This window comes from Marmoricola endophyticus, assembly GCF_014644415.1.
GTDB classification, from domain to species: Bacteria; Actinomycetota; Actinomycetes; order Propionibacteriales; family Nocardioidaceae; genus Marmoricola; species Marmoricola endophyticus.
In genome coordinates this window covers 2,546,512-2,602,385 of sequence record NZ_BMKQ01000001.1, presented here as the reverse complement: position 1 = coordinate 2,602,385, position 55,874 = coordinate 2,546,512, and the positions used below count along the sequence as shown (strand labels likewise).

Here is a 55,874-nt window from a genome sequence, read left to right as displayed (position 1 = left end):
AGGCTCTACGACCAGGCCCAGGGCACCCGCACCGAGGACGGGCGTGCGGCGGTCTACCACCGGATGCACGAGATCCTGCACGACCGCGGCGGCTTCATCTGGTGGGCCACGACGCCCTGGAACACCGCCTTCAGCACGGCGTACGACAACCTCCCGGACGGGGTGCCGAACGCCTACGACTGGGCGAGGTTCGACAAGGTGGAGGCGTGAGCACCCCCACCAGCGGCCGCCCCACCCCCGAGCAGGCCGCGGCCTGGCTGGAGCGGTGGGACCGTCAGCAGGAGCACTACATGCCCGACCGGGAGGAGCGGTTCGCGGCCCTCCTGGACGTGGTGGTCGACGTCGTCTCCCGCCCCGACCCACTGGTCGTCGACCTCGGCATCGGCCCGGGGTCGCTGGCCCACCGGCTGCTCGACCGGCTGCCCGAGGCCCGTGTGGTCGGTGTCGACGCCGATCCGCTGCTGCTCGCACTCGGGAACCTCGCGCGCCCCGACGACAGGCTGCGGACCGTGCTGGCCGACCTGCGCGACGACGGCTGGTACGACTGCCTCGGCCTGGACCGCGCGCCCGACGTGTTCGTGAGCTCCACCGCGCTGCACTGGATGGACGTCGACGACCTGCGGGCGTTGCTCGCACGCTGCGCCCAGGAGGTGGCCCCCGGCGGGCTGCTGGTCGACGCCGACCACCTCTACGAGGGAGAGAGCGGTCCGCGGCTGGACGCGCTGGCCAGGCGGATGACCGTACGCCGCGCCCAGCGCGCCGGCACCCGCGGGCACGAGGACTGGGAGGAGTGGTGGTCCGCCGTGGAGCGGGCCCCCGAGCTGGCTGCGCTCGTGGCCGAGCGTGCGGGCGGCTTCGTGCACGTCGTCGAGCGTCGCGCCACGGTCCGGGACTGGGTCGACCTCCTCCTGGCCTCCGGCTTCGCCGAGGCCGGGACGCTGTGGCAGTACGGCGACGACCGGGTCGTCGTCGGGCTGGCCTGACGGCGTACCGGTCTCGTGGTCGCCCGTTTCGCTGCCCGCCGCGCCCTCATCGGCGCACTCCAGGTCGTCGTGCTGCTGGTCGGCATCTTCGCGACCTCGCTGCTCCTGCCCGGCGACGCAGCCGACGTCCAGAGCAGCGACCTCACCACGGCGGCCCAGCGCCAGGAGACCCGGGAGGTGCTCGGGCTCGACACCGCCCCAGCCGCGCGGTTCGTCGAGTGGGTCGGGCACGCGGCGACCGGGGACCTCGGCACCTCGTACGCCCAGGGGCGGCCGGTGACCGAGGTGATCACCGGCCCGCTCCTCGTCAGCGGGGCCCTCGCGGCGGCCACGACGCTCCTGCTGGTCCCGATCGCGCTGGGCGGCGGCTTCGTCGCCGGACTCCGGCCCGGCAGCCGTACGGACCGTGCGATCACCACCGTGAGCATCGCGCTCGACTCGGTGCCCGACTTCGTGCTCGCCGTCGCGCTGGTGTTCTGGCTGGCGCTCTCCTGGCGGCTCCTGCCGGCGACGTTCGTCGGCGTCGACGTGGGGCAGGTGCTGCGCGACCCCCGGTTCCTGGTCCTCCCCCTGGTCGTGATGGTGGCCCGGGTCTCGGCGCCGCTCGTACGGCTCGTACGCGCGGGCGTCATCGACCAGGTCGGGGCGCCGTACGTCGTCCAGGCCGAGCGGCTCGGCGTGCCCCGCTGGTCGCTGCTGCTGCGGCACATCGGCCCGAACGCCCTGGCGCCGGCGATGCAGGACCTCGGTCGCACCGGCGACAGCCTGATCTCGGGGGTCCTCGTGGTCGAGGCCGTCTTCGCGGTGCCCGGTGTCTCGACCACCCTGCTGGACGCGATCGGCAACCGCGACCAGCCGGTGATCCTCGGCCTGGTCCTGGTGATCGGCCTCGTCGCGATCGTGGTCAACTCCCTCATCGACCTGGCCGGGCAGCGCATGGTGCCCCGCCGCCTGCGCGCGTGAGCACCGGCACGCGGTGGATCGGCCGCGTGGTCGTCGGTGCGCTCCTGGTCGTCCCGCTCGCGGTCGCCCTCGCCGGACCCTGGGTCGCCCACCTCGCGCCGGACTCCCCCCAGGCACCGTTCTCGAGCTCCACCTGGTCGCCGTTCGGCACCGACCGGCTCGGACGCGACGTCTTGGCCGCCGTGCTCGAGGGCGGGCGCCCGCTGGTCGTCACCGCGGGCCTGACGGTGGCCGCGGCGTACCTCGTCGGCTCCGTCGTGGGGCTGGCCGCCGCCACCACGCGCCACGCCTGGGTCGACGACCTCCTCATGCGACCGGTCGACGTGGCGCTGTGCTTCCCCTCCCTGCTGGTGGTGCTCGTCGCCGCGCTGCGCTCGGACGGCTCGGGTGTCGCTATCGCGGTCGCGGTGGGGCTGACGCTGGTCGCCCCGATCGCACGCTTCGTACGGATGGCCGCGAGGGACGTCGTCCAGGGGCCGGCGATGGACGCGCTGCGCCTGCAGGGCGCCGGTCTGCTGGACCGGTACGCCCGGCACGCCGCCGGTCGGCTGGCCAGGCCGGTCGCCGCCGACCTCGGTGTCCGTCTCACCGCAGCGATCTACGTCCTGGCTTCCGCGAACTTCATCGGCATCGGCTTCGACACCACCTCGCCGGACTGGGCGGTGTCCGTGGCCGCCAACAAGGACGGCCTCTCCCTCGCCCCCTGGTCGGTCGCGCTCCCCGCGCTCCTGATCGTCGCGCTCGTGCTCGGCCTCAACCTGCTGGGCGACGCGGTGCTCGGCGGTCCGGACCGGCTCCGGTGGACCCGCACCGCGCGCCGTGGCTGACCCCGTGCTCGTCGCGGCGCGCGGCTTCACGGTCCGCGCCGGGAGTGCGACGATCCTCCACGACGTCGACCTCGACCTGCGTGCCGGCCGCTGCACGGTGCTGGTCGGCCCGTCCGGCGCGGGGAAGACCACGCTGGCCCGCAGCGTGGCCGACGCCCTGCCCGCCTCGCTGACGACCTCCGGCCGGATCACGGACGCCGGGACCCGCGCCGGCTACCTGCCGCAGGACGCCGCCGAGACCCTCAACCCGGCGCACCGGATCGGCTCCTCCCTGCGGGAGCTCGTCCGGATCCACGGTGCCCGGCCGCCCGGCCGCTCGCGCCGTGGCTGGCTGCAGGACGAGGTGACCTCCGCGCTCCGTCACGCCGGGCTGGACGAGCTGCTGGCCGAGCCCGGGACGCCCCTGCGGCGCTTCCCCACCGAGCTCTCCGGCGGCCAGCGCACCCGTCTCGCGCTCGCGCACGTGCTCACCACGGCACCGGACCTGCTCGTCCTCGACGAGCCCACCACCGGGCTGGACACGGAGAGTGCGGCGCTCGTCGTGGACACGCTCCGAGGCCTGGTCGACGAGGGGGTAGCCGCCCTCGTGGTCACCCACGACCGCTCGGTGGCCGACCGGCTGGCCGACGAGGTGCTGGAGATCCGCGACGGCGGCGTACGAGCGGCCCCGGTCCGGCTCGCGTCGGCCGCCTCTCCGAGGCTGCCGCGTCCGCCGTGCATCGCGGCGCCGGCCCTGGAGCTGCGAAGCCTGGGCGTCCGGGCCCGAGGCCGTGAGCTCGTCGCACAGGTCGACCTGCGTCTGCAGCCAGGGGAGGCACTCGGTCTGGTCGGGCGCTCCGGCGCCGGCAAGACGACCCTGGCCCGGGCTGCTGCCGGCCTGCTCGCGCCGAGCGAGGGCAGCGTGCACCTGCTGGGCCACCGGGTCGGCACCCTGGCCCGGCGGTCGCGAGAGCAGGTCGCCTCCTGCCAGTACGTCTGGCAGGAGGCGACCGCCTCGTTCGAGCCCCAGCTCGCGGTCGTCGACCAGGTCGCGCGGACGGCCGTCCTGCTCCGCCGTCGACCCCGCGCGGCCGCCCGCGAGGAGGCCCTCGCCGAGCTGGGCGCACTCGGGCTGTCCACCGCCGAGGTGCACCGGCGACCGCACGAGCTCTCCGGTGGGCAGCTGCGCCGCGCGGCCCTCGCACGCGCTCTCCTCGCCCGGCCCCGGGTGCTGCTCTGCGACGAGGTCACCAGCGGACTGGACCCCGACACCGCGGCGACGGTCCTCGACCGCCTCGAGGAGCACCGTGCGCGACACGACTCGGCCCTCCTGCTGATCGGTCACGACCTGGCGGAGCTGCGCCGACGCACCCACCGCGTGCTCACGATCGACGCCGGCCGCGTGGTGGCCGCCGACGACAGCCGGCCGACGGAGCGAGAGGATGGCGAGTGATGGACGACGTACGCCGGACCCTGCGCGAGGTCGCCGCCTGGCCACCGGACCTCGCCCCCGACGACCGCTACGTCGCCCTGCCCGACCTGGTCGCCGGCGGCCTCGCGGAGCGGATCTGCGAGCGCCTGGGCGGGGCGCCGCTGCGGGTCGGGCAGAGCGCGGTGGTGATGGGGGTCGCGTCCCGGCTGTGGTCGGTGCTGCTCCCGCCGGTGGTGCGTGACGACGTCCTCGTCGACGTCGCCGAGCTGGTCGCGACCGACGACGCCGGTGCGCTGGAGCTGGGGCTGCGGACGCTGACCGTCTCGCCGTCGCCCTCGGTCGAGGACGTGGAGCGGTCCTGGCGCAGCGTCCTCGAGCCCGTGGCCGCGGTACTGCCCCTCGCGCCGCGCCTGGTGTGGGCGAACGTGGCCGCGAGCCTGCACGCCGTACCCCGCGTCCACGCCCTGCCGGAGGCACGCCCGCTGGTGACCGACCTGCTCAGCCGGGAGCCGCTGGCCGGCGAGCTGGTCGACCCCGCGGCCGCGACGACCCGGCGTACCCAGACCTGCTGCTTGTTCTACGAGGTTCCCGGTGCGGGGCTGTGCGGCGACTGCGTCTTCGACGCCGTCCCCGGGCGGGGCTGAGACGGGGTAGCATCCGGCACGGATGTCGGTGACGTCGAAGCCCGGTGAGACTCCGGCGCGGTCACGCCACTGTGAGACAGCTCAGGCTGTCGAAGCCAGATCTGCGCCCGACGTCGGACCATCCTCTCGAGGAACGCTGCATTCCCAAGGAGCCACACCATGAGCAACCTCTCCCAGACCGCCTCCGGCGCGATCAGCACGCCCCTCGTCAGCGCCAAGGCCGCGACGATCTGGCTGCTGGCCATCACCGCCTTCCTCGGCCTCGCGGTCATCTACTTCGTCGGCATGGACGAGGGCATGACCTCGGTCTTCGGCAACACCGCCGTCGTCCACGAGTTCTTCCACGACGGCCGCCACTTCCTCGGCTTCCCCTGTCACTGAGCTCTCCTGCGGAGCTGACAGTTCCATGGAGAAGAAGCTCATCCTCCGCGGCGCGCTCGCGGGAGGACTCGGTGGCCTGCTCGCCTTCGTGTTCGCGCGGATCTTCGCCGAGCCGCTGATCCAGCAGGCGATCGACTACGAAGAGGGCCGCGGTGAGGCCCAGGAGAAGCTCGACCGTGCGGCCGGCCTCGCCGTCGGCGGTCACGAGCACGAGATCTTCAGCCGCACCATCCAGGCCGACGTCGGCATCGGGGTCGGGCTGATCGTCTTCGGTGTCGCGCTCGGTGCGCTGTTCGCCGTGGCGTACGTCATCTGCATCGGCCGCACCGGCAACATCCGCCCGCGTGCGCTGGCATTGCTGGTGGCGGCGGCGGGATTCGTCGGGTTCTACCTCGTGCCGTTCATGAAGTACCCCGCCAACCCCCCCGCGGTCGGCAACGACGACACCATCGTCCAGCGCACCCAGCTGTACCTCATCATGGTCGCGGCCTCGCTGATCCTGATGTTCGTCGCGGTCGTGCTGGGCCAGCGGCTGGCCAAGCGGATCGGCACGTGGCCGGCGAGCATGTGGGCCGGACTCGGCTTCCTCGTCGCGGTCGGCGTCGTGATGCTGGTCCTGCCGCCGCTGGGTCACCTCGACGCCAACGTCGCCGAGGCGGGCAAGCGGGCCACCGAGACGCCGTTGCCGCTGCGCGACCCGGAGGGGAACATCGTCTTTCCCGGCTTCCCGGCCGACGTCCTCGCGAAGTTCCGCGTCTACTCGGTGACGGCACAGCTGATCCTGTGGGCCACCATCGGCCTGGTCTTCGCGCCGCTGGCCGACCGGCTGCTCACCGGCAAGCGGTCCGGCAGCGCTCGGGTCGAGGAGACCTCCGCTGCCTGAGCCGTCCGCCGAGGCTCCCGACGTCACCGTCATGGTGTGCCACGACTGCTGCTGCGGGACCACGACGAAGCACCCCACGGTCGACCACGAGGCGCAGCGGCACGCCGTACGCCGCTGCGCCTCCGACCGGGTGCGCGTCCGTGAGGTCGAGTGCCTCGACGAGTGCGACCGCAGCAACGTGGTGCTGGTCCGCGACCACCGGCTCCCGCGGCGTGAGCGCGACACCTGGCTGGGACGGCTGCTGACCTCGGAGGAGACCGACGCCCTGACCCGGTGGCTGACCGAGGACGGCCCGCTGCCCGAGGAGCTGACTCGGCGCCGGTTCGTGCACATCCCGCCGTACCGGCGCTCGATGTTCGGCCCGCCGGAGGCGCGGGCCTGAGGTCGTACAATCGGAGAGAAATCCTCCTCTTCGATCGGGGACCGACATGCCGACCACCCACGAGTCGTCACCCGCCACACACGCGGACCCCACCGGTGCCGTCGCGCGCTCGCAGTGCCTCGCCGCGCGGACGGCACTGGTGACGGGCAGCTCGCGCGGCATCGGTCTCGAGATCGCCCGCCTGATGGCACGGGCCGGCGCAGAGGTCGTGCTGCACGGCCGGGACGCCGAGCGCCTCGACGCGGCCGCCCGGATGCTGCGCGCCGAACACCACCGCGTGCACCAGGTCCGCGGGGCCCTCGACGACGCCGAGGACGCGGAGCGCATCCACGACGAGGTCACGGCCCAGGTCGGCGTCCCGGACGTCGTCGTCGCGAACGCCGGCGGCTCGGCTGTACGACCCGGGCCGGTGGAGGAGATGACCTCAGAGGAGTGGGCGCGCGAGGTCGGCGCCAACCTGACCTCCACCTTCCACACGGTGCAGGCGTTCATCCCCGCGATGAAGAGCCGCGGAAGCGGAGTGGTGCTCACCGTGTCCTCCACCGCGACGCGCATCGCGAGCCCCCAGTCGCCTCCGGCGTACACGGCGGCGAAGGCAGGCGTGGAGATGCTGACCCGTACCCTGGCCGCACAGACCGGTCCCTACGGCGTACGAGCCAACTGCCTGGCGGCGGCGACCGTCCTCACCGAGCGCAACGCCGCGCAGATTCCGCACGAGACCCAGGAGCAGATCGCGGCGGCACACCCGTTGCGGCGCCTGGGCACCGTCGAGGACGTCGCGGCCCTCGCCGTGTTCCTCGCCTCCGACGCGGCGTCGTGGATCACCGGCGAGGTGATCGACGTGGCCGGCGGGTCAAGCATCACCTGACCGGCACCACCACCGCCCGTGCGGTGCCTCAGCGCGTCCCGCGAGGCCCGCGGTCGCGCGGGAGGAGCAGGCACACGACCGCGAGCCAGACCAGGGACAGCACCCGGCACACGAGCAGGAGCGGCGCTAGCTGGTGCACGGCCACGACCAGGAAGGCCAGCAGGTCGGCCACCGCGAGCGCGACGCCGACCAGGGAGAGCGCGCGCGGCGTACGGGCGACGAAGAGCGTGGTGACGGCCAGGCCGAGGGTCGCGACGCCGAGCGCCACGACCACGCAGGCCCCGCCCGCGACAAAGGCCACCGCATGCACCGCCACGACCACGTCGGTGTCCTCGCGCACGGCGTCGACGGACGTGGCCCACGTCAGCGCTCCGCTGAGCGAGAGCAGCACCCCTGCCGAGGCGGCACCGTGGCCCGCCAGCAAAGGCCCCGGAGCGTTCGGGGCGAGGTAGACCAGCCGCGAGGAGAGCAACGCCCCGGCGGCGACGAGCATCGTTCCGGACAGCACGAGGAGTGCCGCCGTCCAGGCCGCGGAGGACGCTGTGGCCGTGAGCGATCCGGCCACCGACCGGGGGTCCGCAGTCGGGTCCGGCATCGTCGAGCCCGCCACGGCCAGCGGCAGGACGACGGCTCCCACGAGCCAGGCGGCCGCCGACACCAGGACCGGGGCAGCCAGCGGCGGACCCGGGTGGCGTCCGTTGCGCCGTCGAGCCGAGGCAGGGGAGGCGGTCGTGCTCGTCATCGGACCTCATAAACGTAGGAATATCGTCCGTTTAATCATGGGGCACTCGACGTTCCGAGACAAGTGATCCGGAGCACGGGCCTTCGTCTGACCCCTGATTGCTAGCGTGCCCGGCGATGGAGCAGCGGATGAGGGTGGACGCGGCCCGCAACTACGTGCGGATCCTCGCGGCAGCACGCGCCGTGGTCGTGCACTCGGGCCCCGACGTCGCACTCGAGCAGGTCGCGAGCGCAGCCGAGGTAGGGATCGCCACCCTCTACCGACGCTTCGGGGACCGGGGCGAGCTGCTCACCGCGGTTGCGCTGACGGCACTGGAGGACGCGGAGCGGGCCGCCCGGGCGGCCGCCGCCGACACCTCGGCGGACGGGCTGACCGCGGTCGGGCACTACCTGCGCTCGATGGTGCACAGCCAGGCTGCCGCGGTCGTCCCCATGCTCCTCGGCCGGGCCGACGTGCAGCGCAGTGCCCTCGCCGACGCTCAGGAGCGCTCGGCGAACGCCGTCGCCGCGCTCGTCGACGGGGCGCACGCCGACGGGTCGCTCTCGCGCCGGATCACCGCAGGGGACATCGGTGTGCTGCTGGTCCGGCTCTCGCGACCGCTACCGGGTGGCCTCCCGGTCGACGTCGAGCATGAGCTGCAGCTACGACACCTGGACGTCATCGTCGCCGGACTCGCGGCGGTCGACGGACTCACCCCCGACGGGCCCACCCTCGACGACCTCGGCAGGACGGCAGGATGGGCCTGACCCACGGGCGCGAGCCCCTCGGCCCCGGCGGGAAGCACTCCGCGGGGCCCAGCCGGACGGAGGAGCCGGAGACCATGACCGCGACCGACCTCAGCTTCGAGCCGCTGGAAGCCGGTGCCCGCGACCGGTGGCTGGAGTCGGTGTTCGCCGACTACGTACGCCACCGGGTCGCCGCCGGCGACACCGAGAGGGAGGCCAGGCAGAACGCCGCCGACTCCCGCGAGCGGTGGACACCGGGCGGCGTCCCGACCCCCGGGCAGCAGATCGGCCGCATCCTCGAGGACGGCGAGCCGGTCGGACACCTGTGGATCGGCCCGCTCGGCGCCGACCCGACGCGGTGGATGGTCGTCGACATCGTCATCGACCCGTCGCTGCGGGGCCGGGGCCTCGGGCGGCGGACGATGGTCCTGGCCGAGCAGGTCGCCCGGGAGCACGGCGCGTCCTCGCTGGCGCTGAACGTGTTCGCCGTCAACACCACCGCGCGCCGTCTCTACGACTCGCTCGGCTACGAGGAGGCATCGGTGTTCATGCGCAAGCCCCTGTGAGCGCCGGGGGCCCGCAGCGTGGGCCGGCTCAGGCGTCGGCGGCGAGGCGGAAGCCCACGTTGCCGGTGCTGGAGTCCGGGGTCAGCTGCTGGCGGGCCGAGACGCGGTAGCGCCGGCAGTACGACGCGTGGCACAGGTAGGAGCCACCGCGGCTGACCGCCGCCGGGTCACCGGCCGCCCAGTCCCCCGCGCACCACTCCCACACGTTGCCGGTCGTGCAGTGCAGACCCAGCGCGTTGGGGGCGAACGCGTCGACCGGACAGGTGCCGGCCCAGCCGTCGTCGCACGTGTTCGCGTCCGGGAAGGTGCCATGCCAGACGTTCATCCGGTGCTCACCGCCGGGCTCGAGCTCGTCGCCCCAGGGAAACGGCTGGCCGACGAGCTCGCCGCGGGCGGCGGCCTCCCACTCGTCCTCGGTGGGCAGCCGGCCGCCGGCCCAGACGGCGTACGCCTCGGCGTCGCGGCGCGAGACGTGCACGACCGGGTGGTCGCCGCGGCCGCTCAGGCTCGACTGCGGGCCCTCGGGGTGCGCCCAGTCGGCGTCGTACACCTGGCGCCACCACGGTGCCTGCGCGACGGCTCGCGTCGGGGGGAAGTCGTCGGGCAGGAAGCCGCCGAAGACGAACGACCAGCCGTACGCCTCCGCGTCGCTGCGGTGCCCCGTCGCCGCCACGAAGGCGGCCCACTGGTCGTTCGTCACCGCGGTCGCAGCGACCCGGAACGACCTCAGCCGCACGGTCCGCACCGGCCACTCCTCGGGGAAGTCCGGCTCGTCGCTCCCGACCTGCACGTCTGCCCCGGGGATCGTCACGAGGTCACCCGGGAGACGCGGGTGCGCACCTCGCCGGGTCTCGACGCGCTCGTCGCTGGCGCTCCTCGCTGCTCGACCACCCGAGGTGGTCGAGCCCGAAGCGAGCGCAGCGAGCGAGGACGTCGAGACCACCGGTGAGCGACCGGCATCGTCGGGGACCGGCTCCTCACCCCGCGAGGGCGAGCAGCAGTCGCTCACTGGTGGGTCATGGTCGCGCGCGCCCGCTCCTCGGCGAGGTCCGCAGCCTGGTCGTCGACCTGCGCCAGGTCGAAGCGGACCCGGTGGATCAGCCCCTCGAAGCGGTTCCGGACCGGCAGGTAGTCGTCGACCACCGGGGTGCCGCGGTCGATGCCGATGTTGAAGGTCTCGTCGAAGGAGAAGTAGTACGCGGTGGTCACCGGGATCCGCTCGCTCGCCACCGGCTTGCCGTCGACCTCCAGCGTGACCCGCGCACCGTCCCCGGGCGGCCCGCCGTCGTAGTCGAAGCGCAGCTTCAGCGTCCGTCGCCCGGGCTTCATCGGCCTCGTGCCGCGGGCGACCGTGATGTCGCGGCCGACGAAGTTGTAGGCGTAGTGCGGGACGCCCTTGACCGTGTAGAGCGACCAGCCCCCGAACCGACCGCCCTGCGCGACCACGACCCCGCTCGTCCCCGTGATCACCTCGACGTCGGCGGTGATGACGTGGGAGCGGTTCTTCACGTTGGGCGCGGCGTCCTCGGTCAGCCGGCCGACGTTCGGCCCGAAGGAGATCGAGCGTCGCCCGAGGTGCAGGTCGAGACGGCCGGCGACGGCCGCGTTCTCGCGCTCGGTGACCCGGTCGTCGAGCGGGAGGACGTGGTACTTCTCGGCCTCCCGGTCGAAGAGCGCCCGCAGCTCGCGCAGCCGCTCGGGGTGCTCGTCGGCGACGTCGCGGGCCTGGCTCCAGTCGTGGGAGTGGTCGTAGAGCTCCCAGCGGTCGTCCTCGAAGGGCGTACGGCTCTCGCTGACCATCTCCCACGGCGTGCCGTGGCGGGTCACCGCCGTCCACCCCTCGTGGTAGACACCGCGGTTGCCGACCATCTCGAAGTACTGCGTCGTGTGCCGGTCCGCCGCCTGCGCGTCGTCGAAGGTGTAGCGCAGGCTGGTGCCCTCGATCGGCTGCTGCTCGACCCCCTCGACCGTGTCCGGCGCCGGCACCCCGGCCGCCTCGAGGATGGTCGGCAGCACGTCGATGACGTGGTGCCACTGGTGCCGGATCTCCCCACGCGCCTCGATCCCGTCCGGCCAGCGCACGATCATCCCGTCGCGGGTGCCGCCGAGGTGGGCCAGCTGCTTGGTCCACGGGTACGGCGTGTTCATCGCCAGCGCCCAGCCGGCCGGGTAGATGGCGTACGTCGTCGGGTCGCCGAGGTTCTCCAGCCGCGCGGCCATGTCCGCGGTGTCGTCCTGGATGCCGTGACCGACGAGGTGCTCGCGGAAGGTGCCGCGCGGACCGCCCTCCCCCGACGCCCCGTTGTCGCCCAGCAGGTAGAGGAACAGCGTGTTGTCGAGGACGCCCATCTCCTCCAGCGCCTCGACGAAGCGCCCGACCTGGGCGTCCGCGTGCTCGGCGAAGCCGGCGTACGTCTCCATGAAGCGCGAGGCGACCCGCCGCTCGGTCTCGTCGAGCTCGTCCCAGGCCGGCAGGCCCTCGGCCCAGGGAGCCAGCTCGGTGTCCTCGGGCACGATGCCGAGCTTCTTCTGCCGGGCGAGGGTCTGCTCGCGCTGCACGTCCCAGCCCGCGTCGAAGGCACCGGCGTACTTGGCCTGCCACTCCGGCGCGACGTGGAACGGCGCGTGGGTCGCCCCGAGCGCGAGGTAGGTGAAGAACGGCCGGTCGGGGGTGATCGCCTGCTGGTTCTCGACCCAGGAGATCGCGTGGTCGACGAGGTCCTCGGAGAGGTGGTAGCCGTCCTCGGGGAGCCGGTCGGGCTCGACGGGGTAGCGGCCGCGGTAGAGCTGCGGGTACCAGTGGTTCATCTCCGCGCCCATGAAGCCGTAGAAGAAGTCGAAGCCCTCGCCGATCGGCCACCGCTGGAACGGACCCGACGGGGTGACCTCGACCGGCGGGGTCTGGTGCCACTTGCCGATCGCGGCCGTGCAGTAGCCGTTGCCGTGCAGGATCTCCGCGATCGTCGCCGCGCTGGCGGGGCGGTAGCCGTGGTAGCCCGGCTCCGGCGTCGCCATCTCGCTGGTCGCGCCCATCCCGACCGAGTGGTGGTTGCGGCCGGTCATCAGCGCCTGACGGGTCGGCGAGCACAGCGGGGTGACGTGGAAGCGGCTGTAGCGCAGCCCCTCGTCGGCCAGCCGCTGCGCGGTCGGCATCTCGCACGGGCCGCCGTACGGCGAGGACGCCCCGAAGCCCATGTCGTCGACCAGCACCAGCACCACGTTGGGCGAGCCCGGCTCGGGAAGGACCGGGCGGATCGGCCGCTCGTCCGGGTCGACGTCGAGCGGCAGGCGGGTCCGGTCGGGCACGGGCGAGTCTCCTAGCGTCGGGTGCTCGAAGCGTACGACCCGGGTCGCGGCGTCTCAGCCGGGCGTCGCGGCGTACGCCCGGAACGGCGCCGCCGGGTCCTCGACCTCGCCCTGCGTCAGGGGCAGCGAGCGGTCACCGGCGGGACCGATCTCGTCGTAGAAGCTCGCCAGCGTCATCCAGCGCCCGCCGTCCTCGTAGTGCTCGCCCTCCTGCTCCCGGGTGGCGGCGAAGACGACCTGATCGGGGTCGGCGTAGTACAGCGCCGCCAGGCACATCGGGCACGGGAACGCCGTGACGTACACCGTGCAGCCCGCGAGGCTGGTGCGCCCGCGCTCGGCGAGGCCGCGGATCGCGGTCACCTCGGCGTGCGCGGTGACGTCCCCGGTCTGCACGACCTGGTTGGTGGCCTCGGTGAGCACCGTGCCGTCGGCGTCGGCCACGACGCAGGCGAACGGCTTGCCGCCCTGCTCGACGTTGGTGAGGGCGAGGTCGATGGTGCGCTGGGCGAGGTCCGCGGACGTCATGGGCGGCACGGTGCCCGGCCGAGCACGCCTCATGCGGATCGAACACGTGTTCTACTCTCGTGCGATGAGCACGAACGGGGCCGCGGACGCGTGGTCGATCGCGCGGAGCCGTTCCGCCGTGCCGCTGCCCGAGCCGGACTGCCCCGCCCGGCACTGCTGGGTGAGCGACCCCGCCGACGGCTCGCGCCGCGTACGCCGCCCCGGCCTGCTGCTGGAGTGGCGTCGGACGCCGAGCGGGTGGGAGGGCCGCGTGGCGTACGCGGCCCAGCTGCGCGAGGGCCGCTGGGCGCTCGTCGAGGAGTGGGTGCCCGCGGCGTCGCTGACCCGCGTGTGAGCGCGGCGACCCCAAGGTGGTCGAGCCCGACGTGAGCGCAGCGAACGAGGACGTCGAGACCACTCCCGGACGTGGGTCTCGACGTCCCTTCGACGCGACGACCTCGTCCCTCGGTCGTCTGCTCAGGACACCGCCTCCCTCGCTGGCGCTCGGTCGGGCTCGACCACCTGGCGCGCAGACGACTGTCGAGACCACCACCGGAAACGCGGGTGACAGCGGCGAGCACCCGCCGTACGGTCGGACCGTCATGAAGAGCTGAGCCCGGGACCCGACCCGCTTCCGCGTCGCTGCGTCCCCCTGCGTCCTCATCCGCACGAGACGAACGGGCTCACCATGACCGCACTGCACACCTCCGACCTCACGCTCACCTGGCCCGACGGCACCCCCGCGCTGACCGGGCTCGACCTCGGCCTGGGACCCGGCCGCCACGGACTGGTCGGCGACAACGGCGTCGGCAAGTCGACGCTGCTGCGCCTGCTCGCCGGCGAGCTCGCCCCGGAGCGAGGGAGCGTGAGCGTCGACGGGCGGGTCGGCTACCTCCCCCAGGCACTGGGTCCCGAGCCGGCGCGGACCGTCGCCGACGCCCTCGGGATCGGGTCGACGCTGCGCGCGCTGGCCGCGATCGAGGCCGGGTCGGTCGAGGTCGCCGACTTCGACGCCGTCGGCGAGGACTGGGACGTCGCCGAGCGGGCCGAGGCCTCGCTCGGGCGGGTCGGCCTCGGCCGGCTCGAGCTGGACCGGCCGCTCGGCGCCGTCTCGGGCGGGGAGCGGACGCTGCTCCGCCTCGCGGGCGTCCTGCTCGCCCGGCCCGCCGTGCTGCTCCTCGACGAGCCCAGCAACAACCTCGACGGCGCCGGTCGCCAGCGCCTCACCCAGGTCGTCCGCGAATGGCCGGGCCTGCTCCTGCTGTCCAGCCACGACCGGGTGCTGCTCGAGGAGATGGACGACATCGGCGGGCTGCGACGCGACCGCCTCGGCACCACGACGCTGGAGTGGTACGGCGGCGGCTGGTCGTCGTACGTCGCAGCGGTCGAGACCGAGCAGGAGGCAGCGCGGCAGGCGGCGACGACCGCGGCGGCGGACCTGCGCCGCGAGCGGCGCGACCTCGTGCAGGCGAGGGCGACGCTCGCCGGGCGCAAGCGCACGGCCGACAAGGCCGAGCGCGAGAAGCGGGTCCCGAAGATCATCGCCCACGGACGGCGGATGCAGGCGCAGGAGTCGGCAGGGAGGTACCGCGGTCTGCACGAGGGCCGGGTCGAGGCGGCCCGGGAGCGGGCCGACGCGGCCGAGGAGCGGGTGCGCGAGGAGGCCGAGATCCACCTCGACCTGCCTGCGACGCGGGTGCCGGAGCGTCGCGAGGTGGCGCAGTTGCAGGCGCTGGTGCCGGCGTACGGCGATCTCGCCCCGCTGGACCTCGTGCTGCGCGGCCCCGAGCGGGTCGCGCTGACCGGCCCGAACGGCATCGGCAAGACCTCGGTGCTCCGCGCGCTGACCGGCGAGCTGCCGCCGCGCAGCGGGTCCGCGCGGGTGCACGTGCCGTGGCGGATGCTCGACCAGACCCGCTCGGGTGTGCTCGACCCTGCCCAGAGCGTCGCGGGCAACGCCCGCGCGGTCGCCCCGGGGTCGGAGGAGGAGCACCTGCGCGGGTCGCTGGCACGCTTCGGGTTCCGGGGCCGGCTCGCGGACCGGCCGGCAGCGACGCTCTCCGGTGGGGAGCGGCTGCGCGCCACCCTGGCCTGCCTGCTCCTGGCCGAGCCGGCACCGCAGCTGCTGCTCCTCGACGAGCCGACGAACGACCTGGACGTGGCCGGGGTGCGCCGCCTCGTCGAGGCGCTGGCGGCGTACGAGGGCGCGCTGGTGGTGGTCAGCCACGACGAGGCCTTCCTCGAGGACCTCGACCTGGACCGGCGGGTGCCTCTGCTCCCCCACCCGCCGAGACGCTCCTAGGATCGCGCCATGACACGTACGACGACCCGTCTCGCCGCCTCCTCCTCCGCCGTGCTGCTCGCACTCTCGCTGGCCGGGTGCAGCGACAACGACGGCAACGACCGGGACGGTGCCCCGGCCGCGGAGCAGTCGACCAGCGCTCCGGCGGACCCGACGACGTCGGCGTCCACCGACGGCTCGAGCAGCCAGCTCGTGGCGGCCGGCGCACTGGTCCTCGGCAAGGTGTCGGGTGCGACCCTGACCTCGATCGAGCAGGACAACGGCGGCTGGGAGGTCACCGTGGCCGCCGACGACGGCTCGGCCACCGACGCCACCACGAACGCCGAGGGCACCGAGATCACCCGCGGTCCGACCAAGGACGACGACGACGCGGACGACCTCGCCGAGCGCAAGCGCGAGCTGGGCGCCGCGACGCTGGACTACGAGGCCGCGGCGAGTGCCGTCACGAAGGCACAGCCGGGAACGATCCGCGAGCTCAACCTCGACACCCGGGACAACAGCAGCCAGGTGGTCTGGGAGGCCGACGTACGAGACGCCTCCGGCAACCAGGTCTCGGTGAACATCGACGCCAAGACCGGCGCCGTCGTCTCGAAGGCAAGCGACGACGACAGCGAGGACTGACCCGGCGCGCTCCTGACGCCCACGTGCGCCGGATCAGCGCTCGAAGCTGATCACCATGCGCCCGCGGACCCCGCCGGCCTCGAGCCGGCGGTGTGCCTCCGCGGCGTCGTCGGCACCGACGACGTCGGCTACCCGGAGCGTGACCACGCCCATCTCGGCCTGGACGCGCAGGCGGTCGAGCGCGTCGTGGTCCTCGGCGGCGTCACGGACCAAGACCGGCTCGAAGCGCAGGTCGTCACGCTCGGAGTCGCTGCCGTCCCAGCCGCGGATCGTCGCGACCGCACCGCCCTCCGCCACCGCGGGCAGGGCGTCCGCCCCGAGCAGGGCACCGTCGGCCAGGCCGTCGACTCCGTCGGGGACGAGGTCGCGCACCGCGTCGGCGAAGCCGGCACCACGGCGTACGACGTGGTCGGCACCGAGACCCTCGACCAGCTCCTCGTCGGCCTCGGAGGCATCGGCGACGACGGTGAGACCGTCCGCCTTGGCCAGCTGGACGACGTACCCGCCGAAGGCGCCGGCCGCACCGGTCACCGCGATCGTCTGTCCGGGCTCGAGGCCGAGCTGGTCGAGGGCCCGCCGGGCGGTGAGCCCGTTCATCGGCAGCGTCGAGGCCTCGGCGTACGACGCACCCTGCGGCGCCGCGACGACGGAGCCGCGCGGCAGCACGATCTCCTCGCGGTAGGCGCCGTGCGTGCCGCCGTCCGGGACGACGATCGCCACGACGTCGTCGCCGACGCTCAGCTCGGTCGGGGTGTCCGGCCCGATCTCGAGCAGCACGCCGGCGAGGTCCATGCCCGGCACGACCGCCGGGTCGGGGCGCGCCCCCTCGTCGACGTCCGCGCCCGCCCGCTTCAACGTGTCGGTGGGGCTCACCGCCGCGGCCCTGACGCGGATCCGCAGGAGTCCGGGGCTGACCCGCTCCTCGTCGACGTCGATGACTCGCAGGACGTCAGGCCCGCCGTACTCCGTCGCTCCGACTGCTCGCATGGCGGGCGCAACAGCGCGACGGCGTCGCTGCTTCCCTCAGCGCCCGACGCGCAGCTCGACCCGGCAGCGCAGGTCGTCGCGCTCGAGCACCTGCCGCAGCTGACCGGACACCTCGTCGCAGCGACGGGCGACGAGCGCGAGGTCGGCGGTGGGGTCGAGGACGGCGGAGAGCCGGGCGACCAGCTGGCCACGGTCGCGGACCACCACGCCGTCGGCGGACCGTACGCCGTGGGTGTGCGCGGCCAGCGCGGTCGCGGCCGCCCCCGCGGCACGTGAGGCGGAGACCTGGAGGCGCCCGGAGGCGTCCGAGCCGCCGAGGGTGAGCCGGCGTACGCCCGGGCGTCGCAGGTGGCGCGCGATCCACAGCAGGCCGAGGAGCGCGAAAACGAGACCGCCGATGCCGGCGGCCCACGGCCACCACCCGGCCGCGACGACGTCGCGTGCTGCCGAGGTGCTGGCCAGGTCGGGAGCACGCCCGCCGAGCTCCGCGACCGGCTCCCCGCTCCACCACCAGCACAGCGCAGCGCCGGCCACGAGGAGCACGAGGGCGAGCAGCAGCGTCACCAACCGGTCGAAGGCGTGCATCGTGCGACTCATCAGGCCCTCGATCCGGACGCGTCGCGGACCTTCACCCGCAGGCGGGGCCGACGGGCCATGGCGAGGAGCAGCGGCTCGAGCCGCTCTCGTACGTCGGCAGCCACCGCCGCACGCTGGTCCGGGGTCGCACCGGACACGACGTCGACCTTCAGCCGACGACGCGAGGCCTTCGCCCGTGCGCCCGTCACCGCACCGGGTCCGGCCAGCAGGTTCTCGGCCAGCCGCACCAGGTCGCGCGGGCGCAGGTCGACGGCGGTCGTGGCGGCCACGGGCAGCCCTCGTCGTGGCCGCCGGTGCAGCGCGACCCGCAGGACGAGGAGGCCGACGACGACGGCGACGATGCCGGCGACCAGGACCCACACGTCCTCGCGCCGCACCCGGTCGGCGGCGTCGATGCCCACCGAGGTCCACGCCGGCCCGGGCACCATGCCCCAGACGACCAGCGCGCTCTGCACGCCGACGGCGCCGAGGCAGATCAGCGCCAGCGCCACGAGCTGCGCGACCAGCGGGACCGCACCGGTGCCGACCGCCGGCTTGGCCGCCGACAGCGCCGCCTCGGCGTCCGGGACGGCCTCGTCGGGCCGGGCGACGTCGGCGGTGTCGTCGGGGACCGCGGGGAGCGTGCTCACCGGACCCTCACCTCCGGCTCGGGCTCGACGAGCGCCGCGACCGTCACGTCGACCGCCGCGACCGGCAGCCCGGTGAGTGCCTGCACACGGTCGTGCACGTGGCTGCGCACCTGCTGGGCGACGTGGGACAGCGGCATCGGCCAGGTGGAGGCGACGTCCACGGAGATCCTGCTCTCCGCATTGCGTACGACGACCGCCGCGCTGGGCAGGCTGCGGCGTACGACACGACGCGCGTCGACGACCGCCTCCACCTCGCCGGCGGCGATCACCGCCGTCGACTCGATCACCTTGTCCGACAGCAGCGTGCGCCCCCGCTGGGCGGGATCGACGATCTCGGTGCCGCGGTCGGCCGGCCTCAGCTCAGTCACGGTCGCGCTTGCGGACCAGCGAGGAGAGGTCGACGTCGCCGTCGAGCTGTCCGCCGACCAGGAAGCCGACGGCGCCCAGCACCAGCGCGACCAGGAACCCGATGAAGCCTCCGGCGGCGCCGGCGACGCCGAGGAGCAGTCCGGCCAGGAGGCCGACGGCCGCGGCGTTCACTGGACGCGAGGCTGGGCGGGCTCCGCCTCGGCCTCTTCCTCGGGCGTGCTGAGGTGCACGTCCTGGATCTCGATGTTGACCTCGGTGACCTCGAGGCCGGTCATCTCCTCCAGCGCGGCGATGATGCTGGCGCGGATCTCACCGGCGAGGTCGGCGAGAGCGAAGCCGTACTCCGCGATCAGCTGGATGTCGACCGCCGCCTGCGTCTCCCCCACCTCGACCGAGATGCCCTGGGTGACGTTGACCGAGCTGCCCGGGATCCGGCCGCGCAGCGCTCCGACGGCCCGGTCGGTGCGGCTGCCGAGCGCGTACACGCCACGGACCTCACGGGTCGCGATGCCCGCGATCTTGGACACGACCGCGTCGGCGATGGTGGTACGCCCGTGGTCGGAGATCAGCACGCTCGGCGACGCGGTCGCCTCGGTGGCCTTGACTGCTGTGGCGGCGCCCTTGGTGGAGACCTGCGGCGTCGTGGTCCCGGACTTGCCGGGAGTGCTGACCGCCTGCTCGCTCGCCTTGTCGGTGCTCGTCGTCTCGTCGCTCATCCGCGCGCTCCTGTCGCTGGTGGTCGGGCCCGGCTCACGGGCCCGCTGTCATCCTCACACGCGTCGACGACGCGGTCGTCGTCGGCGAGTGCATGATGATCGGGTGGTGTTCTCGGGTCGTTCGGGTGTCGCGGCCGTGATCGCCGACCGGGTCGGCTCACGGCTCGTCGACGGCGTCGTGCGACGCGTGGTCGTGGGTCGCGGCGACGTACGGGTCGACATCGTCGTCAGGTTCGGCGCGCACGTGGACGAGGTCGCACGCCTGGCTCGCGTGCTCGCCGTCCACGCCCTGGAGGACCTCGACGGGAGCCACGCCCCCCTGGTCGACGTCCGAGTCGTCGACGTCGACCAGCAGGGCGGCAGCCGTGTCGCCCTGGACCGCCCGCCTACTTCTTGAAGGCGTCCTTCACGTTCTCCCCGGCGTCCTTCACCGACGACGCGGCCTGGTCCTTCTTGCCCTCGGCCTTCATCTCGTCGTCGTCGGCCAGGTTGCCGACCGCCTCCTTCGCCTTGCCGATCGCGTCCTCCGCAGCGTTCTTGGCCTTGTCCGCAAGTCCCATGAGGTCCTCCTCGTCTCGATGTACCGACCGGTGCTCGACCGCGTCGCTCGCTTACACCATAAGCACGGAAGGCTTACGTCGTAAACCTCGCGCTTGCGTAGGGTGAGCGCAGCGCTACTCGAGGAGGGCCGCGCGGTGCCGAACCCCACCGACGAACCACCGGCGGATCCCCCGCCGGACGCCGACGCTGCCGTCGTGGAGGGGGACTCGCCCCCCTCCGAGCGCGTCCCGCTCGAGCGGGACCGCATCGTCGATGCCGCGCTCGACCTCGTCGAGCAGCTCGGTCCAGGGAACCTCACCATGCGCCGGCTGGGTCACGCGCTCGGCGTGGAGGCGATGAGCCTCTACCGCTACGTGCCCGGCAAGGAGGAGCTGCTGGACAGTGTCGTCGACCGCCTGATCGAGACGATGTACGCCGATGACGACGTGCTCTCCACGCCGCGGGACGGGTGGCAGGACTTCCTGCAGCGGATGGCGCACGGCGTGCGCCGCGTCGCGATCGCCCACCCCAAGTCGTTCCCGCTCGTGGCCTCGCGACCGCCGGAGGCTCCGTGGCTCCGCCCACCGTTGCGCAGCCTCGACTGGGTCGAGAGCTTCGTCGGGGGTCTGCGCTCCGAGGGTTTCAGCCGCGAGGGCACCGCCTCGGCCTACCGCGCCTTCACCAGCTTCCTGCTCGGCAGCCTGCTCCTCGAGGTCGCCGCGCGCGGGGCCGACGTCGGCCCGCTCGACGTGGTCGAGGACACGACGGCGGAGAGCAGCCTGGCGGACTACCCGGGCGTGGACGACCTGCGCCACCTGCTGGCCCAGGACCGCGCGGCGGACGAGTTCGAGCTGGCGCTCGAGGACCTGCTCGACCGCATCGCGCGGATCAAGGTCGACACGCAGGACGCCGAGGAGAGCTAGCCGAGCTCGACCTCGAGCCGGTCCTCGAGCTCGGCACGGTCGATCCCGAAGCTCTCCACGAGGCGGGCGCCGGCGGCTCCGGCTCCTGGGCCGACCTCGAAGACCGCGAGGTCGGTGAAGACCCGGGTCACGCAGCCGACGCCGGTCAGCGGGTACGTGCAGGCCGGGACGAGCTTCGGGCTGCCGTCCTTGGCGAACAGGCTCATCATCACGAACACGTCCCTCGCGCCGATCGCGAGGTCCATCGCGCCACCGACGGCCGGGATGGCGTCTGGCTCACCGGTGCTCCAGTTGGCCAGGTCGCCGTTCGCGGCGACCTGGAACGCTCCCAGCACGCAGACGTCGAGGTGCCCGGCGCGCATCATCGCGAACGACGCCGCGGAGTCGAAGTACGACGCCCCCGGCAGCTCGGTGACCGGCTGCTTGCCTGCGTTGGTCAGGTCCGGGTCGACGTCTTCGCCGTGCGCCCCGGGGCCCATGTTGAGCATGCCGTTCTCGGTGTGCAGCACCACGCCCGCGCCGGGCGTGAGGTGGTCGGCGACCAGCGTCGGCTGCCCGATGCCGAGGTTGACGTACGACCCCGCCGGGATGTCCGCCGCGACCCGGGCCGCCATCTCGTCCTTGGACAGGCTCATCGAACCGTCTCCGGAGTGGAGGTCTCGACAGGCTCGACCACCGGCGGTCGAGCCCGTCGAGACCCCGCGACGACGGTGTCGACGTAGATCGAGGGTGTCACCACCGCCTCGGGGTCCAGCTCGCCGACGCCCACGACCCGGTCGACCTGGACGACCGTCCTCGCCGCGGCGGTGGCCATCACCGGCCCGAAGTTGCGCGCCGTCTTGCGATAGACGAGGTTGCCCATCTCGTCGGCGACGTACGCCTTGACCAGCGCGACGTCGCCCTTGATCGGGTACTCGAGCACATAGGTCCGCCCGTCGATCTCCCGGGTCTCCTTGCCCTCAGCCAGCGGCGTACCGACCCCGGTCGGGCAGAAGAACGCACCGATCCCCGCACCCGCCGCCCGCATCCGCTCGCCGAGGTTGCCCTGCGGGACCAGCTCCAGCTCGACCTTCCCGGCACGGTAGAGACCGTCGAAGACCCACGAGTCGTGCTGGCGCGGGAAGGAGCAGATCACCTTCGCCACCCGACCCTTCGCCAGCAGCGCCGCCAGGCCGGTGTCGCCGTTTCCGGCGTTGTTGGAGACCACCGTCAGGTCGCTCGCCCCCTGGTCGATCAGCGCGTCGATCAGCTCCACCGGCATCCCCGCCAGCCCGAACCCGCCGACCAGCACCGTCGAGGAGTCGGCGATGCCGGCGACGGCGTCGTCGTACGACGACACGACCTGCGTCATGCGGACGGGTTCTCGAGCACGACCGCCAGTGCCTGGCCGACCCCGATGCAGATCGCCGCGAGTCCCCAGCGCTCCCCGGACTCGCGCAGCCGGCCGGCCAGCGTGCCCACGATCCGCGCACCGGAGGCACCCAGCGGGTGGCCCATCGCGATCGCCCCACCCTTGGCGTTGACCATCTCGGCATCGGTCAGCCCGCGCTCGACCCAGGCATCCACGCAGCCCAGCGACTGGGCGGCGAACGCCTCGTTGAGCTCGACCGCAGCGATGTCGGACCAGCCGATCCCGGCGCGGGCGAGCGCCTTCTCCGCAGCCTCGATCGGGGCGAGGCCGAACCGCTGCGGCGCGTTGGCGTAGACCCCACGACCGGCGATCCGGGCGAGCGGTTCGATGCCGAGCCCGGCGTCCTCGCCCGCCACCAGCAGCGCCGCGGCGCCGTCGCTGAGCGGCGAGGCGTTGCCGGCCGTGATCGTGCCGTCCGCGCGGAACGACGGCTTCAGCGCGGCCAGCTTCTCGGTCGTGCTGCCCGCGCGGATGCCCTCGTCACGGACCAGGTCGACCTCGGGCACGTCCACGACCAGGTCGTCGTAGAACCCCGCCTCCCACGCCTCGTCGGCCAGCGTGTGCGAGCGGACCGCGAACTCGTCCTGCCGCTGTCGCGACAGACCCAGCTCGTCGGCGATCTGCTCGTTGCACTCGCCCAGGGAGGCGGTCCACTCCTCGGGCATCCGCTCGTTGACCAGCCGCCAGCCGAGCGCGGTCGAGACCGCCTCGAGGTTGCCGGCGGGGTACGCCCGCGACGGCTTCGGCAGCACCCACGGCGCGCGGGTCATCGACTCCACCCCACCGGCCACCGCGATCGTCGCGTCACCCGTCTCGACCATCCGCGACGCCTGGTTCAGCGCCTCCAGGCTCGACCCGCACAGCCGGTTCACCGTCGCGGCGGGCACCGACGTCGGCAGCCCGGCCAGCAGCACCGCCATCCGGCCGACGTTCCGGTTGTCCTCCCCGGCGCCGTTGGCCGCACCCCAGATCACGTCGTCGATCCGCGTCGGGTCCAGGTCCGGCACGCGGGCCAGCACCCCGGACAACGCGACGGCGGCGAGGTCGTCGGGTCGTACGCCGGCCAGCGCGCCGCCGAAACGGCCAAACGGGGTGCGGGCGGCGGCGTACAGGTAGGACTCGGGCACGGGGCCTCCAGACATCCGGGTGCTGTGACGCCCGCCATCCTCGCCCACGGCACCGACAGCCCCACCGTCCGCCTTCCGTCCAGCGCAAAAGGACGGATCCTGTCGGAGGACGCCCCTAGGGTTCTCGCCATGGCGAGCACGACGTACGCATCCTCATCGGGGCCGGCGATCCGGGCCGAGGGACTGGTCAAGGTCTTCGGCGAGCACCGTGCCCTGGACGGCGTCGACCTCGAGGTCCCGCGGGGCCAGGTGCTGGGGCTGCTGGGCCCGAACGGCGCCGGCAAGACGACCGCGGTGAGGGTGCTGACCACGCTGCTCGACGCGGACGGCGGGACGGCCACGGTCGCGGGGATCGACGTGGCGAAGGAGCCCGACCGGGTCCGGTCGGTGATCGGGCTGACCGGGCAGTACGCCGCCGTCGACGAGTACCTCACCGGATTCGAGAACCTCGAGATGGTCGGTCAGCTCTTCCAGATGCCGCGCAAGCAGGCGCGGGCCCGAGCCACCGAGCTGCTGGAGCGCTTCGACCTCGTGGACGCGGCCGACCGTCCGAGCAAGACCTACTCCGGCGGCATGCGTCGCCGCCTGGACATCGCCGCCTCGCTGATCGCGGGACCGCAGGTGCTCTTCCTCGACGAGCCGACCACGGGCCTGGACCCGCGCAGCCGGCTGGCGATGTGGGAGTTCATCGAGGACCTGGTCACGGACGGGACCACGATCCTGCTGACCACCCAGTACCTCGACGAGGCCGACCGGCTGGCCGACACCATCGCCGTGATCGATCGCGGACGGGTGATCGCCCGCGGCACGGCCGACGAGCTCAAGGCCCAGGTGGGCGGAGAGCGGCTGGTGTTCACCGTGGCCGACGCGGCGGACCTGGACCGCCTGGCCGAGTCGCTCGCACCGCTCGGGGTCGACGCCCCGGTCCTCGACCGGGCGACCCGGCGGCTGACGCTGCCTGTCCAGGGCGGCGCGCCGGTGCTGCGCGACGCGCTGGACCGGGTCGTGGGGATGGACGTCGTCGACGCCGGCCTGCGTCGCCCCGACCTCGACGACGTCTTCCTGACCCTGACCGGTCACGCCGCGGAGGACGACCAGCCCGGGGACGCCGCCGACTCCGAGGAGGTTTCGCCGTGAGCCTGCTGTCCGACAGCCTGGTCATCACCCGGCGCAACGTCACCAAGATCCGCCGGGTCCCCGACCTGATCGTCTTCGCGACGCTGTCGCCGATCATGTTCGTGCTGCTGTTCCGCTACGTCTTCGGCTCGGCGATCCCGATCGAGGGCATCGACTACGCCTCGTTCCTGCTCCCCGGGATCCTCTGCCAGACGGTGATCTTCGGTGCCACGGTGACCGGTGGTGCGCTGGCCGAGGACCTGCAGAAGGGCCTGATCGACCGGTTCCGGTCGCTGCCGATGCGCAGCGGCGCCGTGCTGATCGGACGGACCGTCGCCGACCAGGTGCTCAACGTCGTCTCGATCGTGGTGATGCTGCTGACCGGCCTCGCGGTCGGCTGGCGACCGCACACCACGCCGTACGAGTTCGTGCTCGCGATCGTGGTGCTGCTCGCGTTCGCCTTCGCGGTCTCCTGGCTGATGGCACCGGTCGGGCTGCTGGTCCGCACCCCGGAGGTGGTCAACAACGCCTCGTTCATCGTGATCTTCCCGCTGACCTTCATCGCCAACACGTTCGTGCCGACGCAGAACTTCCCCACGCCGCTGCGGGTCTTCGCCGACTGGAACCCGGTCTCCACGACCACCCAGGCCGCGCGCGAGCTGTTCGGCAACACCGTCCCGGGCCCCACGCCGGACGCGTGGTCGCTGCAGCACCCGGTGATCTACACGCTGATCTGGGTGGTGATCATCCTGGCGGCGTTCGTGCCGTTCGCGGTGGCGCAGTACAAGCGCGCAGCCGGCCGCTGACGGCGCGCCGGAGCGTGCTTCACGGCGCGCCCGTCAGCGCGGTCCGGATCCTGGCCTCGGCGAGGGCTCTCGCCCGTCGGACGGGCGCCTCGGGCGAGCCCCTCAGGAGGCTGGCGAGGACGCCGTTGTAGATGAGCACGAGGTCGGCGGCCACCGCGGCAGGGTCGGGCACGTCGGCGGCCTCGAGGTCTGCGCGCAGCCGCCGGCCGAGCACGCGGCTGTCCTGCCGCGTCAGCGTCAGCGCGGGGTCCTGCTCGGCGGCCGTCGTCGCGGGCCGTTCCGACGCGGTGGCCAGGAAGCAGCACCACTGGGTGGGCGCAGCAGCGGCGCGGAACGTCTCGAGCGCGTCGAACACGGCCAAGCCACGATCCACCGGGCCGTCGGCGCGAGCGCGGGCCGCGTCCCAGTGCTCGACCCAGAGATCCAGTCGGCGACGGAGCACCGCGCTGAGCAGCTCGTCCTTGCTCCCTCCGTACTTGTAGAGCGTCGCGATCGCGACCTCTGCCGCTCGTGCGACGTCGTCCATCCCGCTCACGGCGATGCCCTGGTTGAAGAACAACGACTCCGCCGCATCGAGGATGCGCGCCTTGACCATGTCCGCGTCCACGGGCTTACTATAACGATCGTTTCGTATAACGCTCGTTTCAGGAGGTCGTCGTGCAGGTCGCTCCACCCCTCGTCCCGAGGTCGTCGACCCCCGGAGTCGGCGCCCGCGGGAGTGACGTCGTGCGGCCGGTCGTGCTGGCCGTGGCCGCGACGATGCTGATCGCCACGACGTACGGGTTGGCCCGCTTCGGGGTCGGCCTGTTCGGGCCGCGACTGGCGGCCGAACGGCCAGCCGTGGCCGGCGGCTTCGGGCTCGCCGCCTCCGCCCAGTTCTTCGCGTACTGCCTCGCGGCCGTCGGCGCAGCCGGGTTCTGTGACCGCAGGCCCGGGCCGGGCGTCGTCCTGGCCGGACTGACCGCGACGGCCGGCTGCGTGGGCATCGCGCTGGCGCGCGATCCCTGGCTGCTGGTCGCCGCGGCGTTCGTCGCCGGGCTCGGGGCCGGCTTCGCCTCGCCCGCTCTCGTCCGCCTCGTCGATGCCCGGGTCGCGCCGCCGCTGGCGAGCCTGGTCCAGGCGACGGTCAACACCGGGACCGCGGTCGGCCTCGTCGTCGCCGGCCTGATCGGCTTCGCAGGGTGGTCGATCGCCCTGACCTGGCTGGTGATGGCCGCACTGTGCACCCTGAGCGCCCTGGTCCCGAGCCGCTCGGCGCGTCTGGCATCGCCCTCGGCCGGCACCGTGGCCGCCTCCGGGCGCACCCGGCCCGGCCCGTCCGAGGCCGGCGCCGCTCGGGCGCTCCTGCGGCCGGCGAGCGCGGCCGTGCTCGTCGGCCTGGGCACCGCCCTGGTCTGGAGCTACGGACCGCTGATCCTCGACGGCGCCGGGACCGTGGCCTCCCCGGACGTCGCGTGGCTGTGGATCGCCCTCGGGCTCGGGGGCCTGCTCGGCCCGACGGCCTCCCTCCTCGCCGATGGCCTCGGCACCACGCGCGCGTGGCGCCTGCTCTGTGGCCTGCTCGTCGTCGCGCTGCTCACGCTGATCCTGGCCGAGCAGACCGGCCAGGCCTGGTGGGCCTACCTCGCGATGGCCGTCTTCGGCTTCGCGTACATGAGCATGTCCAGCACCCTGATCCTCATCGCTCGCCAGTCACGGCCCACCGGCGCTGCAGCAGCGACCTCGACCCTCTTCGTGGCGCTGGCTCTCGGCCAGAGCGTGGGTTCGCTCGGCATCCAGACGCTCCTCGACCAGACGGGCCCGGCGCTCGCCACCGCGGTCGCCGCCGCGTGCTGCGCCGTCGCCGGCTGCCTCCTCCGCAGATCGCGTCGGTCGTAGCGAGAGCCGCACGGACGGGCACGTCAGCCCTCGCGGCCCCAGCGCTCGTCCCACCAGCCCTTGAGGGTGCCGAGCACGCCCGCGCTGTCGTGCACGAGCTTGCCCAACGCATCGCCCGTCTGGGCGAAGGCGGTCGCGTAGCCGCGGGCGGCATCGCGAGCGGCATCGCTCACGGACGCGGTCGGGTCGTCCTCACGTCGCGGGTACGCGCCGGAGAGGTACGCGGTGTACTCGCCCGACTCCACCCACCGGCGCAGCTCGGTCGCCCGGATCACCGCGAACGGGTGGGTCTGCTCGGCCAGCATCGTCACCTTCAGGAACGACTCGCGCAGGTCGCCGTCGGCGTCGTACGACGCTCCCTGCGCGAAGAACGACGTGGTGTCGAGGTCCTCGAGGTGCCCACCGCTGGCCAGCTGCATGTGGACCCGGAACGCGGTCTGCGGATCCTGGGTCGCCAGCAGCCCCGCGCGGTCGGCGGAGAGCTCCGCCTTCCGCGACCACTCCAGCAGTGCACTCTGGATCACCCGGAAGGCGATCCCGCCCACCGGGATCGCGCTGAGGAGCCCGCTGAGGCTGAGGATCCACTCCAGCATCGTCTGGTAGACCGCGTGGCCACTGAGTGCGTGGCCGAGCTCGTGACCGATGACGAACCGCAGCTCCTCCTCGCTGAGCAGGTCCACGAGCGCGGAGTTGACCACGATGCTGGGCCGGTCCAGCCCGAGGGTGCGCGCGTTGAGGTACGGGTCGGCGACGACGTACATCGCGGGCACGCTCGGCGCGTCCAGCGTGGTGCAGGCCTCCACCAGGAGCCGGTGCAGCCGTCCGAACTGGCGCTCGTCGACCCGGACCGCGGAGCCCAGGAGCTCCAGGCGCACGCCGCGCTCGTGCACCATCGACGACAGTGCTCTGAGGATGGTGTCGAAACCGCGCAGCCGCCGCATGGCGATCAGCGCGCCGCGGTCCGCCGGGTGCTCCCACGCGCGCGAGCTGATCCCGGTCAGCACGGTGCGGGAGCGTCGGGGCGAGGATCCGGTCGGCGCAGGCACCGGGCGATCATCCCCGCCGCGGCACCCGCTCCGCAGCGAAACGCCGCACTGCCTCACGCCTCCTCGGCGAGGACCTCCTGGGCGATCCGGAACGCGGTGTTGGCGTCGGGCACGCCGCAGTAGATCGCGGACTGCAGCAGCACCTCGCCGATCTCCTCGACGGTGAGCCCGTTGCGCAGCGCGGCACGCAGGTGCATGGCCAGCTCCTCGTGGTGGCCCCGGGCGACGAGCGCCGTCAGGGTGATCATCGACCGGCTGCGGCGGTCCAGCCCGGGGCGGGTCCAGACGCTGCCCCAGGCGTACTCGGTGATCATCGTCTGGAAGTCGCGGGTGAGGTCGGTGATCCTCTCCAGCGAGGCGTCGACGTGCGCGTCGCCGAGCACCTCGCGGCGCACGGCGAGGCCGGCGTCGTACCGCTCGGAGGTCGCCGGCGAGGACGGCTCCTCGATCCCGGCGGCCTCGAGGACCAGCGCCGCGACCTGCTCCGGCGCCTCGGCCGGCGCCAGGTGCGCGACGTCGTCCAGCACGACGAGGCGGCCGTCCTGGACCCCCTCGACGATCTCGGTCAGCAGCTCCGGCGGGGTCGCGACGTCGTGGGCGCCGGCGACCGCGACCAGCGGGCCGGCGATCTCGCCGAGCCGGTCACGTACGTCGAAGTCGGCCAGCGCCTCGCAGACCTGGACGTACCCGGTGTCGTCGGTCGACTGCAGCGCGTGCAGCAGCGCCGAGCCCGTCTCCGGGTGCCGTTCGAGCGACCCGGGGGCGAACCAGCGCTCGGCCGAGGACGCCGTGAGCGCGGCCGTGCCGCTCGCCCGGACCTGCGCGATCCGCTCGTGCCAGGAGGAGGGCTCGCCGAAGCGCGCCGCGGTGCAGCAGAGCAGCGCGGAGGCGATCCGTCGCGGGTGGTCGAGCAGGAGCTGGAGGCCGACGGCACCGCCGACCGAGTCACCGGCGTACGCGAACGAGCCACCGGCCTCGCCGCGCTGCTCGAGCACGTCGTCGACGACCCGCAGCACGCCCGCGGCCAGCTCGGCCATGGTGAACGACTCGGCCGCGGCGCCCGTGTTGTGCCCGTGCCCTGGCAGGTCCCAGGCCACGACGTCGAAGTACGGCGTCACGCCGGCCGCGCAGTCGGTCCACAGGGCCGTCGCCGACGTGCCCAGCGACGGCCCCAGCACCAGCAGCGGCAGCTGCTCGCGGTGGGCGGCGCCGGTCATCCGGTAGCCGGTGATGCCAGGGATCATCGGTGCTCCTCCGCTCGGGCGAGCGCGTCGTCGACGAGACGGTCGGTCTCGCCCAGGTAGGTCGGTGCCGGGGGGTGCCCGGCGAGGTCAGCCATCGCGCGCTGCTCGCCGCGCACGTCGTGGGCGTCGAGGTCGGCCGACGCCGCGCCGGCGTGGACGACGAGGCCGGTCAGCAGGTCGTCGGCGTGCGCAGCGGCGACGACCGTACGACGGGCGAGCAGACGCAGCGTGTCCCACTCGGCGTGCCAGGCGCCGTCCGCACGCTCGTCGACCTGCAGCGCGGCGGACAGGTGGAGGGTCGAGGCGAGGCCGGGGGCAGCGATCGCGGCCCGCCGCAGCAGCACCGAGCGGACGGGGTTCGCCTTGCCGGGCATCGTCGAGGAGCCACCGCCGGCGCCCTCGGAGAGCAGACCGAGCCGGGTCAGCGCGAGCACGTCGGAGGCGATCCGCCCCCACGCGTCGGTGCAGCGGACCAGCGCGTCCCCCACCCGGGTCACGGGTGCACGGTCGGTGTGCCATGCGCGCGCGTCGGCGAGGCCCAGGCGCGACGCGAGCCCGGCTCGGGCGGCGGCCGGGTCGAGGCCGAGCTCGACGGCCGCGGCCATCGTGCCGGCGGCACCGCCGAGCTGCACCGGGAACACCAGCGCGTCCAGCTCCTCGACCAGGTCGAGCACCGCGTGCAGCCAGCCGGCCGCCTTGCCACCGACCGTGCCGGGCAGGGCCGGCTGGGTCAGGGTCCGCAGGACCAGCGGGGTCCCGCGGTGGTCGCGGACGACACCGACGAGCGCCGTGACCTGTGCCCGGAGGTGCTCGCGCACCGTCGCCACCGCCTCGCGCAGCAGCAGCACCAGCGCCGTGTCGACCACGTCCTGGCTGGTCAGCCCGCGATGCACCCACGAGTTGCCGGAGAGGTCGCGCAGCGTCGAGACCAGCGCCAGCACGGGGTTGCCGGCCGACTCCGCGTCCAGCGTGCCGGCAGCGATGCCCTCGAAGGGCAGCGGCGCGGCGGTGGTCAGCCCCGCGTCGGCGAGCACCGCCAGCCAGGCCCGCTCCACCTGCACCATCGCCGCGACGTACGACGCCTCGCTGCAGCACGAGCCCGCCCGCGCGTCGCCGGGCCAGAACAGGTCGCTCACGAGGGCGAACGTACGCGTCGGGGCGGGCCGGCCGCGCGCAGCATGGTTCCGCACAGCGGAAGACGCTCGTCGTTCCACCTCTGTGACCGCTGTCACGATCGAGCCCATGACCGCCCCCGCACCCGCACGCACCCCCGGCCGCGCCCCCGTCGACCCCGGCTTCTGGCCGGTCCTGCTGTGCTGGGTCGCCGTCGCCCTGGACGGCTTCGACCTGGTCGTCCTCGGCGCCGTGATCCCGACGATCTCCCGCGAGGGAGCGCTCGGCTTCACCGACGCCTCGCTGACGACCGCCTCGACGATCGGCCTGGTCGGCGTCGGGCTCGGCGCGATCGCGATCGGGCCCCTGACCGACCGCTTCGGCCGACGCCGTGCGCTGATGGCCAGCATCGCGGTCTTCTCCGTGCTGACCATCGCGATCGCGGTGGCGCCGAACGTCGCCACCTTCGTGGTGCTGCGATTCCTCGCCGGCCTGGGCCTCGGCGCCTGCCTGCCGACGGCGCTGGCGTACATGTCCGAGCACGCCCCGGCCGGCGGCAACGGCAAGGCGGTCACCCGGACGATGACCGGCTACCACGTCGGCGCCGTGATCACGGCGCTGCTGGCGCTGTGGCTCGTCGACGCGTTCGGCTGGGAGTCCATGTTCGTGGTCGGCGGCGTGCTCGGGCTGCTGACGCTGCCGCTGATGTGGGCCAAGCTGCCGGAGTCGGAGTCCTACCTCGCGGCCCGGGCCGACGGCCCCGCCACGGCCGTCGTCCGACGCAGCGCCGACGTGGTCAGGGGCGGCTACCTGCGGATCAGCATCGGGCTGTGGGTCGCCTCGTTCATGGGGCTGGTGCTCGTCTACGGCCTGAACACCTGGCTGCCGAAGATCATGGGCGAGGCCGGCTACTCGATCGAGGCGGGCACCGGGCTGCTGCTGGTCCTCAACGTCGGCGCCGTCATCGGGCTGCTGATCGCAGGCCAGGTCTCGGACTCGCGCGGCAACAAGCCGACCGTGCTGGCCTGGTTCGCGCTGGCCGCGGTGTTCCTCGCCGTGCTGTCGATCAAGCTGGAGAGCAGTGCGCTGGTGTACGTCGGCGTCCTGCTCACCGGCATCTTCGTGTTCAGCGCGCAGGTGCTCGTCTACGCGTTCGTCGGACAGCTCTACCCCGTCGCGATGCGGGGCACGGCTCTCGGCCTCGCCGCCGGCGTCGGGCGGATCGGAGCCATCGTCGGGCCCTTCCTCGGCGGGGCGCTGGTCACCGCGGGCATCGCGTACCCGTGGGGCTTCTACGCCTTCGCGGTCGCCGCCGTGCTCGCCGTCGGCGCTCTGGTCGTCGTACCCGCACGGGGGCCGGAGACCGTCTGAGCGGGCACCATGTCCCCATGGCCGGCAACACCTCCGCCCCGGGCGACACCGTCACCAGCCGGGCGCTCGCGCTGGTCGGGGCCTTCGACCCCGACCACCGTCGGCTGACCCTGACCGCGATGGCCCAGCGAGCCGGGCTGCCCGTCCCGACCGCGCACCGGCTGGTCGGCGAGCTGGTGACGTGGGGCGCGCTGACCCGGACGAAGGCCGGCGACTACGTCGTCGGGCGGCGCCTGTGGGACCTCGCGATGCTCGCTCCGGTGCAGGCGGGACTGGTGGAGACGGCCTCGCCGTTCCTGCACGACCTGTACGGCGCCACGCTCGCGACCGTGCACCTCGCCGTGCGCGACGAGACGCAGGTGCTCTACCTCGACCGGCTCGGCGGCAGCGCCTCGGTGCCCGTGGTGAGCACCATCGGCTCGCGACTGCCGCTGCACACCACCGGGGTCGGCAAGGTCCTGCTCGCCCACGCGCCGAGCACCGTGCGGGCCGCGGTGCTGGGCGACCTGACCCGGGTGACGGCGTACACCATCACCGCGCCCGGCACCCTGCAGCGCCAGCTGGACGCGGTCCTGACCGACGGCTACGCCACCACCTCGGAGGAGATGAGCCTCGGCGCCGCGTCGCTGGCGGTCCCCGTACGCGCCGGTGACGCCGTCGTCGCCGCGCTCGGGATCGTGGTCGCGCCCCGGCGCGGTGCGGATCACGAGCGGCTGCGCCTCGTCGCGGCGCTCCAGGTCGCCGCACGGGGGATCGGCCGCAGCCTGGCGCCGAGCTGACGGGGGACCCGGGTGGACATCGAGATCAGCGGCGAGCTCTGGTGGTGGCGCGGTCCGGCGCCGTTCCACTTCCTGAGCGCGGGTGCGGAGCGCAGCGCGGAGATCGCCGAGGTCGCCCGCGCAGTGACGTACGGCTGGGGCATGGTTCCGGTCGCCGCGACGGTCGGCGCCACGACCTGGACGACGTCGCTGTGGCCGAAGGACGGCGACTACCTGCTACCGGTGAGGACCGCCGTACGACGTGCCGAGGGGCTGGAGCTCGGCGACCTCGTCACCGCAGTGCTGAGCCTCGACCTCTGAGTGCCCGACGGACAGCAGCGTAGGTCTCGCCGTTCTCCCCTTCGACAGGCACAGGGCACCACCTCGCTGGCGCTCGGTCACCACCGGTGGTCGAGCAGCGAGCCCTCCGCACTCAGCCGGTGTTGCGCAGCCCGGCGGCGATGCCGTTGATGGTCAGCAGCAGCGCCCGCTGGAGGTCGGGGTCGGGCTCGGCGCCCTCGGGAACGTCGCGCAGCCGCCCCAGCAGCGAGGCCTGCAGCGCGTGCAGAGGAGCCAGGTAGGAGTCACGCAGCTCCAGGGTCCGGCGCAGCACCGGTGCCGACTCCAGCAGCGTCTCCTGACCGGTGACGGCGAGGACCTCCCGGACCGTCCGGGCGTGCTCGTCGCGGATCCGGTCGAACAGGCCAGCCGCGTCGTCGGGCACCAGGCGTTCGACGTAGCGCGCGGCGATGTCGAGGTCGGTCTTGGCCAGCGTCATGGAGACGTTGGAGAGGAAGGTGCGGAAGAACGGCCACGAGCCGTACATCTGCGCGAGCAGCTCGGCGCGGCCGTCCTCGCACGCGGCGGCCAGGCCGCTGCCGACGCCGTACCAGCCCGGGAGGATGATCCGGGCCTGCGTCCAGCCGAACACCCACGGGATCGCGCGCAGGTCGTCGAGACCGCCGTCGCCGCCGGGGCGCTTGGAGGGGCGCGAGCCGATGTTCATGTTGCCCAGCTCGTCGACCGGCGTCGCCGCGACGAAGAAGGGGACGAGTCCGTCGTCGCTGACGAGGGCGCGGTACGCCTGCTGCCCCTGCGCGGCGACGACGTCCATCGTCGCGTTCCACTCCCCCAGCAGGTCCGTGGGCAGCAGCGACGTGCGGTGCAGGAGCGAGGCCTCGACCACGGCGGCCAGGGCGGTCTCGAGGTTCCACCGGCCGAGCTGCGGGAGGGTGTACTTGTCGGAGAGGACCTCGCCCTGCTCGGTGATCTTGATCGGACCGTCCAGGCTGCCGTTGGGCTGGGACAGGATCGCCTCGCCGGTCGGACCGCCGCCGCGACCGGTCGACCCGCCGCGTCCGTGGAAGAGCCGCAGCACGACGCCGTGCTCACGGGCGATGTCGCGCAGCGCCCGCTGCGCCCGGTGCACCTGCCACTGCGAGGCGGCGATCCCGGCGTCCTTCGAGGAGTCGGAGTAGCCCAGCATGATCTCCTGCACGTCACCCCGCGCGGCGACCACGCGGCGGTACGCCGGGTCGCCGAGCAGCGCCTCCAGCAGCGGGCCCGCCACCTCCAGCTCGGCGACCGTCTCGAACAGCGGCGCGAACCCGAGCCGCGCCGTCGCCGGCCGCTCGTCGGTCCCGGCGTCGACCAACCCGGCCTCGCGGGCCAGCACGACGAGCCCGAAGATGTCGTCGACGCCGTGGGTCATCGAGACGATGTACGTCTCCACGACGTCGGGCCCGTACGCGTCCTGCGCGGCGCCGATCGCCCGCAGCAGACCGAGCGACGCCGTGGCCGCCTCACCCAGGTCGGCCGCCGACGCCCCGACCAGCGGTCGCCGGCTGGTCAGCTCGGCCGACAGCAGCTCGGTGCGGGCGTCGCGGTCGAGGTCGGCGTACGGCACGTCGAGCTCGCCGAGCCGGTCGAACAGCTCGGCCAGCGCGGCGTGGTGCTTCTCGGAGTGCTCGCGGACGTCGAGCGTGGCCAGGCCGGTACCCATCGCGACGGCGGTCCGGATCAGCCGCAGGATCGCGCCGTCGCCGGTGAGGTCGTCGCCCCCGGCGAGCATCGAGTCGCGCACCAGGCAGAGGTCGGCCAGCAGCTCCTCGAAGGTGGCGTAGTCGCGGCCCGGCTCGTGCGCCGTCTCGTTCGCGAGCCGGTCGCGGGTACGCAGCAGCCGGACGCGGACGTACGAGAGCTTCAGGCGGTACGGCTCCTCGGCGTTGAGCCGCTCGATCGTCCGGTGGGTGATCGGCAGCGCCTCGGCGTCGGCCTCCAGGCTGGCGAGCAGCTCCTCGCTCGCGGCGACGACGCGCGAGGACGAGCCCATCTCGCTGAGCAGCTCCTCGACCTGGCCGACGAGGATCCGCAGCCCCATCTCGTGCTGCAGGCCGAGCACGTCGAGGGTGACCTCGGGAGTGACGTTGGGGTTGCCGTCGCGGTCGCCGCCGGCCCACGCGCCGAACCGCAGCGGACGGGCACTCGGCGGCAGCACCAGCCCGACCGAGCCGAGCGTGCGGTCGAGCTCGGCCAGCAGGTCCGGGACCACCTGGGTCGCGATCTGCTCGAGGTAGTAGATCGCCGTGCGCGCCTCGTCCTTGGGCTCCGGGCGCGAGACCCGCAGCTCGTCGGTCTGCCAGAGCATGTCGACCAGCTCGGCCATCCGGCGCTGCGCGAGCGGGTCGTCGGCCGCGCGCGCCCGCGGGTCCTCGCCGGCCTGCACGAGGTCGGCGATCCGGCGCAGCAGCTCCAGCACCGAGCGGCGGCTGGCCTCGGTGGGATGGGCGGTGAAGACGGGGCGGTACTCCAGGCGGGCGAGGATCGCCTCCGCCTCGTCGCGCCCGAGCGAGCCGTCCTCCAGCGCGGCGCCGATGCGCTGCGCCGTCCGTGCCAGGGGGCCCTGCTCGCCTGCGCTCAGCTCCTGCCAGCGGTGCAGCTGCTCGGTGGTGTTGACCAGCTGGAAGTACGCCGTGAACGCCCGCGCGAGCACCACCGCCGTCGCGTCGTCGACCCCGTCGAGGAGCGCGTGCAGCTCCTTGTCGTCGGGCTGACGGGCGAGACTGCGTACCTTCTCGACGAGGTCGAGCAGCTCCGGCCCCTCGTGGCGGGTCAGCGCCTCGCCCAGCAGCCGCCCGAGCTGGCGTACCGAGGCCCGCAGCGCCGCGTGCTGCTCGTCCGAGGACACGCCTCCGGCGAACTGGGCGACGTCCGGCTCGCGCCGGTCGGCCTCGAGCATCTGCTCGGTCGTACGGCTGCCGGTCTGCTCACTCGTCGACTCGCTCATGGGGCCATCCTGGCCGAGACCTGTCACAGCCGCATGACGTGACCCGGCGCGGAACCGCAGCAAGAGCATGCCGACCCGGCGCAGAACTACAGATCGGCGGGTACGCACGGGTCACGCAGGTCGGCAGCAGGTCCTGCGACGGTCGTGCGGGTCTGCGCCGGGTCGATACACCCAATATGCAGTTCTGCGCCGGGTCGGGGTGCGGGGGGTGCTGCTCTGCGCCGGGTCAGCGGAGGTAGGCGACCCGGCGCCAGTCGTCCCCGGGGAGCTCGTCGACGACGGCGCCCACCTCGAGGTGGGTCAGCATCGCGGCCGGACCCATGGTGGTGACGAAGGCCGTGTCGGCGGCGTCGCGGCCCGTCGAGATCCGCAGCAGCGACTGCCGCGGGGCCAGCCAGGTCGCGTCCACGACGCACCACTCGCCGTCGACCCACGCCTCGCAGACGGCGTGGAAGTCCATCGGCGACAGCCCAGGGGCGTAGACGGCGACCGTGCGGGCCGGTACGTCGTTGGCGCGCAGCATCGCCACGCACAGGTGGGCGAAGTCGCGGCAGATGCCCTGCCTGGCCAGCATCGTCTGGACCGCGCCGTCCGTGGGGTCGCTGGAGCCGATGGTGTAGCTGATCCGCGAGTGCACCCACTCGCTGACCGCCGAGAGCAGGTCGTGCCCGGTCAGGCCGCCGAACTCCGAGCGCGCGGTGGGGCCGAGCGCGTCCGACTCGCAGTAGCGGCTGGGCCGGACGAAGGTCAGCAGGTCCAGGTCGGAGGACGGCGCCTGGTCGGCACGGCCGGCGACCGAGGCGTCGTACGAGACCTGCAGCAGGCCGGCGCCCGCGCGCACGGTGTGGAAGCGCGACCCGTGCTCGTCGAGCGTCTCGGTGACGTCCTCGACCGGCTCCCCATCGAGGGTGACGAGCAGGCTCTCTGACTCGGCTACCAGCGGGGCGGGCAGGGCGGCCGCGATCGACAGGTACGCCGTGGTCTGGCCGGACAGAGCCAGCTCGAGGCGGGCGGTGACGTCACGACGCATGAGCAGATCCCATCACCTCGACACGTCTCACCCCTCCGGAGGGGCTCCGACGAGCCCTCAGCGACCTGGGTCAGCCTTTGGTGAGCGCGCGGTAGCGGGCCAGTGCGAGCGGCATGAAGACCGCGAGCACGACCAGCGAGGAGACCACGGCGTACAGCCCCGCGTGCTCCAGCGGCCAGGCGTCCGGCTGCGGCAGCGACGCGGGGGTCGGGTTGCCCAGCAGGTCGCGGGTCGCGGTGGCCACCGCGGAGACGGGGTTCCAGGCCGCGACGACGCTCAGCGGACCGGGCATGTTCGCAGCGGAGACGAACGCGGTCGAGACCAGCGAGACGGGGAACAGCCAGATAAGCCCCGCGCTCTGGGCGACCTCGACGCTGCGCGCGAACAGGCCCACCGTGGCGCCCACCCACGTCATCACGAAGCCGAAGAGCACCAGCAGCAGCAGCGCCAGCACCGCGTTCCCGATCGAGTCCTGGATGCGCCAGCCGACGGCGAGACCGACCAGCGCGGTGACCACCAGCGAGGCGACGGCCACGACGAGGTCGGAGACGGCCCGGCCGAGCACGACGGCCAGCGGCGACATCGGCAGCGAGCGGATCCGCTCGACCATCCCGGTCTGGAAGTCGTTGGCCAGCCCGACCGCGGTGAAGGACGCGTTGAAGACCATCGTCTGGGTGGAGATCCCGGCCATCAGGAACCGGCGGTACTCCTCGCCGCCGAGGCTGCCGCCGAAAACGAACGCGAAGAGCAGGACGAACATCACCGGTTGCACGACCCCGGTGACGATCCGACCCGGGATCCGCACGACGTGGCGCAGGTTGCGCAGCGTCAGCACGCTCCCGTTGCGGAGCGTGTCGCCGAACCCGGCCAGGACGCCCGTGCTCGCCGTCCTCGCGCTCACGACGCGACCTCCGCCGGCTCCTCGTCGTACGCCGCCTCGTCCTCCGCAGGTGGGTGGCCGGTCAGTGCCAGGAACACGTCGTCGAGGGTGCTGCGGTGCAGGGCGACGTCGGTGAGGGTGACCCCGTCGTCCTCCAGCGCGCGCAGCGCGCGCATGGCCACGCTCGGGCCGCCGTCGACGGCGACCTCGACCCGGCGGGTCCGCTCGTCGACCGACGAGTCACCGGTCCCGGACCGACGCAGCGCGGCGGCGGCGGTCTCCAGCGAGGAGTCCGGATCGACCTGGACCTCCAGCCGGGAGCCCTGCACGCGGTCCTTGAGCTCGGTGGACGTCCCGCGCGCGATGATCCTGCCCTCGTCGATCACGGTGATGATGTCCGCCAGGCGGTCGGCCTCCTCGAGGTACTGCGTGGTGAGCAGCACGGCGACCCCGTCGGTCAGCAGGTCCTCGATCACACCCCACATGTCCAGGCGGCTGCGCGGGTCGAGACCCGTCGTCGGCTCGTCGAGCACCACGACCTGCGGCCGCGCGACCAGGGCGGCGGCGAGGTCCAGGCGACGCTTCATGCCCCCGGAGTAGGCGCCGACACGTCGCGGGCCGATGTCGTCGAGGCGGAAGCGCTCGAGCAGCTCGTTCGCACGGTCACGGGAAGCCGGACGGGAGAGCCCGTACAACCGCCCGAGCATCTGCAGGTTCTCGTAGCCGCTGAGCCGCTCGTCGACCGCGGAGTACTGCCCCGAGAGCCCCAGCGAGGCACGGGCGGCGTCCGGCGCGCTCCGTACGTCGTGACCCGCGACGACTGCGGTGCCCTCGTCGGGGCGCAGCAGCGTCGTCACCAGCCGCACGGTGGTGGTCTTGCCGGCACCGTTCGGGCCGAGCAGCGCGTGCACGGTCCCGGCGGGCACCTCCAGGTCGACGCCGTCGACGACGCGACGGCCGCCGAGCACCTTGACCAGACCCTCGGCGCGGACGGCGGGCGCGCTCTGCTCAGTCACCACGCGGACCCACCCCGATCGTGGCCGGATCGTCCCAGTGCTCGCGGACCCACTCGGTGCACGCGTCGCGAGACTCGTCGCGCACGACCACCTCCCAGCCGTCGGGCACGTCCATGAACGTCGGCCACAGCGAGTGCTGGCCCAGAGCGTTGGCCAGCACGTGGAAGCGGCCGTCGGGGTCGTCGAACGGGTTCGTCATCGCACATCTCCTTCGTCGTCGGGTACGTCGGCTCCACCCACCAGCGCATCGGCCCAGGGACCGATCCGCGCGGCGGCGCCGACGCTCATCAGGTCGTCGTGGCCCACCGCGATCTCCCGGACGGTCGGGTGACCCTCCAGCAGCGGGGCCCAGCGCTCGGCCAGGGGCGGGTCGGCGGCGTCGACCGTCGACGCCACCAGCAGGGTGCGGGCCCGTACCGGGTCCGCACCCTCAGCGTGTGCGGTCCAGCGCGACGTCGCGGCGTACGCCTCGACGAGTCGCTGTCTCGCGGTGTCGTCCAGCGCGTCCAGCGCTCCCGCCTGCCCGCCGAGCAGCTCGCGTGCTGCGTCGGCGTCGAGCTGCTCGGGCAGGGCCGTCGGCTCGGCGTCGGGGTAGGAGTCGAGGAGCGTGAGGTCGGCGACCTCCTCCCCCTCGGCCTCGAGCCGTGCCGCCAGCCGGTGGGCGAGCACGCCGCCCAGCGACCAGCCGAGCAGGTGGTAGGGCCCCTCCGGCTGACGCTCGCGGACCACCGCGAGGTAGGTCTCGACCAGCCTGTCGAGCCCGGCGGGCAGCGACGTGTCATCGGTCAGCCCGGGCACCTGCAGACCGAGCAGGGGGCGGTCGGCGACGTACGGCAGCAGCGCGGCGAAGCCCCAGGCCAGCCCGAGCGCCGGGTGGACGCACCACAGCGGCTCGCGGTCGCCGTCACCGCCCTCGCGCAGCGCCAGCAGCACCTCGAGGCCGGCGCCCTCCGCTCCTCCGTCGTCGATGCGGCGGGCCAGCCCCTCGACGGTGGGCGTCTCGAACAGCGCCCGGACCGGCAGCTCGATCCCGAGCCGCTCACGCAGCAGGGCCACCAGCCGGGTCGCCAGCAGCGAGTGGCCGCCGAGCTCGAAGAAGCCGTCCTCGGCGCCCACCTCGGACGCGCCGAGCACCTCGCCGAACAGCGCGGCCACGGCCTGCTCGCGCGGCGTCGCGGGGAGCCGACCGGTGCTGCCCGCGCGCTCCGGCTCGGGCAGCGCGCGGCGGTCGAGCTTGCCGTTGCGGGTCAGCGGCAGGTCGTCGAGCACCGCCATCGCGGTGGGGACCATGTAGCCGGGCAGGTGCGCGGCGGCGTGGCGGCGTACGTCGGCCGGGTCGAGGTCCACCTCGTCCGCGGCGACGAGGTACGCCGCCAGCTCGGCGACCCCTGCCTGCTCACGCGCGACGACGGCGACGCGGGCCACGCCGGGCGCCTGCCCCAGCACGGCCTCGACCTCGCCGAGCTCGACGCGGAAGCCGCGGATCTTCACCTGGTCGTCGACGCGACCGCCGAAGACCAGCGCTCCGTCGCGGCGCATCCGCGCCAGGTCCCCGGTGCGGTAGAGCCGAGCCCCGGCGGGTCCGTGCGGGTCGGCCACGAAGCGCTCGGCGGTCTGCTCGGGCGCACCGAGATATCCCCGGGCGAGGCCTTCGCCGGCGAGGTAGAGCTCGCCGAGCACGCCGGGCGGCACCGGCCGGAGCCGGTCGTCGAGGACGAGAGCCCGGGTGCCGGGCACCGGGGTGCCGACCACCGGCGAGGCGTGGTCGTCGATCTCGGCGACCAGCGAGTCCACGGTGCTCTCGGTCGGGCCGTAGAGGTTGACCGACCGCAGCCCCGCACGCTCGCGCAGGTCCTGCCACAGCGCCGGGGGCACTGCCTCGCCGCCGAGCAGCAGGACCGACAGGTCGCCGACATCGTGGCCGAGCAGCGCGGTAGCGAACGACGGCGTCGTCTCCACGACGTCGACGTGCTGCTCGCGCACCGTGGCGGCCAGCGCCTCGGGATCGCGCCGGGTGTCGTCGTCGGCGAGCACCAGCTCGGCGCCGGCGAGCATCCACAGGACCGGGTCCCAGGACGCGTCGAAGGTGAGCGCCGTGGTGTGCGTCATCCGCAGCCGGTGACCGGCCCGTTCGGTCGCGGGGGCGACCAGCGCCTCCTCGTGGTGCTCCAGCAGCCGGGCCAGCCCGGCGTGCTCGACCACGACGCCCTTCGGCTCGCCGGTGGAGCCCGAGGTGAACAGCACGTACGCCGCGTCCTTCCCGGCAGGTGCCGGGGGCGGCTCGGTGCCGTCGAGGTCCTGGGCGCGGACGGTTGCCAGACCGTCGGGCAGCTCCGGGGCGTCGTCGCCGGTCACGACGAGCACGGCCCCGGAGCGCTCCAGCACCCGCGCAGTCCGCTCGGCGGGCTGCTCGGGGTCCAGCGGGAGGTACGTCGCACCGCTGCGCAGCACGCCGAGCAGCGTCGGCAGACTCTGCGGCCCGCGCGCCAGCGCCACGGCGACCACGTCGCCGCGACCGGCGCCACGCTCGGCCAGCCCGGCCGCGACACGCCCGACCCGGTCGACGAGGTCGGCGTACGTCCACGACGTGTCGCCGGCGTCCAGCGCGGTGTCGTCGGGCTGGGCCGCCGCGCGCTCGGTGAGGGCGTCGAGCACGGTGCCCCAGCGGCGCTCGCCGGCCGGCCCGCCGAGCTCGGCGCGCGGCTCGTCCGGGGTGCCGAGCGGCACCACGGACAGCGGCGTCCCCGGCTCGGCCAGCCAGTCGCCGAGGAAGCAGACGAACCGGTCGGCGATCTCGCGCGCCGTGACCTCGTCGAACAGGTCGGCGGCATACTCCAGCGTCCCGCCCAGGCCACCGTCCGCGTCCTCGGAGATCGTCCAGGACAGGTCGAACTTGGCCGAGCGGGAGGAGACCGACCCGCCCTCGACGTCGAGCCCGGGCAAGTCCAGCTCCGCACCGGGCGCCGCGTCGGTGGTGAGCATGACCTGGAACAGCGGGTGCCGGGCCAGCGACCGCTCGGGCCGCAGCTCCTCCACCAGCCGCTCGAACGGCAGGTCCTGGTGAGCGAAGGCGTCCAGCGTGGTCGAGCGCACCCGGTCCAGGAGGGTGCCCAGGTCGGGGTCGCCGGACAGGTCGGTGCGCAGCACGAGGGTGTTGACGAAGAAGCCGACCAGGTCCTCGAGCGCCTCGTCGGTGCGGCCGGCGATGGGACTGCCCAGTGACACGTCCTCGCCCGCACCGAGTCGCGAGAGCAGCGCGGCGAGCGCCGCCTGCAGCACCATGAACGTGCTGGCCTCGCGCTCACGGGCGACCTCGGCCAGCCGGTGCGCGACGTCGTCAGGGACCTCGACCGGCACCTCGCCGCCCTGCGCGCTCGCCTGCGAGGGCCGCGGCCGGTCGGTGGGCAGGTCGAGCTCCTCGGGGAGTGCTGCCAGCTGCTCGGTCCAGTACGCCAGCTGGTCGTCGGTGGCCTGCTCGTCGAGGAGATCGCGCTGCCAGAGGGCGTAGTCGGCGTACTGCACGGACAACGCGGACAGCTCGGGCTCCTCGCCGCGGACGCGGGCGGCGTACGCCGTCGCCAGGTCGCGGCCCAGCGGGCCGGTCGACCAGCCGTCGGAGGCCACGTGGTGGACCACCAGCAGCAGGACGTGCTCGTCGCCCGTCGTCACCAGGGCGGTGCGCAGCGGCAGGTCGGCGGTCAGGTCGAACGGCCGCTCGGCGCGCTCGCGCAGCGCAGCGGCCAGCTCGTCCGCGGCGATCGTGACCCGCTCCAGCTCCGGACCGCGGTCGTGCACCACCTGGTGCGGCTCGCCGTCGTCGTCGAGCGGGAGGGTCGTGCGCAGCACCTCGTGGCGGCGGACGACGTCGCCCAGCGCGGCCTCGAGCGCGTCGGCGTCGAGGTCGCCGCGCAGCCGCAGCGCCATCGGGATGTGGTACGCCGCGCCCGAGTCCTCCAGCCGGTTGAGGAACCACAGACGGCGCTGCGCGAACGACAGCGGCACCTCGTCGGGCCGCTCGCGCGGCTCCAGCACGGTCCGCGCACTCGCGGCCTCGGGCAGCCGCTGGGCCAGGCCGGCCACCGTCGGGGACTCGAACAGGGTCCGCACCGGCAGCTCGACGCCCAGCTCGGAGCGCACCCGGCTGACCAGCCGCGTGGCGAGCAGCGAGTGCCCGCCGAGCTCGAAGAAGCTCGACTCGGCGCCGATCCCGTCAGTGTCGCCGGTGCCGAGCACCTCGGCGAACAGCCGCGCCACGGACTCCTCCTGCGGCGTCGCGGGCGCCCGCCCGCCGTCGCCACCGACCTCGGGGTCGGGCAGCGCGGTGGTGTCGAGCTTGCCGTTCGGGGTCAGCGGGAGCGTGGCCAGCGTGGTCCAGCCGGTCGGCACCATGTAGTCGGGCAGCCTGTCGCGCACGAGCCGGCGCACGCCGTCCACGTCGAGGTCGTCCGGGTCACCGTGCTCGGGCACCAGGTGCGCGACCAGGCGTGCGGCGCCGGCGGCGTCCTCGCGGACCTGGACGGCGGCCTGGCGTACGTCGTCGTGGCTCTCCAGGACGGCGCGGACCTCGCCGGGCTCGACGCGGTAGCCGCGCACCTTGACCTGGTCGTCGGCGCGGCGCAGGAAGGTGAGCACGCCCTCGGCGTCGGTGCGGACCAGGTCACCGGTGCGGTACATCCGGCTGCCTGGCTCGCCGTGGGGGTCGGCCAGGAACGACTCGGCGGTCAGGTCCGGACGGCCGAGGTAGCCGCGGGCGACGCCGGCGCCGGCGAGGTAGAGCTCGCCCGCGACGCCGGGCGGCACCGGCGAGAGCCGGTCGTCGAGGACGTAGCCGCGCACGCCGTCGACGGGCCGCCCGATCACCGGGGCGTCGTACCCCGACAGGTCGGCCGTGACCGCGTCGACGGTGGTCTCGGTCGGTCCGTAGAGGTTGACCGCCGCCAGCCCCGACTCGCGCAGCCGGGTCCACAGGTCGGCCTCGACGGCCTCCCCGCCCAGGGCGACCAGCGCCAGGTCGTCGATGCCGTGACCGAGCAGCTCGCCGACGTACGACGGTGTCGTCTCCAGCACGTCGACCTGCTCCTCGGCCAGCCACGCGGCGAGCGCCTGCGGGTCGCGGCGGGTGTCGTCGTCGGCGAGCACCAGCTCGGCCCCGGCGAGCAGCCAGAGCACCGGGTCCCACGAGGCGTCGAAAGAGACCGCGGTGGTGTGCGCGACCCGGGCGGGACGGCCCAGCCGCTCGACCAGCGGCTCCACGAGGTGGCGCCGGTGCGAGGCCAGCAGGTTGGCCAGCGAGCCGTGCTCGACCACGACCCCCTTGGGTCGGCCGGTCGAGCCGGAGGTGAAGAGGACGTACGCCGCGTCCTCGGGCGACGGCGCCCGCGGGGTGCTGCCGCCGGCATCCCCGGCTCCCTCGACCTCGGCGAGCGTCGCGGTCGTCGTGCCCTCGGGCATCTCGGCACCCTCGGTGAGCACCAGCAGCGGGTCGGCGTCGGCCACGATGTCGGCGACGCGGCCGGCGGGCAGCGTCACGTCCACCGGGAGGTACGTCGCTCCGGCCCGCAGCACGCCGAGCACCGCCACCAGCAGGTCCGGCGTCCGCTCGAGCGCGACACCGACGACGCGGCCCGCGGCCTCGCGGGCGGCGAGCCCAGACGCGAGCGCGTCGGCGCGACGGTCCAGCTCGGCCCAGGTGAGCGAGGCGCCGGCGCCCGAGACGGCGACGGCGTCGGACGCCCCCTCGACGCGGCGCGTGACCGCGTCGAGGACCGTGCCGCGCGCAGTGGTCTCCTCCGTCCGGTCCAGCGCGGCGAGCAGAGCGGCGCGCTCCTCCGCGTCGGTGATCTCGGCGTCGGCGACCGGCGCGCCCGGGTCGGCCACGAGCGCGGCGACCAGCCGCTCGAAGCGCCGGGCCAGGTCCTCCACCGTCGCGGCGTCGAAGATGTCGGCGTCGTACTCGACGGTGCCGGTGATCCGCGTGCCGTCCTCGTCCTCGACGGGGGCAAGGTCGAAGGAGAGGTCGAACTTCGCGCCGACCGGGCCGCTGAGGTCGTCGACCTCGACCTCGAGGTCGCCCAGCCGGGGCACGACGTCGGCCTGGTTCTGGTAGGCCAGCATCACCTGGAACAGCGGGTGCCTGCTCAGCGAGCGCTCCGGCTTCAGCTCCTCGACGACGCGCTCGAAGGGCACGTCCTGGTGGGCGTACGCGTCGAGGTCGGCACGGCGCACCCGGTCCACCAGCTCATCGAAGGTCGGCTGCCCGGAGAGGTCCGTGCGCAGCACGAGGGTGTTCACGAAGAAGCCGACCAGGTCGTCGAGCGCCTCGTCGGTGCGCCCTGCGATGGGCGCGCCGAGGGGGACGTCGGTGCCGCCGCCGAGGCGGGACAGCAACGTGGCCACCGCGGCCTGCAGCACCATGAACACGCTGACGTCGTGCTCCCCGGCCAGCGCGGCCAGCTGCTCGTGCACCTGCGCGGGGACTCCCAGCGCGACGGTGCCGCCGGCGCCGGTGGACTCGGAGGGCCGGGCGCGGTCGCGCGGCAGGTCCAGCTCGGGCGGGACGCCGTCGAGCTGCTCGCGCCAGTAGTCCAGCTGCTGGCTGATCGGGCTGTCGGGGTCCTCATCGTCACCGAGCAGGTCGCGCTGCCAGAGGGCGTAGTCGGCGTACTGCACGGCCAGCGGAGACCAGTCGGGCGCCTGTCCGGTCGTCCGGGCGGCGTACGCCGTCGACAGGTCGCGCGCCAGCGGCCCCAGCGACCAGCCGTCGCCGACCACGTGGTGCATGACCAGGGAGAGCAGGTGCTCGCGCTCGCCGAGCGGCAGCACGGTCACCCGCAGCGGCAGGTCGGCCGTGAGGTCGAAGGCGCGGTCGACGGCAGGCGCGAGCGCCTCGGCGGCGTCCGCCCGGTCCACGGGGTCGAGCACCCTGATCGGGATCGTCGCGTCCCCGGGGTCGAGGATCCGCTGGAAGGGGTCGCCGTCCTCGTCCTCGGGGAACACCGTGCGCAGCGACTCGTGACGCTCCACGACGTCGCGCACGGCCTCGCGCAGCGCGTCGAGGTCGAGGTCGCCGCGCAGCCGCAGCGTCGCCGGGATGTGGTACGACGTGCTGTCCGGCTCGAGCCGGCTGAGGAACCACAGCCGCCGCTGCGCGTAGGACAGCGGCAGCCGCTCGGGCCGCTCGTGCGCCTTGAGCTCCAGGCGTCGCTCGCCGCCCTCGCCGAGCTCGCGGGCCAGCTCCTCGACCGTCGGGTGCTCGAACAGCGCCCGGATCGGCAGCTCGACACCGGCCTCGTTGCGGATCCGGCTGACCAGTCGGGTGGCGAGCAGCGAGTGCCCGCCGAGGGAGAAGAAGTCGTCGTCCGCACTGACCTGTGCGACGCCGAGGGTCTGGGCGAACAGCCCGGCCAGCAGCTGCTCCTCGGGAGTGCGCGGGCTGCGCCCGTGCCCGCCGGCGCTGTCCGCGCCGTCCGGGGCCGGCAGGGCGGCCTCGTCGAGCTTGCCGTTCACGGTCAGCGGCAGCTCGGGCACCACCACGAACGCGCTGGGCACCATGTAGTCGGGCACCGCGGCCGCGACGTGCGTCCGCAGCTCCCCCGCGTCGAGGTCGTCGTCCGCCACGCCGGGGGTCGGCACGACGTACGCCACCAGCTGCTGGATGCCGGGCTGGTCCTCGCGGGTGACCACGGCCGCGCGGGACACGTCGTCGTGCTGGGTCAGCCGGCCCTGGATCTCGGCCGGCTCGATCCGGAAACCCCGGACCTTGACCTGCCGGTCGACGCGGCCGACGAAGTCCAGCGTCCCGTCGGCGCGCCAGCGGGCGAGGTCGCCGGTGCGGTACATCCGCGAGCCGGGAGGGCCGTACGGGTCGGCGAGGAACCGCTCGGCGGTGAGGTCGGGGCGGCCGACGTACCCGCGCGCGAGGCCCTCGCCGGCGAGGTAGAGCTCGCCGGTGATGCCGAGCGGGGTCCGCGCCAGCGAGCCGTCGAGGACGTAGGCCGACGTGTTGTGCACGGGGCGACCGATGCTCGGTGTGCGCTGGTCGCCGATCCGCGCGGTGACCACGTCGACGGTGGACTCGGCCGGGCCGAAGAAGTTGTACGCCAGCAGTCCCTCACGGTCCGAGAGCCGCTCCCACAACTGCTCCCCCACCGCCTCGCCGCCGAGCGCGACGACGCTGATGCTGTCGCCGGCGTCGCCGAGAAGGCCGCCGGCCAGCAGCTGGTCGAGGTACGTCGGCGTGGTCTCGATCGAGTCGATCTCGTTGTCGACCAGGTAGTCCACGAGCGCCTCGGGGTCGCGCATCACGCGCTCCTCCACGAAGTGCAGCTCGTGGCCGTCGACCAGCCACAGCGCGCCGTCCCACGCGGCGTCGAAGGACACCCCGGTGGTGTGCGCGACGCGCAGCCTGCGCCCACCGACCGCGGCGATCGCCGGCCCGAAGACCTCGGCGCGGTGGTGGGCGAACAGGTTGAGCAGCGAACGGTGCTCGACCACGATCCCCTTCGGCCGTCCCGTGGTGCCGGAGGTGAAGACGACGTACGCCGGGTCCGAGAGCTGCACCCGCCCGCCGCGCTCCTCGTCCTCCAGCGGCGCGCTCGAGCGCAGCAGGACGTCCTCGACCTCGGCCGGGTCGTCGAGCACCAGCAGCGGCGCGTCCTCGGGCAGCTGGTCGCGCAGCTCCTCGACGGTGACCACGCAGGTGGGCTGCGCGTCCTCGAGCATCGAGCGGATCCGCTCGGTGGGGTGTGCGGGGTCGATCGGGAGGAACGCCGCCCCGGCCTTGTGCACCCCGACCAGGGAGACGGCGATCTGTGCGCGTCTGGGCAGCGCCACCGCGACGACCTCGCCGCGCCGCGCCCCGTGGTGGACGAGCTTGCGCGCCAGCCGGTTCGCGCGGCGGTCCAGGTCGGCGAAGGTGAGCACCTCGTCGGCGGAGACGAGTGCGCGCTGCTCCGGCGTACGCCGGGCCTGGGCCTCGAAGACCTGCAGGGTCGTCTGCCGGATCACGTCGGTGGCGACGCCGGCCTCGGAAGCGTCGGCGCGCTGGTCGGCGTCGGTGCGGATCCGCAGCGACGCGACCTGCGCGCTCTCGTCGTCCAGCGCCGACAGCAAGCAGGAGACTCGGGCGCCGTGACGCTCGAGCGACTCCTCGTCGTACAGGTCGGGGTGGGCGTCGACGTCGACCGTCAGCCCGTGCCCGTCCGGGGCGCGCGAGACCACGATCGACATGTCGTCGACCGGACCGACCGAGAGGTTGTGCAGCGTTCCTGGCGCGCCGCCGAAGGACAGCTCGCCCTCGGTCGGGAGGATGTTGACCGCCACTCCGCCCAGCGCGGTCCCGCGCGGCATGTCGAGGTCGCGACGCAGGTCCTCGGGTCGGTAGCGCTGGTGCGGCAGCAGTGCGCGCACCCGCTGCGAGACCTGCCGGGCCAGCTCCGCCACGGTGGTCTCGGGACGCACGTCGAGCCGCAGCGGCACCACGTTGGAGACCATCCCCGGCGCGAGCTTCGAGGTGTCGCTCGTGCGGGCGAGGACGGGCAGGCTGAGCACGACCTCGCGCTCGGAGGTCACGCGGTGCAGGTACGCCGCCACGCCCGCCAGCAGCAGTGAGGACCGTGAGACGCCGATCCGCTCGGCGGTGGCGTTGAGCCGGTCGACCGCATCCGGGTCGAGGGTCTGCGTGGTGCGCAGCAGGTGGGTGGGCAGGCCCGCGGAGTCCGCGGCGAGCGTGCCCGGCGGCGGGCGGTCCGCGAGCAGGTCGGTCCAGAAGTCGCGGTCGTCCTGCTGCTCCGAGGAACCCTCGTACGCCTGGTCCTCCTCGACGAGCGCGGACAGCGGGAGAGCCATGTCGTCGCCGACGTCCTCGCTGGCGAGCAGGGCGTTGTAGACCATGGTCACGCGGGCCATGACCAGGGTCGCGGCGTACCCGTCGAGCGCGATGTGGTGGATCCGCTGGTAGCAGTAGACGTGGTCGTCGGCCAGTCGCAGGACGGCCACGGTGAACAGGTCGCCCTCGCGGGGATCGCGCGGACGGCGCAGGTCGTCCTGCATCCACCGCGCGGCCGCACTGGCGGGATCGGCCTCGTCACGCAGGTCGACGACGGGGATCTCCATCTCCGCGCCGTCGACGACCACCTGGAACGGCTCCCCGTCGTCGTCGACCCCGAAGCGCAGCCGCAGCGCCTGCGCCTCGTCGAGCGTCCGCTGCCACGCCCGCCGGTAGAGGTCGACGTCCAGGTCGTCGTGCAGCTCGAGCACGTGGCCGATGTTGAGGACGCCGTTGTCCGGCGCGAGCTGGTGGGCGTACCACAGGCCGCGCTGCGCCGCGGTCAGCGGCAGCGCCGTCACGCCGGCGTCGTCGACCCCGCTCTGCCGGTCGGCGATCGTCATCGCGACGCGCCCAGGGTCATCGGCAGCACCCGGCCCTGGTCACCCGGCGACGCCGACGGGCCGGAAGTCGATGCAAGGCCGGCCTGCTGCTCGCGACCGTCGGCGGCGCGCTGCTGCCCGCCGAGGAGCTGGTCCTGGGCACGTCCGTCGCGGGACTGGCGCTGGAGCAGGCCGAGCTGCTGCTGGTCGCCCGAGCGGCCGTTCTGCTGGGCACCCAGCAGCTGCGCCTGGCTCGCGGTGCCGCGACGCTCGCTCGAGAGGACCCCGACCTGCTGCTGCTCGCCCGACGCAGCATCCTGCTGCGCCCCCAGCAGCTGCGCCTGACGCGCACCGTCGCGGCGCTGCACCGACAGCAGACCGAGCTGCTGCCGGTCCCCGGTCGAGGCGTCGCCCTGCTGCAGTCCGAGCAGCGCGTGTCCGTCGGAGGACGAGGCCCGCTCCGCGCGATCCGGGGAGGAGGCGAGCGACGGGGCGGCGGTGACGCTCAGCAGGGCTCCACTGAGGGACGCAGCGAGCGTCGCGCGGCGGACGAAACGTGCGGGAAACATGTCTCCACGGTGCACAGGCGGTGGCCCGCGAACCCAGCGCACACAGGCCGAGAAGGCTCACACCATCCGCGCCCGCGACGCCTACGAACGCTGTGTACGACGCCGGGCCGGCGGGTGCTCAGCGAGGTGCCAGCTCCACCACGTCGCTGGCCGGGTCGACCAGCACCTTCGCGTGCTGCTCGGCACGGCCGAGGACGTCGAAGGCCTGCTCCACACCGTCCAGGCCGACGGTGCCGGTGACCAGCGGCGAGGCGTCGAGCTTGCCCTCGGCGAGCCGCTGCAGCGTGTCGTGGAGCTCCAACGGCGTGTAGCCGAGGACGAAGCGCAGGTCGATCTCCTTGTTCACCGCCATCGCCGGACGGATCCGGTCCAGCCCCATGCACACCCCGACGACCACCACCCGACTCGCCAGCGGGGCGTCGGTGAGCACGCCCTCGATCATGCCGGGGTTGCCGACGCACTCGAAGACGACGGGGCCCGTCGGCGCCGCGGCACCGGCCCGGTCGGCGGCGCGGTAGACGTGGGTCCAGCCGGGCAGCAGCCGCAGCTTCTCCATCGACCCGACGGCGAGCTCGAGCAGCCCGGGTGCGGTCGAGAGGTAGCGGCGCCCCGCGTGCTCGGCGCCCGCGTCGTACGGCGAGTCCTCGCGCGGGTCGACGACCACGTCCGCACCGCACTGCCGGGCGAGCTCGCGGCGCCCCTCCGAGAGGTCGCTGGCGACGATCGTGCGGACCCCCTGCGCCTTGAGCGTGCAGATCACCGCCAGCCCGATCGGTCCGCAGCCGAGCACCACGGCGACGTCGCGGCGCCCGATCCCCGAGCGGTTCACGGCGTGGCCGGCGACGGCCATCGGCTCGGTCAGCGCGGCGACGGAGGGGTCCAGCCCGTTCGGGACGGGGAACGTCATCGACCCCTCGGCGAGGACGCGCTCGGCGTACGCCCCGGGCGCGAGCGGGGAGAGCCCGGTGAGGTGGACGGTGCCGTTCGCCCGGACCAGCGGGAAGGACACCACCGGGGTGCCGACCGCGAGGCCGCGGCCGGCCTTCGGGCCCCGCTCGACCACGACCCCGCAGAACTCGTGGCCCATCACGACCTCGTTGTCGCTGCGCATGAAGTCGGCGTAGCCCAGCTCGGCCATCACCGCGTCCAGGTCGTCGGCGTGGTCACGGGCGTGGATGTCCGAGCCGCAGATCCCCGCGCGGAGGACCTGGACCACCAGCTGGCCCTTGCCGGGCCGGGGGTCGGGCCGCTCGACGACCGACAGGCTGGAGTGGGAGCAGCTCACCGCGCGCATGGGCGCACCCTAGGTCGCGGCGTCACGGGCAGGGCGCCGCACACCCGTGTGGTGCACGGGTGTTTGATCGACCGGGGCCGGTCACCGGACCGGCCCGAGATTCCTCTCGAGGAGGCCCGTGGTGCTCCCGGTCCTGGTCCTGGGCAACGGCTTCACGCCGCTGCACTTCTTCATCCTGCTGGTCGTCGTGCTGCTCGGCCTGCCGGCGCTGCTGATGCTGGCGATCCGCAAGCGCTGACCACCCCCGACTCAGCGCAGGGACGCGTCCCGCCGGGCCATCGCGGCCAGCTGCTCGTTGTACGCCGTCAGCGCGGCGTCGCCGGTCCGGTCCTCACTTCGGTCGTGCCGGGCCGCCTCGCGCTTGTCCGAGCGGATCCACTCCACCAGGATCACGCCCGCCAGCAGCAGGGTCGGGACCTCCGAGGTGGCCCAGGCGATGCCGCCGGCGACCGCCTGGTCGTGCAGGACGTCGATGCCCCACGACGCCGGCGGGTTGCGGTAGAAGTCGACGATCAGGTCCGGCGCGCTCATCAGCGCGATCCCGAAGAACGCGTGGAACGGCGTCGAGGCCAGCGCCTCCAGCAGGCGCACGATCGGCGACGGCACGTGCGGCCACGGGTCGACCGCGACCAGCGGGCCGAAGAAGATCAGCCCGGTCGCGACGAAGTGCAGCAGCATCAGGTTGTGGCCCCACACGGTGGCCATCAGGCCGTCGAAGGCGGGGGTGAAGTAGATGCCGTACAGCGCGGACAGGAAGAACAGCCAGCGCACCGGCAGCGAGGTCAGCACCCGCAGGAACCGGCTGCCCAGCAGGCGTACGAGCCCTCGGCGCACGCCGGCGCCCTGTCCGGCCGCCGGGAGCGCCCGCAGCGCCAGCGTGATCGGGGCGCCGGCCAGCACCAGGATCGGCACGACCATCACCAGCGTCATGTGCTGGACCATGTGGACGCTCAGCAGCGACATGCCGTAGCCCTCGACGCCGGTCGAGGTGGCGAGCAGGGTGATCACGACGCCGGCGACGTACGACACCGTCCGACCCCACGACCAGCGCGCGCCCCGGCGGCGCAGCCGCAGGATCCCCCAGACGTAGAGCCCCAGCCCGATCAGGGCCAGCACCGGGAGCAGGGGCACCGGCTGCAGGTGGATCGATACCAGCCGCTCGAAGGTGGGCGGCAGGGACGGCATCCACATCGGGCCGGACATGCCCATCATGTGGTCACCCATCCCGTCCATGCCGTCGAGCGGGAGCAGCACGCCGAGAGCGGGGCCGGTCACGACGGTCGGTCCGCGCGGTCGAGGACGGGCACGGTGACGTCGAGGTCCGCACCGGAGGCGAAGCGGAGCCGCAGCGACACCTCGTCCCCGGCGCTGAGCGCACGGGTCGGCGAGATCAGCATGACGTGGTAGCCGCCCACCGTCAGCCGGGTGCTCTTCCCGGCCGGGACGGGGACGCGGGCCACCTGCTTCATCGTGCCGCCGGTGCCGCCCCCGGTGGACTCGGTGGTGTGCAGCTGAGCCTGCGACGCTGCGTCGGTCGAGACGCCCACGAGCGCGTCGTCGGTGTCGCCGTCGTTGGTCAGGGTGAAGTACGCGCCACTCACCGCGCTCATCGTGCTCCCCATGTCCGTGGCGTCGCCCGACGACGTCGGGGCCTTCGGCGCCTCGGTGGCCCAGCCGTCGGTCAGCGCGAGGTCGCCCGTCGCGGCGTGGCCGTAGCGGTCGTCGGCGGCGGGCGCGTCGTCACCGCTGCCGCACGCCGCCGTACCGGCCAGGAGCGCGAGCGAGGCGACGGCCGCGACCGTGCGGCTCACGCCCACTTCTTCACCAGTCCCGGCAGCACGGCGGCGTAGCCCTCGGGCCCGGCCAGCTCACGGAAGTAGCCGACCTCGCCGCCGCCCGGTGCCAGGGCGAGCACCTGGGCGCCGTGGGTGACCTCGTAGTCGCCCTTGACGGTGGTCGGCGGGGAGATGCCGATGCCGTACGCCCGCGCCTGGGTGACCACCTGGTCGATCGGCGCCCGCCCGCCCTTGAACGACGGGTCGAACCCGGCCAGCCACTGCGTGATCTGCGGGTCGGTGTCACGGCGGGGGTCCGTGCTGACGAGCTGGACGTCGACCTTGTCGGCGACGTCGTCGGGCAGCTTCGCCAGCGCGGAGGCGATGTCGGCCATCGTCGTCGGGCAGACGTCGGGGCAGTTGGTGTAGCCGAAGTAGACCAGCGTCAGCTTCCCCTTCGGCGCGGACCGGTAGGAGAACGTGCTGCCGTCGGCGTTCGTGACGGTGCCCGCGGGTGCCGGCTTCGGCGTCGGCTCGGACGAGAACGCGCGGTCCGCGACGCTGCCGCCTCCCGTGCCCTCCACCGTCGCGGCGCCACCGGAGCCGCCCGAGCCGGACTCCTGGGTCGTGCTCCCGCACCCGACGAGTGCGAGCGCGGCGACGACGGCCGCGGCGAGGGCGAGGGACGTACGACGAGCCGGACTCACGGCCTCGAATCTACAAGCCGCGCGGTGGCCTCCTCGCCGCGCCGGCGGTGACCTCGCCCACCCGGGAGAGCCCGCGGGTCAGGCCCAGGCGAGCGCGTCGTCGACGTCGACTCGCGGGAGCCGGTCGAACCACGGGTCGCTGCCGGGGTGGCCGATGTTGACCACCAGGTGGCTGTGCCACGTGGTGCCGGCGAAGAACTCCTCGTCGATGCCGGCCGCGTCGAAGCCGGCCATCGGGCCGGCCGCCAGGCCGTGCGAGCGGATCGCGAGCAGGAGCACACCGGTGGCGAGGGCGGCGCTGTACTTCGCGACGTGGCCGCGCGCCTCCTCGTCCATGCCGCCGAACTGCTCCTTCAACGCCTCGCCCCGCGCGGGGAACGTGGTCGGGAACTGCTGGTGGAAGTCGGTGTCGTAGGCGAGCACCGCGACCACGGGAGCGCCGAGCGCCTTGGCCCGGTTGCCCTCGGCCAGGTGGACGGCCAGGCGCTGCTTGCCCTCGGGCGTACGGACGAACAGCACGCGCTGCGGCTGGCTGTTGGCCATCGTCGGCGAGAACCGCGCCAGCTCCCAGATGCTGCGCAGCTGCTCGTCGCCGACCGGGACGTCGGCGAAGGTGTTGGCCGTGCGCGCCTCGCTGAACAGCAGGGAGCGGCCGGTCTCGGACAGGGTCTCCAGCGTGCTGGTGGTCATGGTGTCTCCTCGATCGAGGTGGTCTGGATTCCGATGTTACTTCGATATTAAAAGTTACATCAACTTCCGCAGCCCTGTACCCTCGGTCACATGACCCGTCGCGCCCCCGTCGAGCACCAGCCCCGGGCGTGCGACGCGGCGCTCTCCCGGGCCTTCGGCTTCCTCGGCAAGCGGTGGAACGGGATGCTGCTCAGCCTCCTCGGCGCAGGTCCTGCCGGGTACGCCGACCTCAAGCGCGGCCTCGGGATCAGCGACTCGGTGCTCTCCGACCGGCTCAGCGAGCTCGCCCACGCGGGGCTGGTCGCGCGGTCGGTCGACCCCGGCCCGCCCGTCACGGTCGAGTACGCCCTCACCGACGCCGGCGAGGCACTGCTCCCCGCCCTCGAGGCGCTCGGTGACTGGGCGCGGGACAACCTCACCGAGGAGCGCTGCTCCGGCCGGCACTGAGGACGGCATCCGGGGCCGCCGGTCACGGCAAAACCGCCCGAAACCGGGCGGACCCGAACTACGGTACGTCTGCCTCGCCCCGCCACCTCTCGGAGTACGTCGTGCCCTCCCCCGCCCCCGCCCGCCTGCTGGCCTCCCTGGCCCTCGTCGGCACCCTCACCGGGTGCGCGGCGCTGCCGTCCACCGAGCACACCTCGCAAGGACGAGCACCCGGCAGCATCACGGTCGCCGAGGACCGCGCGGGGTCGACGCCGACACCGTCCACCGCCACGGCGACCGAGGCGGCGCCGAGCGCCCCCGCCAGCGCCGCGACGCCGCCCCCCGGCCCGGGCAGCGCCCTTGCCGCCGTGTCGACGCTCGTCGTCGGCGGCCGCGGACCGATGACCGGCTACGACCGTGACGCCTTCGGCCAGGCCTGGTACGACGCCGACCGCAACGGCTGCGACACCCGCAACGACGTGCTCCGACGCGACCTGGTGGACCGCGTGATGAAGAACGACTGCAAGGTGCTGGCCGGCACCCGCGCACCCGACCCGTACACCGGCCGGGACATCCGGTTCGAGGTCGGCGGAGCCAGCGAGCTCGACGTCGACCACGTCGTCGCCCTCGGCGACGCCTGGCAGACGGGCGCGGCGCAGTGGGGGCCGGCCAAGCGGTACGCGCTGGCCAACGACCCGCTCGAGCTGCTGGCCGTCGACGCGAGCGCCAACCGCCAGAAGGGGGACGGCGACACGGCCACCTGGCTGCCGGCGAACAAGGCCTTCCGCTGCGCGTACGTCGCCCGGCAGGTCGCGGTGAAGCAGAAGTACCGCCTGCGCGTGACCCCGGCCGAGCGCGACGCGATGGTCCGCGTCCTCAGCCGCTGCGGCGACCTGGCCCTCCCCGGTCCGGGCGCGGCCCCCACCCGCGCGCCGCTGCCCCGCACCCGGGTCCGCACCGAGGCACGGGCGGAGACCCGTACCGAGACCCGCGACGACAGCGCCCCCCGCGGCTTCGCCGACACGGGTGCCTCGTCGGGCAGCCAGGTCGTCCACCCCGGCGCGTTCTGCACCCCGGTCGGCGCCACGGGCGTC

General features: G+C 73.7%; 55 protein-coding genes (2 of these 55 only partly in view). 25 read left to right on the top strand and 30 right to left on the bottom strand.

Annotated features, from left to right (window positions below; translation table 11 throughout):
* The 10 genes from IEX42_RS12790 to IEX42_RS12745 form a co-directional block, all read left to right on the top strand.
* On the top strand, positions 1-210 hold the final stretch of the coding sequence (locus IEX42_RS12790) for an ABC transporter substrate-binding protein (RefSeq protein WP_188780110.1). Its footprint begins 1,323 nt before the window's first position; 210 of the gene's 1,533 nt are visible here — the last part of the coding sequence; its start codon lies beyond the left edge, outside the window; it ends in the stop codon at positions 208-210.
* A complete protein-coding gene (locus tag IEX42_RS12785; RefSeq protein WP_229660840.1) occupies positions 207-983 on the top strand; it encodes a class I SAM-dependent methyltransferase in 777 nt (258 codons plus the stop codon). The genes IEX42_RS12790 and IEX42_RS12785 overlap by 4 nt, the downstream gene beginning before the upstream one ends.
* Positions 984-998: 15 nt before the next feature.
* Positions 999-1,946, top strand: a complete 948-nt coding sequence (locus tag IEX42_RS12780; RefSeq protein WP_188780109.1) for an ABC transporter permease — start codon at positions 999-1,001, stop codon at positions 1,944-1,946.
* Positions 1,943-2,773: an ABC transporter permease gene (locus IEX42_RS12775; RefSeq protein WP_229660839.1), complete on the top strand. Its 831-nt coding sequence runs from the start codon at positions 1,943-1,945 to the stop codon at positions 2,771-2,773. Before IEX42_RS12780 ends, IEX42_RS12775 begins: the two co-directional genes overlap by 4 nt.
* Positions 2,766-4,205 (top strand): ABC transporter ATP-binding protein, encoded by a 1,440-nt coding sequence (locus tag IEX42_RS12770; RefSeq protein ID WP_188780108.1) that lies wholly within the window; start codon positions 2,766-2,768, stop codon positions 4,203-4,205. The genes IEX42_RS12775 and IEX42_RS12770 overlap by 8 nt, the downstream gene beginning before the upstream one ends.
* Complete coding sequence (locus IEX42_RS12765; RefSeq protein ID WP_188780107.1) at positions 4,205-4,828, top strand: (2Fe-2S)-binding protein; 624 nt, start codon at positions 4,205-4,207, stop codon at positions 4,826-4,828. Before IEX42_RS12770 ends, IEX42_RS12765 begins: the two co-directional genes overlap by 1 nt.
* Before the next feature lie 159 nt (positions 4,829-4,987).
* Positions 4,988-5,209, top strand: coding sequence for a CbtB domain-containing protein (locus IEX42_RS12760; protein WP_188780106.1), 222 nt, complete (start codon positions 4,988-4,990; stop codon positions 5,207-5,209).
* Between the two features lie 25 nt (positions 5,210-5,234).
* Entirely contained in the window at positions 5,235-6,092 is an 858-nt protein-coding gene (locus IEX42_RS12755; RefSeq protein WP_188780105.1) for a CbtA family protein, read from the top strand.
* 31 nt (positions 6,093-6,123) lie between these two features.
* Complete coding sequence (locus tag IEX42_RS12750) at positions 6,124-6,474, top strand: thioredoxin domain-containing protein (protein ID WP_188780104.1); 351 nt, start codon at positions 6,124-6,126, stop codon at positions 6,472-6,474.
* Between the two features lie 46 nt (positions 6,475-6,520).
* Complete coding sequence (locus IEX42_RS12745) at positions 6,521-7,342, top strand: SDR family NAD(P)-dependent oxidoreductase (RefSeq protein ID WP_188780103.1); 822 nt, start codon at positions 6,521-6,523, stop codon at positions 7,340-7,342.
* Positions 7,343-7,370: 28 nt separating this feature from the next.
* Here IEX42_RS12745 and IEX42_RS12740 read toward each other — a convergent pair whose 3' ends face one another.
* Complete coding sequence (locus tag IEX42_RS12740; protein ID WP_188780102.1) at positions 7,371-8,084, bottom strand: hypothetical protein; 714 nt, start codon at positions 8,082-8,084, stop codon at positions 7,371-7,373.
* Positions 8,085-8,200: 116 nt separating this feature from the next.
* On the opposite strand from IEX42_RS12740, the gene IEX42_RS12735 reads away from it, so the two are divergent.
* Positions 8,201-8,830, top strand: coding sequence for a TetR/AcrR family transcriptional regulator (locus IEX42_RS12735; RefSeq protein ID WP_188780101.1), 630 nt, complete (start codon positions 8,201-8,203; stop codon positions 8,828-8,830).
* Positions 8,821-9,375 carry a GNAT family N-acetyltransferase gene (locus IEX42_RS12730; RefSeq protein WP_229660838.1) on the top strand — a complete coding sequence of 185 codons (555 nt, stop codon included), beginning with the start codon at positions 8,821-8,823 and terminating at the stop codon, positions 9,373-9,375. Before IEX42_RS12735 ends, IEX42_RS12730 begins: the two co-directional genes overlap by 10 nt.
* Positions 9,376-9,403: 28 nt before the next feature.
* Here the strand turns inward: IEX42_RS12730 and IEX42_RS12725 are convergent, their stop codons facing one another.
* The 3 genes from IEX42_RS12725 to IEX42_RS12715 form a co-directional block, all read right to left on the bottom strand.
* Entirely contained in the window at positions 9,404-10,186 is a 783-nt protein-coding gene (locus IEX42_RS12725; protein WP_229660837.1) for a formylglycine-generating enzyme family protein, read from the bottom strand.
* 194 nt (positions 10,187-10,380) lie between these two features.
* The gene (locus tag IEX42_RS12720; protein ID WP_229660836.1) at positions 10,381-12,681 is read right to left on the bottom strand and encodes an arylsulfatase; all 2,301 of its coding nucleotides are present in this window, start codon (positions 12,679-12,681) and stop codon (positions 10,381-10,383) included.
* Positions 12,682-12,735: 54 nt separating this feature from the next.
* The gene (locus tag IEX42_RS12715; protein ID WP_188780100.1) at positions 12,736-13,206 is read right to left on the bottom strand and encodes a nucleoside deaminase; all 471 of its coding nucleotides are present in this window, start codon (positions 13,204-13,206) and stop codon (positions 12,736-12,738) included.
* 64 nt (positions 13,207-13,270) lie between these two features.
* Here IEX42_RS12715 and IEX42_RS12710 point away from each other — a divergent pair, with 64 nt between their 5' ends.
* The 3 genes from IEX42_RS12710 to IEX42_RS12700 all read left to right on the top strand — a co-directional run bounded on the left by IEX42_RS12710 (position 13,271) and on the right by IEX42_RS12700 (position 16,108).
* Positions 13,271-13,540 (top strand): hypothetical protein, encoded by a 270-nt coding sequence (locus IEX42_RS12710; RefSeq protein ID WP_188780099.1) that lies wholly within the window; start codon positions 13,271-13,273, stop codon positions 13,538-13,540.
* Between the two features lie 333 nt (positions 13,541-13,873).
* Entirely contained in the window at positions 13,874-15,487 is a 1,614-nt protein-coding gene (locus tag IEX42_RS12705) for an ABC-F family ATP-binding cassette domain-containing protein (protein WP_188780098.1), read from the top strand.
* Positions 15,488-15,496: 9 nt separating this feature from the next.
* Positions 15,497-16,108 (top strand): PepSY domain-containing protein, encoded by a 612-nt coding sequence (locus IEX42_RS12700; protein WP_188780097.1) that lies wholly within the window; start codon positions 15,497-15,499, stop codon positions 16,106-16,108.
* A gap of 33 nt (positions 16,109-16,141) precedes the next feature.
* On the opposite strand, the gene IEX42_RS12695 is transcribed toward IEX42_RS12700, so the two are convergent.
* The 6 genes from IEX42_RS12695 to IEX42_RS12670 are packed head-to-tail and all read right to left on the bottom strand — an operon-like array spanning position 16,142 to position 19,406.
* Positions 16,142-17,095 carry an NADP-dependent oxidoreductase gene (locus IEX42_RS12695; RefSeq protein ID WP_188780096.1) on the bottom strand — a complete coding sequence of 318 codons (954 nt, stop codon included), beginning with the start codon at positions 17,093-17,095 and terminating at the stop codon, positions 16,142-16,144.
* 36 nt (positions 17,096-17,131) lie between these two features.
* Complete coding sequence (locus IEX42_RS12690) at positions 17,132-17,692, bottom strand: hypothetical protein (RefSeq protein ID WP_188780095.1); 561 nt, start codon at positions 17,690-17,692, stop codon at positions 17,132-17,134.
* Entirely contained in the window at positions 17,692-18,321 is a 630-nt protein-coding gene (locus tag IEX42_RS12685) for a hypothetical protein (protein WP_188780094.1), read from the bottom strand. Before IEX42_RS12685 ends, IEX42_RS12690 begins: the two co-directional genes overlap by 1 nt.
* Positions 18,318-18,689, bottom strand: a complete 372-nt coding sequence (locus IEX42_RS12680; protein WP_188780093.1) for an Asp23/Gls24 family envelope stress response protein — start codon at positions 18,687-18,689, stop codon at positions 18,318-18,320. The genes IEX42_RS12685 and IEX42_RS12680 overlap by 4 nt, the downstream gene beginning before the upstream one ends.
* The gene (locus tag IEX42_RS12675) at positions 18,682-18,861 is read right to left on the bottom strand and encodes a hypothetical protein (RefSeq protein ID WP_188780092.1); all 180 of its coding nucleotides are present in this window, start codon (positions 18,859-18,861) and stop codon (positions 18,682-18,684) included. The genes IEX42_RS12680 and IEX42_RS12675 overlap by 8 nt, the downstream gene beginning before the upstream one ends.
* On the bottom strand, positions 18,858-19,406 hold the full coding sequence (locus IEX42_RS12670) for an Asp23/Gls24 family envelope stress response protein (protein ID WP_188780091.1): 549 nt from the start codon (positions 19,404-19,406) through the stop codon (positions 18,858-18,860). Before IEX42_RS12670 ends, IEX42_RS12675 begins: the two co-directional genes overlap by 4 nt.
* 106 nt (positions 19,407-19,512) lie before the next feature.
* Here IEX42_RS12670 and IEX42_RS12665 point away from each other — a divergent pair, with 106 nt between their 5' ends.
* The gene (locus tag IEX42_RS12665) at positions 19,513-19,803 is read left to right on the top strand and encodes a hypothetical protein (RefSeq protein ID WP_188780090.1); all 291 of its coding nucleotides are present in this window, start codon (positions 19,513-19,515) and stop codon (positions 19,801-19,803) included.
* On the opposite strand, the gene IEX42_RS12660 is transcribed toward IEX42_RS12665, so the two are convergent.
* Positions 19,793-19,966, bottom strand: coding sequence for a CsbD family protein (locus tag IEX42_RS12660; protein ID WP_188780089.1), 174 nt, complete (start codon positions 19,964-19,966; stop codon positions 19,793-19,795). The two genes, IEX42_RS12665 and IEX42_RS12660, sit on opposite strands and share 11 nt — an antisense overlap.
* A 135-nt stretch (positions 19,967-20,101) precedes the next feature.
* On the opposite strand from IEX42_RS12660, the gene IEX42_RS12655 reads away from it, so the two are divergent.
* A complete protein-coding gene (locus tag IEX42_RS12655) occupies positions 20,102-20,869 on the top strand; it encodes a TetR/AcrR family transcriptional regulator (RefSeq protein ID WP_229660835.1) in 768 nt (255 codons plus the stop codon).
* Here IEX42_RS12655 and IEX42_RS12650 read toward each other — a convergent pair.
* The 3 genes from IEX42_RS12650 to IEX42_RS12640 are packed head-to-tail and all read right to left on the bottom strand — an operon-like array spanning position 20,866 to position 23,407.
* The gene (locus IEX42_RS12650; protein WP_188780088.1) at positions 20,866-21,504 is read right to left on the bottom strand and encodes a 3-oxoacid CoA-transferase subunit B; all 639 of its coding nucleotides are present in this window, start codon (positions 21,502-21,504) and stop codon (positions 20,866-20,868) included. The genes IEX42_RS12655 and IEX42_RS12650 overlap by 4 nt on opposite strands.
* Positions 21,501-22,220 (bottom strand): 3-oxoacid CoA-transferase subunit A, encoded by a 720-nt coding sequence (locus IEX42_RS12645; protein ID WP_188780087.1) that lies wholly within the window; start codon positions 22,218-22,220, stop codon positions 21,501-21,503. Before IEX42_RS12645 ends, IEX42_RS12650 begins: the two co-directional genes overlap by 4 nt.
* Complete coding sequence (locus IEX42_RS12640) at positions 22,217-23,407, bottom strand: thiolase family protein (protein ID WP_229660834.1); 1,191 nt, start codon at positions 23,405-23,407, stop codon at positions 22,217-22,219. Before IEX42_RS12640 ends, IEX42_RS12645 begins: the two co-directional genes overlap by 4 nt.
* A 129-nt stretch (positions 23,408-23,536) precedes the next feature.
* Between IEX42_RS12640 and IEX42_RS12635 the strand changes: the two genes are divergently transcribed.
* A complete protein-coding gene (locus IEX42_RS12635; RefSeq protein ID WP_188780085.1) occupies positions 23,537-24,544 on the top strand; it encodes an ATP-binding cassette domain-containing protein in 1,008 nt (335 codons plus the stop codon).
* Positions 24,541-25,329 carry an ABC transporter permease gene (locus IEX42_RS12630; protein ID WP_188780084.1) on the top strand — a complete coding sequence of 263 codons (789 nt, stop codon included), beginning with the start codon at positions 24,541-24,543 and terminating at the stop codon, positions 25,327-25,329. Before IEX42_RS12635 ends, IEX42_RS12630 begins: the two co-directional genes overlap by 4 nt.
* Before the next feature lie 19 nt (positions 25,330-25,348).
* Here the strand turns inward: IEX42_RS12630 and IEX42_RS12625 are convergent, their stop codons facing one another.
* Positions 25,349-25,936, bottom strand: a complete 588-nt coding sequence (locus IEX42_RS12625) for a TetR/AcrR family transcriptional regulator (RefSeq protein ID WP_188780083.1) — start codon at positions 25,934-25,936, stop codon at positions 25,349-25,351.
* Positions 25,937-26,055: 119 nt separating this feature from the next.
* Here IEX42_RS12625 and IEX42_RS12620 point away from each other — a divergent pair, with 119 nt between their 5' ends.
* Positions 26,056-27,207 carry an MFS transporter gene (locus tag IEX42_RS12620; RefSeq protein WP_188780082.1) on the top strand — a complete coding sequence of 384 codons (1,152 nt, stop codon included), beginning with the start codon at positions 26,056-26,058 and terminating at the stop codon, positions 27,205-27,207.
* A 23-nt stretch (positions 27,208-27,230) separates the two neighbouring features.
* Here IEX42_RS12620 and IEX42_RS12615 read toward each other — a convergent pair whose 3' ends face one another.
* From IEX42_RS12615 to IEX42_RS12605, 3 genes are read right to left on the bottom strand one after another with little or no spacing between them, the layout of a single operon-like run.
* Positions 27,231-28,253: a M48 family metallopeptidase gene (locus tag IEX42_RS12615; RefSeq protein WP_229660833.1), complete on the bottom strand. Its 1,023-nt coding sequence runs from the start codon at positions 28,251-28,253 to the stop codon at positions 27,231-27,233.
* 53 nt (positions 28,254-28,306) lie between these two features.
* On the bottom strand, positions 28,307-29,497 hold the full coding sequence (gene pcaDC / locus IEX42_RS18365) for a bifunctional 3-oxoadipate enol-lactonase/4-carboxymuconolactone decarboxylase PcaDC (RefSeq protein ID WP_188780081.1): 1,191 nt from the start codon (positions 29,495-29,497) through the stop codon (positions 28,307-28,309).
* Positions 29,494-30,633 (bottom strand): lyase family protein, encoded by a 1,140-nt coding sequence (locus IEX42_RS12605; RefSeq protein ID WP_188780080.1) that lies wholly within the window; start codon positions 30,631-30,633, stop codon positions 29,494-29,496. Before IEX42_RS12605 ends, pcaDC begins: the two co-directional genes overlap by 4 nt.
* Positions 30,634-30,739: 106 nt before the next feature.
* On the opposite strand from IEX42_RS12605, the gene IEX42_RS12600 reads away from it, so the two are divergent.
* Genes IEX42_RS12600 through IEX42_RS12590 form a run of 3 tightly spaced genes read left to right on the top strand, consistent with a single transcriptional unit; the run spans position 30,740 to position 33,060 of the window.
* On the top strand, positions 30,740-31,981 hold the full coding sequence (locus tag IEX42_RS12600) for an MFS transporter (protein ID WP_188780079.1): 1,242 nt from the start codon (positions 30,740-30,742) through the stop codon (positions 31,979-31,981).
* A gap of 17 nt (positions 31,982-31,998) precedes the next feature.
* On the top strand, positions 31,999-32,760 hold the full coding sequence (locus IEX42_RS12595) for an IclR family transcriptional regulator (RefSeq protein WP_188780078.1): 762 nt from the start codon (positions 31,999-32,001) through the stop codon (positions 32,758-32,760).
* A gap of 12 nt (positions 32,761-32,772) precedes the next feature.
* Positions 32,773-33,060, top strand: coding sequence for a DUF1905 domain-containing protein (locus tag IEX42_RS12590; protein WP_188780077.1), 288 nt, complete (start codon positions 32,773-32,775; stop codon positions 33,058-33,060).
* A 112-nt stretch (positions 33,061-33,172) separates the two neighbouring features.
* On the opposite strand, the gene ppc is transcribed toward IEX42_RS12590, so the two are convergent.
* The 12 genes from ppc to IEX42_RS12530 all read right to left on the bottom strand — a co-directional run bounded on the left by ppc (position 33,173) and on the right by IEX42_RS12530 (position 54,354).
* On the bottom strand, positions 33,173-36,025 hold the full coding sequence (ppc, locus tag IEX42_RS12585; RefSeq protein ID WP_188780076.1) for a phosphoenolpyruvate carboxylase: 2,853 nt from the start codon (positions 36,023-36,025) through the stop codon (positions 33,173-33,175).
* 226 nt (positions 36,026-36,251) lie between these two features.
* Positions 36,252-37,055 carry a transglutaminase-like domain-containing protein gene (locus IEX42_RS12580; RefSeq protein WP_188780075.1) on the bottom strand — a complete coding sequence of 268 codons (804 nt, stop codon included), beginning with the start codon at positions 37,053-37,055 and terminating at the stop codon, positions 36,252-36,254.
* Positions 37,056-37,125: 70 nt separating this feature from the next.
* Entirely contained in the window at positions 37,126-37,956 is an 831-nt protein-coding gene (locus tag IEX42_RS12575) for an ABC transporter permease (RefSeq protein WP_229660832.1), read from the bottom strand.
* On the bottom strand, positions 37,953-38,951 hold the full coding sequence (locus tag IEX42_RS12570) for an ATP-binding cassette domain-containing protein (RefSeq protein ID WP_188780074.1): 999 nt from the start codon (positions 38,949-38,951) through the stop codon (positions 37,953-37,955). Before IEX42_RS12570 ends, IEX42_RS12575 begins: the two co-directional genes overlap by 4 nt.
* Positions 38,944-39,150 (bottom strand): MbtH family protein, encoded by a 207-nt coding sequence (locus tag IEX42_RS12565; RefSeq protein ID WP_188780073.1) that lies wholly within the window; start codon positions 39,148-39,150, stop codon positions 38,944-38,946. The genes IEX42_RS12570 and IEX42_RS12565 overlap by 8 nt, the downstream gene beginning before the upstream one ends.
* Positions 39,147-49,340: a non-ribosomal peptide synthetase gene (locus tag IEX42_RS12560; RefSeq protein ID WP_188780072.1), complete on the bottom strand. Its 10,194-nt coding sequence runs from the start codon at positions 49,338-49,340 to the stop codon at positions 39,147-39,149. Before IEX42_RS12560 ends, IEX42_RS12565 begins: the two co-directional genes overlap by 4 nt.
* Positions 49,337-49,888 carry a hypothetical protein gene (locus tag IEX42_RS12555; RefSeq protein WP_188780071.1) on the bottom strand — a complete coding sequence of 184 codons (552 nt, stop codon included), beginning with the start codon at positions 49,886-49,888 and terminating at the stop codon, positions 49,337-49,339. The genes IEX42_RS12560 and IEX42_RS12555 overlap by 4 nt, the downstream gene beginning before the upstream one ends.
* Before the next feature lie 118 nt (positions 49,889-50,006).
* Positions 50,007-51,182 (bottom strand): zinc-binding dehydrogenase, encoded by a 1,176-nt coding sequence (locus tag IEX42_RS12550; protein ID WP_188780070.1) that lies wholly within the window; start codon positions 51,180-51,182, stop codon positions 50,007-50,009.
* Between the two features lie 249 nt (positions 51,183-51,431).
* Positions 51,432-52,457 (bottom strand): cytochrome c oxidase assembly protein, encoded by a 1,026-nt coding sequence (locus IEX42_RS12545; RefSeq protein ID WP_229660831.1) that lies wholly within the window; start codon positions 52,455-52,457, stop codon positions 51,432-51,434.
* Positions 52,454-52,993 (bottom strand): copper chaperone PCu(A)C, encoded by a 540-nt coding sequence (locus tag IEX42_RS12540; protein WP_188780069.1) that lies wholly within the window; start codon positions 52,991-52,993, stop codon positions 52,454-52,456. The genes IEX42_RS12545 and IEX42_RS12540 overlap by 4 nt, the downstream gene beginning before the upstream one ends.
* Entirely contained in the window at positions 52,990-53,664 is a 675-nt protein-coding gene (locus IEX42_RS12535; RefSeq protein ID WP_188780068.1) for an SCO family protein, read from the bottom strand. The genes IEX42_RS12540 and IEX42_RS12535 overlap by 4 nt, the downstream gene beginning before the upstream one ends.
* A gap of 78 nt (positions 53,665-53,742) precedes the next feature.
* On the bottom strand, positions 53,743-54,354 hold the full coding sequence (locus tag IEX42_RS12530) for a malonic semialdehyde reductase (protein ID WP_188780067.1): 612 nt from the start codon (positions 54,352-54,354) through the stop codon (positions 53,743-53,745).
* Positions 54,355-54,444: 90 nt separating this feature from the next.
* Here IEX42_RS12530 and IEX42_RS12525 point away from each other — a divergent pair, with 90 nt between their 5' ends.
* Positions 54,445-54,801, top strand: a complete 357-nt coding sequence (locus IEX42_RS12525) for a winged helix-turn-helix transcriptional regulator (RefSeq protein WP_188780066.1) — start codon at positions 54,445-54,447, stop codon at positions 54,799-54,801.
* Positions 54,802-54,902: 101 nt separating this feature from the next.
* On the top strand, positions 54,903-55,874 hold the 5' portion of the coding sequence (locus tag IEX42_RS12520) for an HNH endonuclease family protein (RefSeq protein WP_229660830.1). The gene runs 72 nt beyond the window's last position; the window shows 972 of its 1,044 coding nt (coding positions 1-972); its start codon is at positions 54,903-54,905; its stop codon lies beyond the right edge, outside the window.

Excerpts from the sequence above, each read along its gene's own strand:
- IEX42_RS12645 (WP_188780087.1), bottom strand. The coding sequence starts at position 22,220 with ATGACGCAGGTCGTGTCGTCGTACGACGACGCCGTCGCCGGCATCGCC.
- IEX42_RS12765 (WP_188780107.1), top strand. The coding sequence starts at position 4,205 with ATGGACGACGTACGCCGGACCCTGCGCGAGGTCGCCGCCTGGCCACCG.
- IEX42_RS12600 (WP_188780079.1), top strand. The coding sequence starts at position 30,740 with ATGACCGCCCCCGCACCCGCACGCACCCCCGGCCGCGCCCCCGTCGAC.
- IEX42_RS12695 (WP_188780096.1), bottom strand. The coding sequence starts at position 17,095 with ATGCGAGCAGTCGGAGCGACGGAGTACGGCGGGCCTGACGTCCTGCGA.
- IEX42_RS12580 (WP_188780075.1), bottom strand. The coding sequence starts at position 37,055 with ATGCGTCGTGACGTCACCGCCCGCCTCGAGCTGGCTCTGTCCGGCCAG.
- IEX42_RS12740 (WP_188780102.1), bottom strand. The coding sequence starts at position 8,084 with ATGACGAGCACGACCGCCTCCCCTGCCTCGGCTCGACGGCGCAACGGA.
- IEX42_RS12670 (WP_188780091.1), bottom strand. The coding sequence starts at position 19,406 with ATGAGCGACGAGACGACGAGCACCGACAAGGCGAGCGAGCAGGCGGTC.
- IEX42_RS12530 (WP_188780067.1), bottom strand. The coding sequence starts at position 54,354 with ATGACCACCAGCACGCTGGAGACCCTGTCCGAGACCGGCCGCTCCCTG.
- IEX42_RS12730 (WP_229660838.1), top strand. The coding sequence starts at position 8,821 with ATGGGCCTGACCCACGGGCGCGAGCCCCTCGGCCCCGGCGGGAAGCAC.
- IEX42_RS12560 (WP_188780072.1), bottom strand. The coding sequence starts at position 49,340 with ATGACGATCGCCGACCGGCAGAGCGGGGTCGACGACGCCGGCGTGACG.
- IEX42_RS12525 (WP_188780066.1), top strand. The coding sequence starts at position 54,445 with ATGACCCGTCGCGCCCCCGTCGAGCACCAGCCCCGGGCGTGCGACGCG.
- IEX42_RS12660 (WP_188780089.1), bottom strand. The coding sequence starts at position 19,966 with ATGGGACTTGCGGACAAGGCCAAGAACGCTGCGGAGGACGCGATCGGC.
- IEX42_RS12650 (WP_188780088.1), bottom strand. The coding sequence starts at position 21,504 with ATGAGCCTGTCCAAGGACGAGATGGCGGCCCGGGTCGCGGCGGACATC.
- ppc (WP_188780076.1), bottom strand. The coding sequence starts at position 36,025 with ATGAGCGAGTCGACGAGTGAGCAGACCGGCAGCCGTACGACCGAGCAG.
- IEX42_RS12705 (WP_188780098.1), top strand. The coding sequence starts at position 13,874 with ATGACCGCACTGCACACCTCCGACCTCACGCTCACCTGGCCCGACGGC.
- IEX42_RS12750 (WP_188780104.1), top strand. The coding sequence starts at position 6,124 with ATGGTGTGCCACGACTGCTGCTGCGGGACCACGACGAAGCACCCCACG.
- IEX42_RS12735 (WP_188780101.1), top strand. The coding sequence starts at position 8,201 with ATGGAGCAGCGGATGAGGGTGGACGCGGCCCGCAACTACGTGCGGATC.
- IEX42_RS12550 (WP_188780070.1), bottom strand. The coding sequence starts at position 51,182 with ATGCGCGCGGTGAGCTGCTCCCACTCCAGCCTGTCGGTCGTCGAGCGG.
- IEX42_RS12745 (WP_188780103.1), top strand. The coding sequence starts at position 6,521 with ATGCCGACCACCCACGAGTCGTCACCCGCCACACACGCGGACCCCACC.
- IEX42_RS12760 (WP_188780106.1), top strand. The coding sequence starts at position 4,988 with ATGAGCAACCTCTCCCAGACCGCCTCCGGCGCGATCAGCACGCCCCTC.
- IEX42_RS12715 (WP_188780100.1), bottom strand. The coding sequence starts at position 13,206 with ATGACGTCCGCGGACCTCGCCCAGCGCACCATCGACCTCGCCCTCACC.
- IEX42_RS12755 (WP_188780105.1), top strand. The coding sequence starts at position 5,235 with ATGGAGAAGAAGCTCATCCTCCGCGGCGCGCTCGCGGGAGGACTCGGT.
- IEX42_RS12710 (WP_188780099.1), top strand. The coding sequence starts at position 13,271 with ATGAGCACGAACGGGGCCGCGGACGCGTGGTCGATCGCGCGGAGCCGT.
- IEX42_RS12690 (WP_188780095.1), bottom strand. The coding sequence starts at position 17,692 with ATGAGTCGCACGATGCACGCCTTCGACCGGTTGGTGACGCTGCTGCTC.
- IEX42_RS12555 (WP_188780071.1), bottom strand. The coding sequence starts at position 49,888 with ATGTTTCCCGCACGTTTCGTCCGCCGCGCGACGCTCGCTGCGTCCCTC.
- IEX42_RS12565 (WP_188780073.1), bottom strand. The coding sequence starts at position 39,150 with ATGACGAACCCGTTCGACGACCCCGACGGCCGCTTCCACGTGCTGGCC.
- IEX42_RS12595 (WP_188780078.1), top strand. The coding sequence starts at position 31,999 with ATGGCCGGCAACACCTCCGCCCCGGGCGACACCGTCACCAGCCGGGCG.
- IEX42_RS12700 (WP_188780097.1), top strand. The coding sequence starts at position 15,497 with ATGACACGTACGACGACCCGTCTCGCCGCCTCCTCCTCCGCCGTGCTG.
- IEX42_RS12635 (WP_188780085.1), top strand. The coding sequence starts at position 23,537 with ATGGCGAGCACGACGTACGCATCCTCATCGGGGCCGGCGATCCGGGCC.
- pcaDC (WP_188780081.1), bottom strand. The coding sequence starts at position 29,497 with ATGATCCCTGGCATCACCGGCTACCGGATGACCGGCGCCGCCCACCGC.